Source organism: Thalassospira australica (genome assembly GCF_000763295.1).
GTDB lineage: Bacteria > Pseudomonadota > Alphaproteobacteria > Rhodospirillales > Thalassospiraceae > Thalassospira > Thalassospira australica.
The window spans coordinates 576,037-633,707 of sequence record NZ_JRJE01000032.1 but is presented as its reverse complement, the minus strand read 5'-3'; the positions used below and the strand labels follow the sequence as shown (position 1 = coordinate 633,707).

At 54.6% G+C, this 57,671-nt stretch carries 44 protein-coding genes and 2 tRNA genes (2 of these 46 only partly in view); 19 read left to right on the top strand and 27 right to left on the bottom strand.

The features are described 5' to 3' along the window. Both JF44_RS0119045 and JF44_RS0119040 read left to right on the top strand, forming a co-directional pair. Positions 1-282 carry the 3' portion of an ABC transporter ATP-binding protein gene (locus JF44_RS0119045; protein WP_033070723.1) on the top strand. It extends 408 nt beyond the left edge of the window, so the window shows 282 of its 690 coding nt (coding positions 409-690); the start codon falls outside the window, past its left edge; its stop codon occupies positions 280-282. Then, positions 279-2,837 (top strand): ABC transporter permease, encoded by a 2,559-nt coding sequence (locus tag JF44_RS0119040; RefSeq protein ID WP_033070467.1) that lies wholly within the window; start codon positions 279-281, stop codon positions 2,835-2,837. Before JF44_RS0119045 ends, JF44_RS0119040 begins: the two co-directional genes overlap by 4 nt. Positions 2,838-2,927: 90 nt before the next feature. On the opposite strand, the gene JF44_RS0119035 is transcribed toward JF44_RS0119040, so the two are convergent. Together JF44_RS0119035 and JF44_RS0119030 are read right to left on the bottom strand one after the other, a co-directional pair. After that, positions 2,928-4,544, bottom strand: coding sequence for an acyl-CoA synthetase (locus JF44_RS0119035; protein ID WP_033070466.1), 1,617 nt, complete (start codon positions 4,542-4,544; stop codon positions 2,928-2,930). Positions 4,545-4,695: 151 nt separating this feature from the next. Further along, on the bottom strand, positions 4,696-6,228 hold the full coding sequence (locus tag JF44_RS0119030; protein ID WP_238318508.1) for a hypothetical protein: 1,533 nt from the start codon (positions 6,226-6,228) through the stop codon (positions 4,696-4,698). Between the two features lie 283 nt (positions 6,229-6,511). Between JF44_RS0119030 and JF44_RS0119025 the strand changes: the two genes are divergently transcribed. Continuing rightward, positions 6,512-7,231 (top strand): Bax inhibitor-1/YccA family protein, encoded by a 720-nt coding sequence (locus JF44_RS0119025; protein ID WP_033070465.1) that lies wholly within the window; start codon positions 6,512-6,514, stop codon positions 7,229-7,231. Positions 7,232-7,334: 103 nt separating this feature from the next. On the opposite strand, the gene JF44_RS0119020 is transcribed toward JF44_RS0119025, so the two are convergent. The 6 genes from JF44_RS0119020 to JF44_RS0118995 all read right to left on the bottom strand — a co-directional run bounded on the left by JF44_RS0119020 (position 7,335) and on the right by JF44_RS0118995 (position 20,648). Continuing rightward, positions 7,335-8,969 carry a hypothetical protein gene (locus JF44_RS0119020; protein ID WP_033070464.1) on the bottom strand — a complete coding sequence of 545 codons (1,635 nt, stop codon included), beginning with the start codon at positions 8,967-8,969 and terminating at the stop codon, positions 7,335-7,337. A gap of 190 nt (positions 8,970-9,159) precedes the next feature. Beyond that, positions 9,160-10,143, bottom strand: coding sequence for a zinc metalloprotease HtpX (gene htpX, locus JF44_RS0119015; protein WP_033070463.1), 984 nt, complete (start codon positions 10,141-10,143; stop codon positions 9,160-9,162). Between the two features lie 211 nt (positions 10,144-10,354). Beyond that, positions 10,355-13,534, bottom strand: a complete 3,180-nt coding sequence (locus tag JF44_RS0119010; RefSeq protein ID WP_033070462.1) for an efflux RND transporter permease subunit — start codon at positions 13,532-13,534, stop codon at positions 10,355-10,357. Positions 13,535-13,574: 40 nt separating this feature from the next. Continuing rightward, entirely contained in the window at positions 13,575-14,738 is a 1,164-nt protein-coding gene (locus JF44_RS0119005) for an efflux RND transporter periplasmic adaptor subunit (RefSeq protein ID WP_052066052.1), read from the bottom strand. A 138-nt stretch (positions 14,739-14,876) separates the two neighbouring features. Further along, on the bottom strand, positions 14,877-15,515 hold the full coding sequence (locus JF44_RS0119000; RefSeq protein WP_033070461.1) for a TetR/AcrR family transcriptional regulator: 639 nt from the start codon (positions 15,513-15,515) through the stop codon (positions 14,877-14,879). A 297-nt stretch (positions 15,516-15,812) separates the two neighbouring features. After that, positions 15,813-20,648 carry an NAD-glutamate dehydrogenase gene (locus JF44_RS0118995; RefSeq protein ID WP_033070720.1) on the bottom strand — a complete coding sequence of 1,612 codons (4,836 nt, stop codon included), beginning with the start codon at positions 20,646-20,648 and terminating at the stop codon, positions 15,813-15,815. A 385-nt stretch (positions 20,649-21,033) separates the two neighbouring features. Here JF44_RS0118995 and fabI point away from each other — a divergent pair, with 385 nt between their 5' ends. After that, a complete protein-coding gene (gene fabI / locus JF44_RS0118990; RefSeq protein ID WP_033070460.1) occupies positions 21,034-21,792 on the top strand; it encodes an enoyl-ACP reductase FabI in 759 nt (252 codons plus the stop codon). 8 nt (positions 21,793-21,800) lie between these two features. On the opposite strand, the gene JF44_RS0118985 is transcribed toward fabI, so the two are convergent. The 3 genes from JF44_RS0118985 to JF44_RS0118975 form a co-directional block, all read right to left on the bottom strand. Continuing rightward, a complete protein-coding gene (locus tag JF44_RS0118985) occupies positions 21,801-22,442 on the bottom strand; it encodes a DUF488 domain-containing protein (protein WP_052066051.1) in 642 nt (213 codons plus the stop codon). Positions 22,443-22,556: 114 nt separating this feature from the next. Beyond that, a tRNA-Gly gene (locus JF44_RS0118980) sits at positions 22,557-22,631 on the bottom strand. Between the two features lie 36 nt (positions 22,632-22,667). After that, positions 22,668-22,742, bottom strand: a tRNA-Gly gene (locus JF44_RS0118975). A 219-nt stretch (positions 22,743-22,961) separates the two neighbouring features. Here JF44_RS0118975 and JF44_RS0118970 point away from each other — a divergent pair. From JF44_RS0118970 to JF44_RS0118950, 5 genes are all read left to right on the top strand, one after another. Continuing rightward, positions 22,962-23,480 carry a prolyl-tRNA synthetase associated domain-containing protein gene (locus tag JF44_RS0118970; RefSeq protein WP_033070718.1) on the top strand — a complete coding sequence of 173 codons (519 nt, stop codon included), beginning with the start codon at positions 22,962-22,964 and terminating at the stop codon, positions 23,478-23,480. A gap of 146 nt (positions 23,481-23,626) precedes the next feature. Further along, entirely contained in the window at positions 23,627-24,553 is a 927-nt protein-coding gene (trxA, locus tag JF44_RS0118965) for a thioredoxin (protein ID WP_033070459.1), read from the top strand. Next, positions 24,550-25,242, top strand: a complete 693-nt coding sequence (locus tag JF44_RS0118960; RefSeq protein ID WP_033070458.1) for an LON peptidase substrate-binding domain-containing protein — start codon at positions 24,550-24,552, stop codon at positions 25,240-25,242. Before trxA (JF44_RS0118965) ends, JF44_RS0118960 begins: the two co-directional genes overlap by 4 nt. Positions 25,243-25,288: 46 nt before the next feature. Beyond that, on the top strand, positions 25,289-25,477 hold the full coding sequence (locus JF44_RS0118955; RefSeq protein ID WP_033070457.1) for a Trm112 family protein: 189 nt from the start codon (positions 25,289-25,291) through the stop codon (positions 25,475-25,477). Positions 25,478-25,494: 17 nt separating this feature from the next. After that, on the top strand, positions 25,495-25,878 hold the full coding sequence (locus JF44_RS0118950) for a gamma-butyrobetaine hydroxylase family protein (protein ID WP_033070456.1): 384 nt from the start codon (positions 25,495-25,497) through the stop codon (positions 25,876-25,878). A 135-nt stretch (positions 25,879-26,013) separates the two neighbouring features. Here the strand turns inward: JF44_RS0118950 and JF44_RS0118945 are convergent, their stop codons facing one another. Both JF44_RS0118945 and JF44_RS0118940 read right to left on the bottom strand, forming a co-directional pair. After that, positions 26,014-26,670, bottom strand: coding sequence for an OmpW/AlkL family protein (locus JF44_RS0118945; RefSeq protein ID WP_033070717.1), 657 nt, complete (start codon positions 26,668-26,670; stop codon positions 26,014-26,016). Positions 26,671-26,868: 198 nt separating this feature from the next. Then, positions 26,869-28,092 (bottom strand): UbiH/UbiF/VisC/COQ6 family ubiquinone biosynthesis hydroxylase, encoded by a 1,224-nt coding sequence (locus JF44_RS0118940; protein WP_033070716.1) that lies wholly within the window; start codon positions 28,090-28,092, stop codon positions 26,869-26,871. A 517-nt stretch (positions 28,093-28,609) separates the two neighbouring features. On the opposite strand from JF44_RS0118940, the gene JF44_RS0118935 reads away from it, so the two are divergent. The 4 genes from JF44_RS0118935 to JF44_RS0118920 all read left to right on the top strand — a co-directional run bounded on the left by JF44_RS0118935 (position 28,610) and on the right by JF44_RS0118920 (position 34,335). Then, complete coding sequence (locus JF44_RS0118935) at positions 28,610-28,948, top strand: P-II family nitrogen regulator (RefSeq protein WP_007088725.1); 339 nt, start codon at positions 28,610-28,612, stop codon at positions 28,946-28,948. 23 nt (positions 28,949-28,971) lie between these two features. Continuing rightward, positions 28,972-30,309, top strand: coding sequence for an ammonium transporter family protein (locus tag JF44_RS0118930; protein ID WP_033070455.1), 1,338 nt, complete (start codon positions 28,972-28,974; stop codon positions 30,307-30,309). A 319-nt stretch (positions 30,310-30,628) separates the two neighbouring features. Next, positions 30,629-31,831 (top strand): aminotransferase class I/II-fold pyridoxal phosphate-dependent enzyme, encoded by a 1,203-nt coding sequence (locus JF44_RS0118925; RefSeq protein ID WP_033070454.1) that lies wholly within the window; start codon positions 30,629-30,631, stop codon positions 31,829-31,831. A gap of 56 nt (positions 31,832-31,887) precedes the next feature. Beyond that, on the top strand, positions 31,888-34,335 hold the full coding sequence (locus JF44_RS0118920) for a DNA translocase FtsK (protein ID WP_052066050.1): 2,448 nt from the start codon (positions 31,888-31,890) through the stop codon (positions 34,333-34,335). A gap of 83 nt (positions 34,336-34,418) precedes the next feature. Here JF44_RS0118920 and trxA (JF44_RS0118915) read toward each other — a convergent pair whose 3' ends face one another. The 6 genes from trxA (JF44_RS0118915) to tsaE form a co-directional block, all read right to left on the bottom strand. Then, positions 34,419-34,739 (bottom strand): thioredoxin TrxA, encoded by a 321-nt coding sequence (trxA, locus tag JF44_RS0118915; RefSeq protein ID WP_008888557.1) that lies wholly within the window; start codon positions 34,737-34,739, stop codon positions 34,419-34,421. Between the two features lie 163 nt (positions 34,740-34,902). Then, a complete protein-coding gene (addA, locus tag JF44_RS0118910) occupies positions 34,903-38,367 on the bottom strand; it encodes a double-strand break repair helicase AddA (RefSeq protein ID WP_033070452.1) in 3,465 nt (1,154 codons plus the stop codon). Further along, positions 38,364-41,510 carry a double-strand break repair protein AddB gene (addB, locus tag JF44_RS0118905; RefSeq protein WP_033070451.1) on the bottom strand — a complete coding sequence of 1,049 codons (3,147 nt, stop codon included), beginning with the start codon at positions 41,508-41,510 and terminating at the stop codon, positions 38,364-38,366. Before addB ends, addA begins: the two co-directional genes overlap by 4 nt. Beyond that, positions 41,510-42,271 (bottom strand): nucleotidyltransferase family protein, encoded by a 762-nt coding sequence (locus JF44_RS0118900; RefSeq protein WP_033070450.1) that lies wholly within the window; start codon positions 42,269-42,271, stop codon positions 41,510-41,512. Before JF44_RS0118900 ends, addB begins: the two co-directional genes overlap by 1 nt. Then, complete coding sequence (locus tag JF44_RS0118895; RefSeq protein WP_033070449.1) at positions 42,268-43,392, bottom strand: aminoglycoside phosphotransferase family protein; 1,125 nt, start codon at positions 43,390-43,392, stop codon at positions 42,268-42,270. Before JF44_RS0118895 ends, JF44_RS0118900 begins: the two co-directional genes overlap by 4 nt. After that, a complete protein-coding gene (tsaE, locus tag JF44_RS0118890; RefSeq protein WP_033070448.1) occupies positions 43,389-43,865 on the bottom strand; it encodes a tRNA (adenosine(37)-N6)-threonylcarbamoyltransferase complex ATPase subunit type 1 TsaE in 477 nt (158 codons plus the stop codon). Before tsaE ends, JF44_RS0118895 begins: the two co-directional genes overlap by 4 nt. 243 nt (positions 43,866-44,108) lie before the next feature. Between tsaE and JF44_RS0118885 the strand changes: the two genes are divergently transcribed. From JF44_RS0118885 to JF44_RS0118875, 3 genes are all read left to right on the top strand, one after another. Further along, on the top strand, positions 44,109-45,131 hold the full coding sequence (locus JF44_RS0118885; protein WP_202901536.1) for an NAD(P)/FAD-dependent oxidoreductase: 1,023 nt from the start codon (positions 44,109-44,111) through the stop codon (positions 45,129-45,131). Between the two features lie 32 nt (positions 45,132-45,163). Then, a complete protein-coding gene (locus JF44_RS0118880) occupies positions 45,164-45,571 on the top strand; it encodes a GFA family protein (RefSeq protein WP_033070446.1) in 408 nt (135 codons plus the stop codon). 126 nt (positions 45,572-45,697) lie between these two features. Then, entirely contained in the window at positions 45,698-45,970 is a 273-nt protein-coding gene (locus JF44_RS0118875; protein ID WP_033070445.1) for a hypothetical protein, read from the top strand. A gap of 24 nt (positions 45,971-45,994) precedes the next feature. Here the strand turns inward: JF44_RS0118875 and JF44_RS0118870 are convergent, their stop codons facing one another. Together JF44_RS0118870 and lepA are read right to left on the bottom strand one after the other, a co-directional pair. After that, positions 45,995-46,453: a heme-degrading domain-containing protein gene (locus JF44_RS0118870; RefSeq protein ID WP_052066049.1), complete on the bottom strand. Its 459-nt coding sequence runs from the start codon at positions 46,451-46,453 to the stop codon at positions 45,995-45,997. Between the two features lie 130 nt (positions 46,454-46,583). Next, the gene (gene lepA / locus JF44_RS0118865) at positions 46,584-48,389 is read right to left on the bottom strand and encodes a translation elongation factor 4 (protein ID WP_033070715.1); all 1,806 of its coding nucleotides are present in this window, start codon (positions 48,387-48,389) and stop codon (positions 46,584-46,586) included. Positions 48,390-48,980: 591 nt separating this feature from the next. Between lepA and JF44_RS20050 the strand changes: the two genes are divergently transcribed. Both JF44_RS20050 and JF44_RS0118855 read left to right on the top strand, forming a co-directional pair. After that, positions 48,981-50,990, top strand: coding sequence for a sensor histidine kinase (locus tag JF44_RS20050; protein ID WP_238318507.1), 2,010 nt, complete (start codon positions 48,981-48,983; stop codon positions 50,988-50,990). A 104-nt stretch (positions 50,991-51,094) separates the two neighbouring features. Next, positions 51,095-51,571: a hypothetical protein gene (locus JF44_RS0118855; RefSeq protein WP_033070443.1), complete on the top strand. Its 477-nt coding sequence runs from the start codon at positions 51,095-51,097 to the stop codon at positions 51,569-51,571. Positions 51,572-51,686: 115 nt separating this feature from the next. On the opposite strand, the gene pheT is transcribed toward JF44_RS0118855, so the two are convergent. The 4 genes from pheT to rpmI all read right to left on the bottom strand — a co-directional run bounded on the left by pheT (position 51,687) and on the right by rpmI (position 55,856). Beyond that, positions 51,687-54,095 carry a phenylalanine--tRNA ligase subunit beta gene (gene pheT, locus JF44_RS0118850; protein ID WP_033070442.1) on the bottom strand — a complete coding sequence of 803 codons (2,409 nt, stop codon included), beginning with the start codon at positions 54,093-54,095 and terminating at the stop codon, positions 51,687-51,689. Between the two features lie 4 nt (positions 54,096-54,099). Beyond that, complete coding sequence (pheS, locus tag JF44_RS0118845) at positions 54,100-55,170, bottom strand: phenylalanine--tRNA ligase subunit alpha (protein ID WP_033070441.1); 1,071 nt, start codon at positions 55,168-55,170, stop codon at positions 54,100-54,102. A gap of 114 nt (positions 55,171-55,284) precedes the next feature. Continuing rightward, positions 55,285-55,641 (bottom strand): 50S ribosomal protein L20, encoded by a 357-nt coding sequence (gene rplT / locus JF44_RS0118840; RefSeq protein WP_008888574.1) that lies wholly within the window; start codon positions 55,639-55,641, stop codon positions 55,285-55,287. Positions 55,642-55,658: 17 nt separating this feature from the next. Continuing rightward, positions 55,659-55,856, bottom strand: a complete 198-nt coding sequence (gene rpmI, locus JF44_RS0118835; RefSeq protein ID WP_008888575.1) for a 50S ribosomal protein L35 — start codon at positions 55,854-55,856, stop codon at positions 55,659-55,661. Between the two features lie 253 nt (positions 55,857-56,109). On the opposite strand from rpmI, the gene JF44_RS0118830 reads away from it, so the two are divergent. Then, the gene (locus JF44_RS0118830) at positions 56,110-57,060 is read left to right on the top strand and encodes an AEC family transporter (RefSeq protein ID WP_033070440.1); all 951 of its coding nucleotides are present in this window, start codon (positions 56,110-56,112) and stop codon (positions 57,058-57,060) included. A gap of 72 nt (positions 57,061-57,132) precedes the next feature. Here the strand turns inward: JF44_RS0118830 and JF44_RS0118825 are convergent, their stop codons facing one another. Further along, positions 57,133-57,537, bottom strand: a complete 405-nt coding sequence (locus JF44_RS0118825; protein ID WP_033070439.1) for a response regulator — start codon at positions 57,535-57,537, stop codon at positions 57,133-57,135. Positions 57,538-57,591: 54 nt separating this feature from the next. Further along, positions 57,592-57,671: the end of a translation initiation factor IF-3 gene (gene infC / locus JF44_RS0118820; RefSeq protein ID WP_033070438.1), read on the bottom strand. Its footprint extends 436 nt past the window's final position; 80 of the gene's 516 nt are visible here — the last part of the coding sequence; the start codon falls outside the window, past its right edge — the gene reads right to left on this strand; it ends in the stop codon at positions 57,592-57,594.

Genomic DNA, 57,671 nt, shown 5'->3' with positions numbered 1-57,671 from the left:
ACCGATCACCACCCCGGCCAACTGTCCGGTGGCGAGCAACAGCGCGTGGCACTGGCCCGTGCATTGGCAACCGATCCCGAGCTTCTGCTGGCTGATGAGCCAACCGGAAACCTTGATGGCACGACAGGTGAAACGATTATTGAATTGCTGTTTGATCTTACCAAACGGCGCGGGTCCACATTGCTTTTGATTACCCATGATCCTGCACTGGCCAAGCGGTGTGACCGCACGGTGATGCTGCGCGATGGTGAAATCGTTTCGCAACTGGAATCGCAATCATGAGCACATCTGTCCCTTCCTCAGAAGGTGCGGACCGCCTTTGGTCCATTGCCTGGCGGGTTTGTCGGCGCGAGTTGCGCGGCGGGCTGTCGGGCTTTCGTATTTTTCTGGCCTGTCTGGCACTTGGCGTTGGTGCGATTGCGGCAGTCGGAAACGTTTCGGAATCCGTTCTATCGGCACTTGAACGTGACGGGCGGAAGCTTTTGGGTGGCGATGTCGAGCTGCGCCTGACCCATCAGGAAGCCACCCCCGATCAGATCGACTGGTTGCGCGCCAACACCGAACGGGTTGCCGAACTGGCCACCATGCGCACCACGGCCTATGGCCCGGATCAACGGCGTTTGGTGGAGCTTAAGGCTGTTGATGAGGTCTATCCGCTGTTTGGCGAGATGGCGCTTGCCGATGGTATCGCCTTTGACGGCGCGCTTGATAAAAAGGACGGCGTTTGGGGGGCTGTGACCGAGGCCGGCTTGCTTGAGCGGCTTAACATCACTGTTGGGGATACGGTTGCCCTTGGCGACATTGATGTTCAGATCCGTGGTGTGATTGCGACCGAGCCCGACAAGGCGGTTGGATTTTTCAATTTCGGCCCACGCCTGATGATGTCGATGGACGGATTGATGGAGACCGGGCTGGTGCAGCCAGGCAGCCTGATCCGTTATTATTACGCTTTGGATATCAATGACAACGAAACCCCGACCGCGTTTCGTGAACGCCTTGAAAATCAGTTTGAAGACGCGGGATGGCGCATTCGTGATACCGCCAATGCCAATCCGGGCCTGAAGCGGTTTATTGAACGCCTGACGCTGTTTCTGACATTGGTCGGGCTTTCGGCACTTCTGGTTGGCGGCATTGGGGTTGCCAATGCCGTGCGCAGCCATATCGAAAGCAAAACATCCATTATTGCCACCCTTAAATCCATTGGCGCATCACATGGATTGGTCTTGCGGATTTACTTCCTGCAGATCCTTGTTCTTGCGCTGATCGGGATTGGGATCGGGCTTTTGATCGGGGCTGTAACACCGGCAATAATCGCACCGCTCCTGTCCGGGCGGCTGCCAATCGATGTGACGCTGGGCCCGGCATTGCCATCACTGATCATTGCAACCAGCTTTGGGATTTTGACCACACTGGTCTTTGCCTTGCCGTCCCTGTTGCGGGCACGGGAAATTCCCGCAGCACGCCTTTTCCGCGCCAGTGCGGGCCTGTTTAACGGAAGCCCGGTGCGCAAGCGCGACCTGCCCTATATCGGCGTTCCGCTTGTGATGTTGCTGGTTTTGACTGTGCTAACCGCGACCGACAAGGCGATTGCCCTTGGCTTTATTGGCGGGTCTGCTGCGGCTGTGGTGATTTTCACCTATGCCGGGAAAAGCATTGTATCCTTATCGAAACGAATGATCACAGGGCGCAGTGCCTTTTCGCGGCTTGCGCTGGCCAACCTGCACCGTCCGGGGGCAAGCACCGTACCGGTGGCATTGTCACTTGGTTTGGGTTTGACATTGCTGGTGACGATTTCCGGGATCGAGGGCAACCTTGATAACGAGATCAATGAAAATCTGCCGGACTCTGCCCCGGCCTTCTTCTTTCTGGATATCCGGCCAGACCAGATGGACCCGTTCCGTGAACAGCTCCTGGCAAAGGATAACGTTTCGGATATCGAACAAACACCCATGTTGCGCGGTCGCGTGACCGCCGTTGACGGGGTTGACTCCAATGATGTCGGACCGGGCGATGACCGATGGTTCCTGCGTGGGGATCGCGGCCTGACCTTTGCGGCCACCGCACCACCGGAAACCAAACTGGTGCGCGGCGAATGGTGGCCTGCTGATTACAATGATGCGTCCAAACCGCTGGTATCAATCAGTGCCGATATCGGCCGGGCCTTTGAACTTGAGCCGGGCGATACCCTGACCATCAATGTTCTGGGTCGCGACATCACCGCCGAGGTCGCCAACTGGCGCGAAATCGAATGGCAAAGCCTGAGGATGAATTTCGCGATGGTGTTTTCACCGGGCCTGATCGACAAGGCACCCTATAGCCTGATCGCCACCGCCCATATGCCACGCGAAATGGAAGAACCGGTGGATCGCATGATCGGGTTGGACTTCCCGAATGTCTCGGCCATTCGGGTGCGCGAAGCACTTGAAGCGGCCAATGCCATTCTGGCCGGGATCGGCACGGCGCTTAATGCGACCAGCATGATTGCCATTGTTGCCGGTGTTCTTGTTCTTGCCGGGGCCGTGGCAGCGGGGCGGCGCAAGCGCATCTATGATGCCGTGGTTCTGAAAACCCTTGGCGCGACGCGGGCCAATATTCTGTATGCCTATGCACTGGAATACGGGATTTTGGGGCTTTCGACCGGGGTCATTGCCGCCTTTGTCGGGTCACTGGCCGCCTGGTCAGTATTGGTCCTGATCATGGGGGCCAATTGGGTACTGTTGCCGATGACGATCATCGGGCCAATTGCCATTGGCCTGTTTGCAACACTTGCCGCTGGTTTCGTTGGCACGTGGCAGGCGCTCCGTAGTCCGGCGGCACCGATGCTGCGGAACGAGTGATCAGGGCTTCAGATATTAAGAAACAAAACAGGGCCGGCTCCAGATGGGGTCGGCCCTGTTTTTCATTGGTATCTGTTCCGTAATGGTACGTCAGGCAATATCACGCAGTGCCCGCCGAACGACCTTGCCAGTGGTTGTCATCGGCAATTGATCGAGGAAGGTAATCTCGCGGGGGTATTCGTGCGCTGCGAGACGGGTTTTGACGAAATTCTTGATGTCGTCTTCAAGATCGGCACTTTGGGCAAAATCATCGGCCAGAACGACAAAGGCCTTTACGATCTGTCCACGCTGATCATCGGGTTTGCCAATCACACCAGCCATACGCACAGCAGGATGAGCGATCAGGCAATCTTCGATTTCGCCGGGGCCAATGCGATAGCCCGCCGAACTGATCACATCATCATCGCGCCCGACAAAGCGGATATACCCATCCGCGTCAAAACAGCCCATATCACCGGTCAAAAGCCATTCACCGACAAACTTGTCACGGGTGGCATCCGGGTTGCGCCAATATTCAAGGAACATCACCGGATCGGGCGCACGCACGGCAATACGCCCCATTTCACCTGCGGGCAGGACATTGCCCCCCAAATCAATCACCGCAACCTCATGCCCGGGCACCGGACGGCCCATCACGCCGGGTTTTGGATTCATGATCGACTGACAGGAGCTGACCACCATGTTGCATTCGGTCTGGCCATAAAACTCGTTGATGGTGACGCCAAACACCTGACGCCCCCAATCAAGAAGTTCTGAGCCAAGCGTCTCACCACCGCTTGCAATCGAACGAAGTTTAAAATTGAATTTTTGCGCTGTCTTATCGCCCGAAGCCCGCATCATCTTTAGCGCGGTTGGCGGCAGGAAGGTATTGCGCACCCCGTATTCGGCCATCAGACGAAAGGCCTCCTCGGGGGTGAATTTTTCAAACCGATGGGCAACGACCGGCACACCATGATGCCACGCTGGCAGCAACACATCCAAAAGGCCGCCAATCCACGCCCAGTCGGCAGGCGTCCACATGACGTCGCCCTGTTCGGGGAAGAAATCATGGGACATCTCCACACCGGGCAAATGGCCCAACAACACACGGTGCGCATGAAGCGCGCCTTTGGGCTGTCCAGTGGTGCCGGAGGTGTAAATGATCAGCGCCGGTTCATCGGCACGCGTCTTGACCGGTTCAAATTCGTCACTGGCCTCTGACGACAACGCCTTGAAGTCAAAGCAGTTATCAGGCGCGCCATCAATGACATAGACATATTCAAGGGCCGGAAGCAGATCGCGAATTTCCGCAATCTTTGCCGCCCCGGCCTTATCGGTCACAAGCGCCTTGGCCGCGCAATTGCCCAGCCGATATTCCAGCGCATCCACCCCAAACAGCGTAAAGAGCGGCACCGCAATACAGCCCATTTTATAGGTCGCAACATGGGAAATGGCGGTTTCGGGGCTTTGCGGCAGTAAAATCCCGACCCGATCACCGCGCCGAATACCATGACGGCGCATGACATTGGCAAAACGGTTCGACAGGCGTTTGATCTGTAAAAATGTGTAGTCGCGACGCGACCCATTGCGTCTGCGGTGCATCAATGCAAGACGATCCGGGTCATCTGCCCATTTGTCACATACATCGACGCCAATATTAAAATAAGTTGGTATGTCCCAGACAAAGTCTGAGCGTACCGTCGCATAATCGCTACGGCTGGCCAGCATGATTCCTCCCTGAATTCGCCGCTGTTCTTTATTTCTTTTTAGATGCGGCAAATGTTGCGCAGCATGCTAGTGGCAAACGGTTCGAATTGGAAGGTCAGAGTACACATCGCGAAAAACGCACTCAGGATGTCACCTGCCCAAAACATTTGCCTTATAAAGCCGGGTCCAGCAGGAAAGTGAAATTTGACTGCTGCCCGGCATCTGAGGTCGCCGTGGCATGACACCCAAGACAGGTGGCATCGGATTGATCCTGCATGAAGCTTTCAAGCACACTGTTGGTCAGATAACGGGGCACCTCGCCAATGCCAAACGGTGCCCCGCCAGGATTGCCGATCCATTGAGTCCCAAGCAGCATATAATTCTGCCACACCGTCCCGTCGAGTTTGCCCTGCCAGACAAAGTTGCTTTCGGCTGTTCCCGAAAAAAGCCGCCAGCAGCGGACAATATCAGGGGACCGCGCAGGTTTGCCTGTGGGCAAGCGCGCATATGGCGCGTGATCAGCCCATTTCATATCCCCTGATACCGACTGATTGGCCGGTGCATTGGCTGCCAACTGCCCGCCATAAAAGGCAAAATTCCGATCAAGCTTGCCCGGTGCAAGACAGCCATTTTCGAACGGGTCATCGGTAATGATGCTGTTGGGGCGGCGCGCATTGGCCGCCAGCGGGACATTATCGACATGCTCAAAACTTGACCAAATCCAGCGATCGCCGTTGCCACTGGCAACCCGTTGCACAAGATGCAAGCCCACCAGCCCGACGGTAACATCAAGGCATTTGGCGCGACCATCCAATGTTTGATCCGCCCCCACCGAAATGCGTGCCGGTCGGGTGACGTAGTTTTTCACCGCCGATGCATCATTCCCCGGCATGATCCGCCAGGCAAATTTAAGAAGCTGCGCCCCCATCACGCCCGGCGCAGATCGGGGAATCGTGGCGGTTTCATCGCCTGTCGCTTTTGGATTGGAGGAATTTGGGTCAGCATTGTTATCGCCCGCCAACACATGGCCGGTCGGGAATTCGATGGCCTGACCGGAGTGTGCAAAAGCCGCGCGGCCAGCTGGCATGTGCAGATTGTTGGCCCGAATATAGTCTGCTGCCACCGGGTTGATCCGGGTTTCAAACAAAACAAAATTGCCCGCCTGATCAATCAGGATATCACCGGTTGATTGCAGGTAACTTGCCAACAACAGATGCCCGTCTGGCAAATCGGATGCACAGACCCGATTGGGGTAATTCAGATCAGCAAACAAATCACGCCGGGTCGGGAAACTTTCCCAAAGAGCTTGCCGGTCGGGCGCGTCAAGCGGGGCCATAAGGGCGGTAAAGGCCTGCCACGAAAACCGGTCAAAAGGACGCTGGGCGTGATAGGCAAGAAAGCGATAGACGAAACTGGCATCAAATTCCGGCACGTCCACAGGAACACGATCACAGGGCTGATCCGTGCTGCCGTCAGCGCAGAACTCTGCCCCCTGATAGGTATCGGTAAAAACCGGAATGTCCCCAACGCCTGATGCAGCACGCAAATCAGCATTTTGGGCTGCGACATCATTGCTGCCCCAGCCAAACACCATGCCCGCACTCAAAAAAGTTGCAGCATAAAACACCATCAAACGCCGATAGCGCCCCCGGTTGATGAACCGTGCGTATTTGCGACAATCGGATGGTTTGCTGGCTGTTACCATTCGGGCGGGCCTGTGGACGAAATTGGAAGACGCAGTGTCTGTTAATCTTGGTGGTCAATGATAAACCGGTTTGACAGACCTGTCGCGGACCTCCGATGTCACGATAACGTCATATCACACCCGACATCGCCCAAATATGACGTGAACAGGATCACACCTGATGGCAGCAGATTATAGGACAATCTGTCAGACCGTTGCTTTTCACGGAAATTCTGCCATATTTTGACCATCGCAGAATTGTATATCTATGTTCTGCTCACAATTGGATCAAAGAGGGATTTCAATGGCTTTTGAAACGCGTCAACGCGGCTATGACGTCTCGGTTGGCCGGTCGGCGGCCGAGATCGATGAAGGTCTCCGCGCCTATATGCTGCGTGTCTATAACTACATGGCATCCGCACTTGCCCTGACCGGTATCGTGGCGATGGCTGTGTCGACCAGCCCGACCCTGATGCAGGCTATTTTTGGCACCGGACTGCACTGGATTGTCATGCTGGCCCCGATCGGGCTTGTCTTCTTCCTGAGCGCACGCATCCACAAGATGTCCTTTGGTGCCGCACAGGCGACATTCTGGGTATACGCCGGACTGATGGGTCTGTCCCTTGCGTCGATCTTCCTGGTCTATACCGGTGAGTCGATTGCACGTACCTTCTTCATCACCGCAGGTACCTTTGGTGCGATGAGCCTGTTTGGCTACACCACCAAGAAAGACCTGTCGGGCTGGGGTAGCTTCCTGTTCATGGGCCTTATCGGCATCGTCATCGCAATGGTTGTAAATATCTTCCTTGCGAGCACCATGTTGCAGTTCATCATCTCGGCTGCGGGCGTGCTGATCTTCACGGGCCTCACCGCCTATGATACCCAGCGCATCAAAGAAGAATATCACGAGCACGATGATGCAACCACCGCAGGCAAAAAAGCCCTGTTCGGTGCGCTGCGTCTGTATCTTGACTTCGTGAACCTGTTCATCATGCTGCTGCACTTCTTCGGTAACCGCGAATAGAAGTCATCTGGCATAGACAGTCAAAACCCCCGCAAGCTTCTGCTTGCGGGGGTTTCTTTTTGGCGTTCACGTGATTGGTTGCGCCTTTGACCGGCGCACAACATCAAGAAGCACTGGCCTTGGCAGCGTCCTTGTCGGCGTCACCGTCCCCGCCGGTCGCATCCATCACACTTTTGCGATGGCCAAGCTGCGACAAGAAGTTTTCTGATCGGGTATGGCCGCCAGATGCCGCACGTGCAGCCCCCTTGGCACCGGCTTCGATAAAGGCATCATATGCCTGAGAATAGCCCATCCTTGCATTGGTGAGCATTTCGACATCCTTGTCCAGATTACCATTGGTCAGATAGACCGTCGCCAGGGCAAACATGATCCGCCCCCAGATATAAGGATGGTCACGCCGGGTACAAACCTTAAGCGCGGCCTGAAAAACCGGCACAACCTGTGTATCGGGAATGGTGACATCGCGGATGATGGCAGAAGACACAATCGCATCGGCAAGGCCATATGCCGTAATCGCATAAAGCGGCGGATGGGCACGTGCATTCACAATCCCCAGTGCACGTCGATACTGTGCCGCCCCCTTTTCAACAATTTTGGCGTTTTCCTTGTCCTTGCCCATCAGTATCAGGGCTTCACCCAATTTGCAGATCGATAACGCGCGATCCGCAGGCGAGCCCAACGACAGTTCAACCCGTCTTTCAAGCAACCGCCAAGTGGCAACCGCCAGGCTCGCCGATCGGGTTTTGAGATTGGCAACAAGTGACCAGTTCACCAGTGCACCATATAGCGCCAGGGCAGCGGTCATTTTCGCATCAAGTTTGGAGCAGTCACTGATCTGCCCAAACAGTTGTTCTGTTTTGATTTCCTCTGGGTCGCTGTTGCTTTGGCCGTTGCTGTTGTTGTTATCGTTTTTCAGCGATTCGCCTATCAGGCTTTTGGGCGCAGCAGTCTTGGCAGCGACAGCCGGCTTGTCGGCAATATCGACAAGGATTTTGCGGATATGTGGCTCCAGCACACGCAATGCACTGGCACAATATGCACGGTCACCAGTTTCCGACAGGATGAACGCCCCAAAAGCATAGGCAAAAGCAGCCCCCGGCCCGGCAGCCGCGAAAGTCTCGCCACCAAGAATACGGTCTTGCAAATCTTCAAGCACCGCAGACAAGCGCGCGATTTGCAAGCCTCGCTGTTCACCGCCAATAGAATTCAGAACCAACTGAGAAGTCAGCAGCACACGCATGGCTTCGGCAAAGTCTGGGTGGTTTGGCTGAATAAAACGATAGGTCTGGGCCAACATCAAATCGTACAACGATGATGTCAGGGCATCACTGACCATATGAAGGTCAAGCTGCCCACTGGCGGGATCCTGATGCCCCCAAAAGACAACTTCCACATCCTTGCGATGGCCTAAATTGAGCACGCCAAGCTGGGCTTCGCGGATCGCCTGAAAGGGATCAACTGCATCCGGGTTTGGCTTGAAGAACTGGTTAACACGAATGCCTGAACTTTCGGGAACAGATGCCACGGCACTTGCAACACGGTCGCCGATATCATCTGCGGCCTGAACACCGCCCGGGGCAGACGCATCATCAGGCAGAAAACGCGCAATGGCATACCGACAGATGGCGTCGTTGGTTACCAGCCCAACAGCACCATCTTCCTGCGTCTCGTCATTCGTATCTGTGCCCGTGATCAAGGATTTGAACACAAGGCCAAGCATCGACCAAAAGCCTGCCATTCTTGTCCTTATCCACCCCAGGGCCATTATGCCCATGCATCAGGGGTTGAAGAATTTTATGGCTTCATTTTCGTCCGGTGATCCCGGCGGGTCAATGCTGAGCATTGGCTTTTACCTCATACCGAAGGATAGGTGACTCAGCCTCAATTGGTAATATTTTTCATTCCGATCATCAGAAATGCTCTTTTGATCAGTTCCAGGGGCGTTTGCGATGTCGGGGAGATACCGGTTTGGCGGCAGAAGATCTGCCGGGCTTTCGCGCCCATGGCCCAGACGATGGTTTGTCTTTTGAAACCTGCGTTCTTTGCATGGTCGCGGCGGGCTGACGGGTCATTGCCTGCAGACGGGCAATGCGGTTGGCCATGTTGGGATGGGTTGAAAACAGGCTATCCACCCCTTTGCCCGACAACGGGTTGGCAATGTACATATGCGCCATTGCCGGATTGCGTTCCGCATCCATGTTCGGCACCGCATGAACACCCTTGTCGAGTTTGTTAAGCGCACTTGCCAGCCACATTGGATGTCCGCAGATTTCAGCGCCGATCTTGTCGGCTTCATATTCACGGGTGCGCGAAATCGCCATTTGCACAATCATCGCCCCCATTGGAGCCAGAATGGCAATCAGGATCATGCCGATCCCGCCCAATGGATTGTTGTTGTCACTGCGCCCACCGCCAAACATACCGGCAAACATGGCAAAGTTTGCCAATGCTGAAATCGCACCGGCAATGGTGGCGGTGATCGTCATGGTCAGAGTGTCACGGTTTTTCACATGCGCCAGTTCATGGGCCATGACGCCCGCGATTTCGTTGCGGTCCAAGAGCTTGAGCAGACCCGTGGTTGCCGCGACGGCCGCGTTTTCGGGATTTCGCCCGGTGGCAAATGCGTTTGGTTGCGGGTTTTCGATCACGTAAACCTTTGGCATCGGCAGATCGGCATTGCGCGCCAACCCCCGCACCATCGCAACCAGTTCAGGTGCAGTTTTATCGTCGACCTGACGCGCACTTCGCATCCGAAGCAACATCGCATCGGAATTCCAATAGGCGAACACATTCATTGCGGCAGCAAACAGCAACGCAATGATCATGCCCTGCTGGCCACCAATCATCATGCCGACCGCGCCAAACAGCGCAGTCAACCCAGCCAGCAACAATCCGGTACGTATGTAATTCATCTTCGCTTGCCCTTGTGACAATCAACTCGGCAAAAGATAGTTATCGGGAATGTCATGGCAAGTCTTGGCAAACCAAACTGAGATTTGGCTCACTTTTGGAAAAGCCAAACGGGGCTGTCTTTCTGACAGCCCCGTTCAACAACAAAAGAAACAACCGGACCGGCGGGGTCGGGGGAAAAAGACGGTCCGGCTGTTTATGCAACGAGATCGATTACTGCACAGACTGATCCAGGTCAGCCCCTTCAAGATCACGAACCTCGCTGCGCCGGCCCATCATGCGTACAAGAACATAAAAGACCGGGGTCAGGATCAGGCCAAATATCGTCACACCCAGCATGCCCGAGAACACGGCAATACCGATCGCGTGGCGCATCTCGGCACCGGCACCACTGGACAGAACCAGCGGGACGACGCCCATGATGAAGGCCAGGGAAGTCATCAGAATCGGACGCAAACGAAGTCGACTGGCTTCAATCGCGGCCTGAACGGTGCTGCGGCCCTGATGTTCAAGTTCGCGGGCGAATTCGACAATCAGGATCGCGTTCTTTGATGCCAGTCCGGCCAGCACGAACAGGCTGATCTGGGTGAAGATGTTGTTGTCACCCCCGAACAGATAGACCCCAAAGACAGCTGACAGGATGCTCATGGGAACGATCAGGATAACCGCCAATGGCATGGTCAGGCTTTCGTATTGGGCGGCCAGAACCAGGAACACCAGAAGAATACAAATCGGGAAGATATAGATTGCCGTATTTCCCGCCAGAATCTGCTGATAGGTCAGTTCCGTCCATTCATAGGACATCCCCGGCGGCAACGTTTCATCGAGTATCTTCATGATCGCGGCTTCTGCTTCACCACTGGAATAGCCCGGTGCCGCATTGCCATTCAGATCAGCCGAGCGATACGCGTTGTAGCGCATGGCCGTGTCCGGCCCGAATGTCTCGGACACCGACAAGACACTGCCAAGTGGCACCATATCGCCATCCGAATTGCGGGTTTGCAGACGCAAGATATCTTCCGGGCTTGATCGATATGGTTTGTCAGCCTGCGCGATCACCTGATAGGTACGGCCAAACGCATTGAAATCATTGACATACATCGACCCGAGATAAACCTGCATGGTTTGGAAAATCTCGTCGACCGGAATACCAAGCTGCTGCACTTTCGTGCGATCAAGCGATGCCTGAAGTTGCGGCACATTGATGTTGTAGCTTGAAAACACACCGGTCAGTTCTGGCGCAGCCCATGCCTTGGCAAGAACCTGCTTCATCGCATCATCAAGGGCACGGTAGCCCTGATCGGATCGATCCTGAACCTGGAGCTTGAACCCGCCAACCGTGCCAAGACCCTGCACCGGTGGTGCGGGGAAGATGGCAACGAAGGCCTCGTCAATTCCGGCAAACTTCTGTTGCAGTTTGCCGGCAATCGCCAGCCCCGACAGATCATCGCTTGTGCGCTCGTCAAAGTCGGTCAGTGTGACAAACACAATGCCCGCGCTTGAACTGTTTACAAAACCATTGATCGACAAGCCCGGGAAGGCAACTGCACTTTCAACGCCGGGTTCCTTAAGGGCGATATCAGACATTTCACGAATGACATCTTCTGTTCGATCCAGTGTTGCGCCTTGTGGAAGCTGTGCAAAACTGACGAGATATTGTTTGTCCTGAAGCGGGACAAACCCATTGGGAAGAATCTGAAAGCCCTGCCAGGTAAGCACCAGCAACCCGGCATAAAGAACCATCATGATCGCCTTCACCCCCAGCAGGCGCTTGACCCCGCCTGCATAAAGTTCGGTGCTGCGGTTAAAGAACCGGTTGAACCCCCGGAACAACCAGCCAAAGACAAAATCCATGCCCCGTGTCAGCCAGTCTTTTGGCGCATCGTGGCTGCGCAACAGCAAGGCTGACAACGCCGGGCTCAAGGTCAGGGAATTGATCGTCGAGATGATCGTCGCAATCGCGATGGTCAGGGCGAACTGCTGATAAAACTGACCGGTCAGGCCACTGATAAAGGCAATCGGCACAAACACACCGGTAATCACAAGCGAGGTCGCAATGATCGGTCCGGTGACTTCGCGCATGGCCGCAACCGTGGCGTCACGTGGTGACAGGCCGCGCTCGATGTTGCGTTCAACGTTTTCAACAACAACGATGGCGTCATCCACCACGATCCCGATTGCCAGGATCAGTCCGAACAACGACAGCACATTAATCGAGAACCCCATCACCAGCATCAACGCAAAGGTACCAATGATCGACACCGGAACCGCCAGCAGGGGAATGATTGATGCGCGCCACGTCTGAAGGAAGATCGTTACCACGACCACCACAAGGGCGATTGCCTCAAGCAGGGTCATGATCACCGACTTGATCGAACCGCGCACAAAGACGGTCGGGTCATAGACGATGCTGTAATCAAGGTCTTCGGGGAAGTTCTGTTTGAGTTCTTCCATTGCCGCACGGACATTGCTTGAAATATCAAGCGCGTTCGAACCGGGCGATGCAAAGATCGGAATGGCCACGGCAGGTTTATTATCAAGCAAGGAGCGCAGGGCATACTGCTGTGCTTCCAGTTCGATGCGCGCAACGTCGCCCAGACGCGTAATCGTGCCGTCTTCGCCGCGCTTGATAATGATACTTTCGAACTCTTCACGGGTTTCCAGACGGCCGCTTATATTGATTGGCAACTGGAACTGCACACCGCTGTCATAGGGCGCACCCCCAATGATGCCTGCCGCCACCTGCACGTTTTGACTTTGGATAGCCGAAACCACTTCACCCGCAGTCAGGTTACGTTCGGCAACCTTGTCCGGGTTCAACCAGACGCGCATCGCATAGTCACCCGACCCAAACAGCCCGACCTGGCCGACACCGGCAACACGGGCCAGGCGGTCACGCACATTGAGCGTCGCGTAGTTGCGCAAGTAAAGCATGTCATAGCGTTCATTGGGTGACCGCAGATGCACCACCATCGTCAGATCCGGTGATTGTTTTGACACGGTCACGCCAAGCTGACGCACGACATCAGGCAGGCGCGGTTCAGCCTGCGACACACGGTTTTGGACTTTTTGTTGGGCCAAATCCGGGTCGGTGCCGATTTCAAATGTCACGGTCAGGGACAAGGTGCCATCGGTGGTCGCAAGCGAGTTGATATAAAGCATCCCCTCGACCCCGTTGATTTGCTCTTCAAGCGGGGAGGCAACCGTTTCGGCAATTTCCGCCGGGTTTGCGCCAGGGAATTTGGCCTCGACAACAACCGTGGGCGGCACGACTTCCGGATATTCAGAAATCGGCAAGCGCCACATGGCGATCAATCCGGCCATGAGAATAAGAACGGACAGGACGCCAGCAAAAATCGGGCGATCCACAAAAAACCGGGACAGGTTCTGCATGATTTTAAGCCTTGCTTCTATGCACAGTCAGGCAGCCTTTTCAGGATGCCGAGGCTTGCAGAATTTCAGGGGCAACAGGCATACCGGGACGAACCTTCATGATGCCGTTGACAATGACAAGGTCACCGACCTCAAGACCGGATGTGACAATCCGCATGCCGTTGTTTTCGCCCCCCAGCGTCACCTGACGATAGGCAACGGTGTTGTCGGGCTGAACGACATAAACAAACTTGCGGTCCTGATCGGTGCTGATGGCTTCGGGCGAGATCATGATGACCTCTTCCTTGCCAAGGGTCCCGACCTGGAGACTGGCATAGGTGCCGGGCAAAAGCGTGCCTTCAAGATTATCAAACAGGGCACGCGTGCGGATGGTTCCGGTGCGGGCATCAATCCGGTTGTCAAAACTATGGACATGGCCTGAGACCTGCTGCCCATTCGACAGCGTCATATTGACCGGGATGGTTTTGGCCGCACTGTCGATCTTGCCGCTGTCACCAAGGCTGGCGAAGAAGGTTTGTTCATCAAGGTCAAAATCCGCATAGATTTTGCCCGTTGAGACAATCGTGGTCAGGACCGGCGCATTTGCCCCGGCATTGACCTGATTTCCCACCGTCAGTTCAACACGGCTGACGCGACCGTCAATCGGGGCTTTGACATAGGCGTGGTCAAGTTCGATTTCAGCAAGTTCAAGCTGGGCGTTGGCGCGGCTGACCTGACTTTGGGCAATCTGATACGTGCTAAGACGTTCATCATACACGCGTTTGGATACGGTGCCGTTTTGCACAAGCTTTTCAGCGCGTTCCTTTTCCTTGGATGCCAGCGACAGGTTCTGTCGGGCAACGGCAAGTTCGGCACGGGCTTCGTCCACTGCGGCCTGATAGCTGCGCGGATCAATCACCGCAAGGATATCCCCCTTTGATACCAACTGACCGTCTTCAAAGAGGATTTCGACAATTGCGCCACTGACTTGTGGACGCAATTGTACGTCTTCAACCGCGCTCAGTCGGCCTGAAAAGTTGCTCCAGAGGCGCACGGATTGGCTGCTTACGCCTGATACGGCAACCGGTGTTGCCATGGGTGCGGCCTGAACTGCGACCTCATCGGCGGCAGTATCCGTGATATGCAGACCATATCCCCCGGCGGCGACTGCCAGCGCCATCACGGCTGCAGGCAGCAATATTTTGCGTTTTGATCGAGACTGCATCGTTCCATCTTCCAAATATGTGAACCGCACTTGGCGGACTATTTGGCTATAAAGATGCATACCGATCGGTATGTATGCAAGCGCAAAAAGATAAAAAAGTGGCTATTTCGTGAATTTAAATTTGTGTGAAGATTATATTCAGGCTGCGTCCGAAGCGCTTAAATCCCTGAATTTGCATTGTAAATTCAGGATTCGACAGATGCCTTCGCGAAGGTCAGACCGAACAGTATCAAGATCATTGAAAACCTTGCCGTAGGTCAACAGACCATGGACATACTGGAAAATCATCCGTGCCAGCGTGGTAACGTCACCATCTTGGCTTAGCATGCCTTCGCCCTTCAGGCCGCGTACCATGCTTGCCAGATATTTGATTTGCTCTTCGGCCAGCTCACGCGAACAATCCTTAATCTCGACATCTTCCGGGCCCACTTGCCCGCCAGCCGTAAAGATCGGACATACACAGACTTCGCTTTCACCAGGAACAACATATTTTTCCTGTTTGTCGCAAACCATGTCGATATAGCGATTGAGCTGCTCAATCGGGGCAACTTCAGGGGAAAACACAGCGCGAAGTTCGTCCTTGCCCTTTTCCCAGTGATGGCGGGCGGATGCGGCAAAAAGCGCGGCTTTGCTGTCAAAATGATGATAGAACGCCCCCTTGGTAACACCCGCATGTTTGCAGACATCACTGACCCCAACATCGTGGTAGCTGCGGGTTGCCAACAATTCGATGGCAGTTTCAAGCAGCTTGATCCGGGTTTCGACGGCGTTCCTCATGGTTTTTAGCCTATTGTTTTATGTATCCGGGGCCAAGACCCCCCTAACAGATATACGAACCGGTCGGTATTTTTCAAGAAAACCCTACCACAATATTCGTATTCCATCATTAAACAATGGCAGGAGCATGACAGGAAACTTCACTGCTTCAAATGCTTAGGCCAATTCCCGCCTTAAATGCATAACGTGCTTCCACGTCGGTATTTTCATAGATCAGCCCTGATGGGTCCGCTTGAACAAGAAAGAGGGTGCATATTGCACCCTCTTTACGACGTTTAGAAATGTTACCTGTATTGATCAGGCACCGGTAAGCGCCCTGATCTGCCGGTTGGCAACCGTAATCATCGCCAGATCAATATGACCGGCAGAGCGCAGCTCGTTGATCAGATCATCACAGCGTGCACAGCCGCGCTGACGCCCCTGCACCCAGACATCAACAAGTTCGGCACCAGAGGAACCCTTTTCACCTGCTGCCAGAACAGAACGGGTCAGTTCGCGTTGATGCCCAAACAGATCATCAATCACGGCCGCACGTGCCTGTTTCTGCCAATAGGTTTCGGCTTCGATGGACTCGGCAGCCGCACGCATCAAACCAAGCTGGAAGCGTGACCCGACCGCAAAGTAGGTCGAAGATACTTCGATCACATCACGTCCGGTTGCCTCGGCAATGCGGACCACATCGGCAATTGCCACCATTTGCGGTGCCGCCGCGACCCGCCAGGCGAGATCTTCGGGCACACCCTGCGCCACCAGTGACTGGGTCTTTTGTTCCATCGCTGTGCGTGCGCTGGCGTCTTCGGGCACGACGTCATTAAAGACATCGATAACCTTGGTCACGGCCGGGCGGAACATTTCGATCTTGGCGCCGACATTCAGTTCTTCGCAGTTGCGCAAGAACCACTGGGTCACGTCATTAACCATGCGGTTGATTTCGCGGAACATGCCGGTTTGCAGCTTTGCCAGCACCACATTGTCGAGCGCCTCGATCCCGGCCCAGACATCACGAAGCCCAAAGACCGCACGGGTAATCAGATACCCGCGTGATACGTCAACCGCCGACAGGCCGGTTGCCTCCATCATGTCATGGACAAATGTGCCACCCACCCGGTTCACCAGACTGTTGGTCGCAACCGTGGCGATGATTTCACGTTTCAGACGGTGGCTTGAAATGGCATCGGCATATTTCTTGCGCACCGCTGTCGGGAAATAACGCACCAGCTCCTCGACCAGAACCGGATCATCGGGCAGATCCGATTCAAGGATTTCGTCATATAACCACAGCTTGGCATATGGCATCAGCACAGAGACTTCCGGACGGGTCAGGCCTTCGTTGGCGTTGGCACGTCGAGCCAATTCTTCGTCATCGGGAAGATATTCAATTTCGCGGTTGAGACGTCCTTCGCGCTCCAACATCCGGATCAATCGCACTTGCGCATCAAGCAGATCGGCACGTGCCGCATCCGCATTCGAGATGGCCTGACTTTGCAGATAGCTGTCGCGCAGGACCAGTTCCCCGACCTCGTCGGTCATATCGACAAGCAACTTGTTGCGCTGCTTTTCGGTCATGTCACCGGCCGCCACCACTTCGCCCACCAGGATCTTGATGTTGACCTCATGGTCCGAGCAATTCACCCCGGCGGCATTATCAATTGCATCGGTATTCAGACGCCCACCGGCCTGGGCGTATTCGATACGTCCGCGCTGCGTCGCACCAAGGTTTGCGCCCTCGCCCACCACCTTGGCACGGACGTCACGACCGTTGATGCGGATGGCATCATTGGCGCGATCACCGGCGTCGGCATTGGTTTCGGTGTTGGATTTGATATAGGTGCCGATACCGCCAAACCACAGAAGTTCGACCTCGGACTTCAGAATGGCCTGCATCATCGCAGCCGGGGTCACCTTGCCACTTTCAAGGCCCAGAAGTTTGCGAACCTCGGGGGAAGGATCAAGAGTTTTGGCCTTGCGGTCAAAAATCTCGCCCCCCTTGGACAGGATTTTCTTGTCGTAATCGGCCCAGCTTGAACGCGGCATATCAAACAGCCGTTTGCGTTCGGCAAAGCTTTTGGCCGGGTCCGGGTCCGGATCGACAAAAATATGCATGTGGTTAAAGGCGGCTACGAGCTTGATTTGTTCGGACAGCAACATGCCATTGCCAAACACGTCACCCGACATGTCGCCAACACCGGCAACTGTGAACGGCGTGGTCTGGATGTTCTTGCCCATTTCGCGGAAATGACGTTTGACCGACTCCCACGCACCACGGGCGGTAATACCCATTTTCTTGTGGTCATAGCCCTGCGACCCGCCAGATGCAAAAGCATCATCCAGCCAGAAGCCATAATCACGCGCGACACCATTGGCGATGTCAGAAAATGTCGCCGTGCCCTTATCCGCCGCCACAACCAGATAAGGATCGTCATCATCAAGACGGACCACACGTTCAGGAGCAACAATTTCACCGGCAACGATATTGTCAGTGATATCAAGCATGCCGCTCATCAGCGTTTTGTAACAGGCAATGCCTTCTTCAAGGAACGCTTCACGTGTGCCATCGACCGGCGGGCGTTTCACAACAAAACCACCCTTGGAGCCAACCGGCACGATGACGGCATTCTTGACCATCTGGGCTTTGACCAGACCGAGAATTTCGGTGCGGAAATCTTCCTGCCGGTCGGACCAGCGAATACCGCCACGCGCAACCGGACCTCCGCGCAGGTGAACGGCTTCGACCCGCGGAGAATAGACAAAGATTTCACGCCACGGACGGGGCAGCGGCAGGTCTTCGATCTCGGCCGAATTGAATTTGACCGACAGATAGGACTTGGGATTTCCATCCGCGTCATTCTGGAAGAAGTTGGTGCGCAAAGTCGCCTGCACCAGATTGAGGAAGGCACGCAAAATGCGGTCTTCATCCGGGTTCATTACATCTTCAAGACGGGCGAGGATATCGGCTTCAATTGCCGCGACATCGCTGTCTCTTTTCGCATCCCGATCCGGGTCAAACCGTGCGATGAACAGCGACACAATGGCTGATGCCAAACCCGGATTATTGGCAAGGGTCTTGGCCATATAGGCCTGCGAGAAGGCCGAACCGGTCTGACGGGTGTAGCGCGCATAGGCCCGAAGAATCACGACTTCGCGCCAATGCAGATTGCCCAGAAGTACAAGCCGGTTAAAGGCGTCGTTTTCAACTTCGCCATGCCACATCTGCACGAACAGGTCCTGGAACTTGTTGCGCACGTCATGGAGGTTGAACTCGCCGTCGACGACAACGCCGAAGTCGTGAATGCGGACCTGTGTGTCCACATCGCGCGGGCTTACCGTGAATGGATTTTCGGTAATGACCTTAAGCCCCATGTTTTCAAGCATGGGCAGGACATCAGACAGCGGCACCGGCGCACCGGGATTGTAAATTTTAAACCGCAGTTCGTTTTCTGCCGCCTCAATCGGGCGATAGAGGTTCACGCGCAAATCTTTGGCTTTGATAACATCTTCGATGCGCTCGATATCAAGTCCGGCACTTTCGACAGTGAAGCGTTCACGATAATCGGTCGAGAAGCTCTCGCCGTAACGGCGATGCAGCGCCAGTCCACGTTCTTCGCCCTGTTCGCGGACAAGAACCTGACGCAGCGTATCGGACCAGTCACGGGCGGCTTCGACCAACTGGCGTTCGATATCGGCAATGTTGTAATCAGGCAACTCGCCGGGACTTGTTTTAACCAACAGGTGCAACCGGGCCAGCGGGCTGTCGCCAATCAGGGTGTAGTGCGCAGTGACCTTGCCTTCAAAGGCGTCTTCGATGACCTTCTGAAATTTCAGGCGCAGCTTGGTCGAGAAGCGATCACGCGGGCAAAAGAGCTGACAGGAAACAAACCGTTCAAACGCATCGCGGCGCACAAATAGCGCAATGCGTTGGCGTTCCTGCAGGTGCAGAATGCCCATGCAGGTATGATACAGGTCATCCAGATCAACCTGGAACAATTCGTCACGCGGGTAGGTTTCCAGAATATTGACCAACGCCTTGCCATCGTGGCTGGCAGGCGGGAAACCGGCACGTTTGACGGTTTCGTCCAGCTTCATGCGCAGAAGCGGGATCAAACGCGGACTGAGGTTATAGGCGACCGATGTAAACAGACCGACAAACAGGTGCTGCCCGACAACCTTGCCTTTGGCATCGAATTGCTTGACGACAATCGTATCAAGGTGAACCGAACGATGGACCGTTGATTGTTTATTGGCCTTGGTCACCATCAACAGGTTCGGCTTGGTCACAAAGTCCTGAACCTCGGCCGACAGGTTACCAATCTGACGCAACTCGTCAAAAACATGGGTACCTTCGCGCGACAGGATGCCGAGCTGGTTTTTCACTTCGACATCGACCGGGGCCTTCTTGCCCGACGTCTTAAAGCTGTATTCGCGGTAACCCAGGAAGGTGAAGTGATCATTGTGCAGCCAGCCAAGGAAATCCTGCACTTCACGACGGTCACCTTCGCCTTCGTGTGCTTTGGCCTCGCCGATTTCATCAAGGACCTCTGTGACCTTTTTGAGCATCGGCTGCCAGTCACGCACCGCAAGCGCGACATCGGTCAGGCTGTTTTCAAGTCGGTCATGAACCTTTTTGAGAACCGCTTTATCGGTCTGCTCGTCGATCTCGACATGCATGACCGATTCACGGGGATCTTCGCTTTCTTCGACACCGGCAACAGATTGAAGTTCACCCTTGTCGTTTCGCTTGATCCGCATGATCGGGTGGATCACCAGATGTACGGTCAGATCAAGTTCGTGCAGGGCGGATGTGACCGAGTCGACCAGAAACGGCATGTCGGTATTGTTGATTTCGATCACGGTGTGATCGGACGTCCAACCGTGTTCTTCAAGATCAGGGTTGTAAACCCGGATTTTGGCCGTATCGGCTGAGGCGCGCTTTTGCGCGAATTTGTAAAGCGTTAACGCCGCGCCATAAAGCGAGTCGACTGAGCGACCTGCCATGTCGTCGGGCGGAACATCCTTATAAAAAAGGCGAACGAATGCTTCTGCATCCTTCGCCATGGCACCTGTCAAACGTTGCTGGATTTTCTCGACAACCTTGTCGATGACTTCCCGTTTCGGGTCGTCGTTTCGGGCTTTCATGACCAATTTCCCTTTTTCCCGGTTCTGTTTGCCAGAACCGAAACACCGACCTTTGCGACCGGCGTTACACACCACGGATTTTGTTTCGTTAGGGTCTGCACCCAATTTGGGAAGGAAATCGGGGTTTTCCATAGGGGTTAAGAGCTGAAATTCCGCAGATTTCCCTCAAAGCTACACATAGCGGATCATGTGCCTAAAAACTATGCTTCTGCACAAAAAAAATTCATTTAACCAATGTGCTAGTCCGAACCGATTTTTCATCGGCAACTGCATCTTGTCACAGAATTTTGCACTTTTTTGCACTGCAAATCAGGGTACACTTTGATAACGGGGCAATTTCACCGATTGCTTCGCAACTGCACATGGCCTGCAACGGAGGCACAGCATGCTTGACGGAAAGAAAGGTCTGATCGTTGGAATTGCCAACGAAATGTCCATTGCCTGGGGGTGTGCCCGTGTTTGCCGACGCGAAGGGGCCGATATCGCAGTCACCCATCTTAATGAAAAAGCCAAAAGATTTGTTCAGCCGCTGGCCGAGGAAATCGGCGCCCCGATCTTTGCCCCGCTTGATGTCCGCGACGAACAACAGGCAGACAATCTGTTTTCCGAGATTGCCGATAAATGGGGCAAGCTTGATTTTGTTCTGCATTCCATTGCCTTTGCCCCTGCCGATGACCTGCATGGACGGGTTGTGGATTGTTCGCGCGATGGATTTTTGGCTGCGATGGATATTTCGTGTCATTCCTTTGCCCGGCTTGCAAAACGTGCAGAACCCCTGATGACGGACGGCGGAACGCTTTTGACGGTGACCTATATGGGGTCAGAACGGGTGATTGATCACTACGGCGTTATGGGGCCGATCAAGGCCAGCCTTGAAAGCATGACGCGTTACATGGCGGCGGAACTGGGGCCAAAGGGCATCCGTTGCCATGCGATATCGCCAGGCCCGTTGCTGACGCGGGCTGCATCCGGGATTGCCGAATTTCAGCATTTGATGGATACCGCCACCCAACGCGCCCCATCCAAACGTCTGGTGACCATTGATGAGATTGGCGAACTGGCTGCTTTTCTGGTGAGTGACCGGGCAAAATCGCTGACAGGCGATGTCGTGCATATTGATGGCGGCTATAACATTATGGGCTGAGTTTCGGACTAGCGCTGCTTGATGGCATCATCCGCCTTGGGGGCGACGCGCTTGATCTGCCGCGCCATGGCCAGCTTCAATTCCGACTCCGGATCAGGTTCGGCAGCCGCAAACAAATCAGGCTCATCCCCACCATTGATCGCAATCATCCGGGCATCTGTTTCGGCCTGCGTTTCAACCCGACCGTCGACAAGATGGCAAAGATCAAAGCCCGCGTCCTTTAACGCAGGGGCAATCAATAAGGTGCGATGGCAATCAAGCGGGTCCTTTTCCGCACACATCAAACAGATACGGTATTTGTCAGCCCCCGCAACCAGCCGCTTGATGCCGGATTTGAAGTCATCTCGCCCAGCCATAAGGCCATAATCAAGCTGCCCATCGGGATAAAGACCGGGAATTTGCGGCTTGCCGCCCATGACATCGCCCATAAAGACATAGGCAATTCCATTTTCGCGCAGGTATGGCCCAAAGCTTTCAGAATCAAAGGCGGTCCAATAGCTTGATCGTTTGAAAGTGCGGATATCCGCCACCGCCGTAATCGCGTGCGCCTTAAACAAGGCCAGCAAGCTTTCCCGATCATGCCCGGCATAGCCCACTGTGAAGATTGTTTTCCCGAAAGCTGGTGTTTTGCTTGAACTTTGATCAGACATTTTCAAAACACACGATAAAAACCGCCGTGGCGCAAGCACAAAGACCAAACCGCACACCACGGGCGCAAAAGCAAAAAGGCTGCCCCGAAGGACAGCCTTTTGAAACTTTCATCATGGAGCGGGCGAAGAGATTCGAACTCTCGACCCTAACCTTGGCAAGGTTATGCTCTACCCCTGAGCTACGCCCGCATCATCATGAAAGCGATGCATTTGGAAACCATCTGATGGAGCGGGCGAAGAGATTCGAACTCTCGACCCTAACCTTGGCAAGGTTATGCTCTACCCCTGAGCTACGCCCGCAATCATCAGTATGTTTCCTGCCCCTGTGGAGCGGCGCGGATAATAGCCCAACAAAGAGCGATTGCAACCCTTTTTTCCGCGAAAACGTAACATATGGAATTTTGGCGGTTTTCCTTGACTTTAGCCGCCTCAATTGCCGAAATCCGACCCGGTTTACGCAAATTTGCGTCTGGTTTTGAACTTGGTTATCTTTTGGCGCACAGCCACAAGGGAAAGAGCATGAGCGATCCATCAACCCTGCTTTTCGATCACCTGAACAAATTGGGCATCGAAACGACAACACATGAACATGAACCACTGTTTACAGTTGAGGATTCGCAAAAGCTGCGCGGTGACCTGCCGGGGCTTCATTCCAAGAACCTGTTTGTCAAAGACAAGAAGGGGGAATTGTGGCTTGTCGTTGCAGAGGAAGAAACCGAAATTCGGATGAACCACCTGCACAAGCGCCTTGGATGTGCGCGCCTTTCCTTTGGCAAACCGGAACTTCTGATCGAAACCCTTGGCATCAAACCGGGGTCGGTGACGCCATTTGCCCTGATCAATGATCAGGCGCGCAAAGTCAAACTGGTTCTTGATGCAAAACTTGCCAATGGGGATGTTCTGAACTTCCACCCCTTGCGCAATGACCGAACCACGACAATTTCATCGTCAGACCTTTTGAAATTTGTCTCCGCCCTCGGCTATGAACCTTTGGTCATCGATTTCGACACCGAACCCCATGAAAACACAGATAAATGAACCAAGGACAGCTTAGGGAAAGGGCTGGATAAGCCCTTAGATCCGCTTATATTTAAGTCTAAGTGACGCGCAATATCAGATGGCCGCCTCTTGTCGTTCAGGCCCAGCGGTATCATCTAGAATTCAGAATTAGAGAGTAAACAAAAATGTCGATCATTCTTGACGCAAATGCGCCAGATAACGCCACCACTCCAAATCAGGATTCTGACCTGATCAAGGACAGCAGTGTCGAAACGTTCGTTCAGGACGTTATTGAACCGTCCATGGAGACGCCGATTGTTGTCGACTTCTGGGCACCGTGGTGCGGGCCGTGCAAAAACCTGACGCCGGTGATTGAAAAAGTCACCCGTGAGGCAGGCGGGCGCGTCAAACTGGTCAAGATCAATATCGATGAAAATCAGGAACTGGCAGCCCAATTGCGCATTCAGTCCGTGCCGACGGTCTATGCGTTTAAGGGCGGTCGTCCTGTGGATGGTTTTCAGGGTGGTCAGCCCGAAAGCGAAGTGCGTGCCTTTTACGAACGCCTTGCCGGTGGCCCGATTGAAAGCCCGATTGAAGCCCTGCTGGAGCAGGCCGACGCAGCACTTGGCGCAGATGATTATGAAACAGCGCACGGCCTGTATGTCAGCGTGCTTGAACGTGAACAGGAAAATGAAATTGCGATTGGCGGCATGATCCGCTGCATGGTTGGCATGGGTGAAGTTGAAGAAACACGCCACTTTGTCGACAACATGTCGGATACCGATCGTTTGAAGGCACCAATTTCGGCTGCCATCAGTGCCCTTGAACTGGCCGAAACCGGATATAGCAGTGCTGATCTTGATGAGGCACGTGCAAAGGTCGAGGCCGATCCCGGCAACATGCAGGCACAGTTTGATTATGGCATGGCGTGCTTTGCCACCAACAAACGCGATGAAGCGGTAAATGCCATGATCACGATCATTCGCACGGATCGCGAATGGAATGAAGATGCAGGACGCACGCAGCTCCTGAAGTTTTTTGAAGCCTGGGGCCCGATGGACCCTGCCAGCGTCGCCGGACGCCGCGCCCTATCAACGGTATTGTTTTCATGAGCATATGCGGCCCATTCGACCCTGAGTTTTCAGATCTTCCTGAAGTGATGCCGGTGTTTCCGCTGAGCGGTGCTCTTTTGCTGCCGCGCGGGCATTTGCCGCTCAATATTTTTGAACCGCGCTACATGAACATGGTAACCGATGCACTGGGACAGGACCGGATCATTGGCATGATTCAACCCCGCCCGGATCAGCACAACGATTACTTCATGGACCCGGACCACCCGGAGATTTTTTCCACAGGATGTGCGGGCCGCATTACCGCCTTTAGCGAAACCGATGATGGCCGTTTTTTGATCACGCTGACCGGCGTGTGCCGCTTTACCGTGATCGAGGAATTGCCAACAAACGAGGGCGGGTATCGCACGGTGCGGGGTGATTTCAGCCCCTGGAAAGATGACCTGTCGATCCCTGCGCATGACGACATGCCGATCAATCGTGACCGGCTGCGCATCGCGCTTGAGACCTATTTTGCCCATCATTCACTGCGGTCCTGCTGGGACACGCTGGCTGATAGCGATGATGAAATGCTGATTACAACCATTTCGATGGGCTGCCGGTTAAGTCCGCTTGAAAAACAGGCTTTGCTGGAATGCACAACCCTGTATGATCGCGGCGATATGCTGACAACCTTGCTTGAAATGGCCGCACATGCCAGTCCCAAGCAAACATACAGCAACACCAACTGAACATCCGTGCCGCTTTAACGGCACATCGAACCCGAAGGCTGAATTCATGACCACGACCCATAGCCCGGTAGACCCGAAACTTCTTGAGATCCTTGTCTGTCCGGTCACCAAGCAGGCGCTTGAATATGATCGTGACAACAACGAACTGATCAGCCCGAAAGCTGGTCTTGCCTATCCGATCCGCGATGGCATTCCGATTATGCTGCCCGACGAAGCACGCGCCATCGAAGATTAAGGCGCCATTGCTTTGTCATGAACCAGAATAAAGACAGCTTCACCCCGCAATTCTCGCCAGTTGAAATCAACTATCTGCGCGATGACCACATTCTGGAAATCATCTGGGATGATGGTATTTCAACACGTCTGAGCGCTGAATTGCTTCGGGTTGAAAGCCCCTCGGCAGAGGTACAAGGCCACCATCCGTCGGAAAAGAAAATCATCCCCGGCCGTCGTCACGTTGGCATCATCGACATTTCCCCGGTCGGAAATTACGCGGTGCGCATCACCTTTGATGACCTTCACGACAGTGGATTGTTTAGCTGGCAGTACCTGCGTGAACTTCATGATAGCCAAGACAAGCTTTGGGCAGATTATCTTGCTGCCCTTGAAGCACGCGGATTATCACGCGAACCTTAACGTTATTTCGCACGGTTGAATAATTACGACCCATAGCGAGTCGGTTTCCATCGAATACGTTATAAACAGCAAAAGCGGCCCTGTTTCACAGGACCGCTTTTAGACGCCCGGACAAATATCTGACCGGTTGTGATCTTAGAAGCGATATCCGACACCGACACCAAAGACCCATGGATCAAGATGGGCCTTGGCGGTATTTGCCCCGTTGTTGATGCTGATATCGGTATCAAGATAGACCTTTTTGACGTCCACATTGACCGACCATGGACCGGAAATGGCGTAATCAAACCCGGCCTGGAAGGCATAACCAAATCCGTCATCATATTTGACGGAATTGAACTGACCGGGTTTGGAATCATAAAAGAAGGTATAGTTGATGCCCGCACCAACATACGGGCTCCAGCGGCTTTCCGGCATGAAGTGATATTGCAGCGTCAAGGTCGGCGGCAGCAGGCGCACGGAACCGGCATCGAGATCGGGGTTCTGCCAGGTCAGATCATGCTTGGTGGTCGCCGCGATCAGTTCCAAGGCAAGATTATCGGTCAGGAAGTAGGAAAAATCGACTTCCGGCACGACGTCATTATTTAAATGGCCTTCGCCAGTGTTGAGCGTATCGTCGTAGGTATCTTCGTCGGGCACCATGGCAATACCACGCGCACGAATGACAAAGTCACCGGCCTGCTTGGTTTTAAATTCCGCCGTTTGCGCCAGGGCAGGTTCGGCTGCAAAAAGTGTGGCTGCCAACATGGCGCCCAAAACGGCTGTGCCGAGAAGTTTGTTGGTAAATGACATCATCTGTCCCCTATTTACTGCATCAGGTCGCGGGGGACATTGCGCCTTTGTAGTTGCTGACTTGTTGACACAAATCAACACTCACCGACAAAAAACGACAGTATTTAGAACGGTTTTTAACTGAACCACGTATATTTGCGACATGGCTCAGTCAGATCATGCCAAAGCTTCTGACCCAGAGGCCGGTCGCATCCCGATCTAAAGAGATTTGCCCTGCATCAGTTTCGGCAGGGTTCCGGCATAGCCCATCGCGTGGGACATGAAGGTCTTTTTCAGGGGCGGAATTTTCTGCACAATTGCCAAACCGATGTCACGTGCCCAACGAACCGGGGCGATATCATTTGAAAACAACCGGTTGGTCACATCGGTCACCGCCAGCATCACGGTGTTATCAAAACGCCGCCACTGTTCATATTCCGCCAACACATCGGCACTGCCGATATCCCGGCCCAGACGGCGCGCATTGACCAGAATTTCGGCAAGAACCGCAACATCGCGAATGCCCATGTTCAGCCCCTGCCCGGCAATCGGGTGCATGCCGTGCGCCGCATCACCAATCAGGGCAATCCGGTCTTCGGTGTAGTGATAGGCATGCTGCAAACCAAGCGGATAGCAGAACCGCGGCCCGACAACTTCCAGATCACCCAGATAGCCATCAAAGCGACGATGCAGCTCATCGACAAAGGTTTCCTCATCAAGGTTGACCAGATAATTGGCAAGCTCGGTTCCTTCGGTCCAGACGATGGAACAACGATTATCTGTCATCGGCAAAATGGCAAAGGGACCCGCAGGCAGGAAATGCTCCACTGCCAGACCATTGTGGGGCTGCTGGTGTTTTACCGTGCAGACCACAGCACTTTGCTTGTAGCTCCAGTCATAGGTTTTGATACCGGCCCATTTGCGCAGCATCGAATTGCGCCCCTCGGCCCCGATGGCAAGCGGCGCGCGGATTGATTGGCCATCTTCAAGCGTAAGGGTCATCGCCCCCTGATCACGGGCGATGTCCACGACCTTTGCCGGTGCAATCATTTTAATCAGATCGCTTTGTTCTGTCGCACGATACAGCGCACCACGGGTCACAAGGTTTTCGACAATATAGCCAAGCGGTTCGTCACCGACTTCATGATGATCATAATGCAGGAACAGCGGGCTTTGACCGTCGGCAATGCGGATATCAAGGATCGGCTCGGCCGCATCGGCCATATGTTCCCAGGCGCCAACAACCTCAAGCACGGATTTGGAGGCAGCTGCAATCGCGCACGTCCGGCCATCATAATTGGCACTCAGAATGGTTTTGGGGTCTGCATAATCAATCACCACAGAGCTGACACCCCCATGGGCCAACGCCAATGCCATGGCCGCACCGTTCAAACCACCACCCAGAATGATGACATCGGTGTGAAGTGCCTGATGATCATGCATGTCGCGCATTCCTGTTTCGTTTGGTCTTGGACAGTAATCCCGGTTTAGACCCGGATCCAGTACAGTGCGTTGACCTGACGCAATACGTCATCGTGGACGGGTCTGCCCCATGTTTACCCTGCCCGATACGCGCCCACAACCCGCCCCGATCATCATCTTGCACATATTCATAGGGTGGCGCACACCACCCAACCAGCCAAAGCCGACAATCTCCCCTCGGAATAAAAGCAATCTGGTTGCCAGTGCCTTGAGCAACAAGCGGTTTTCATTTCAGTGTCTGGTTGATTAAAAAATATGCACAATTTTTAAACAACCCCAGATTTTGTGCATATTTTAATCCTGCCGTTGTGGCGCGAAGTATGCTGCATGCCTGACGGATTCTTATATTTTTTCTTTTAAAACAATTACTTAAACGTTTTATTTTGAGTCTGGCACGATTCTTGGTTTGGAACCCTCGACTGCGAAATCGTGATTACCACGTTGGTACTCAACGGATATGCCGGGAGGTCGCAATATTATGAAACTTGTTACTGCTGTCATCAAACCGTTCAAACTGGACGAAGTCCGCGAAGCGCTTAGTGCGCTGGGCGTTCAGGGCTTGACGGTCACTGAAGTTAAAGGTTTTGGCCGTCAAAAAGGTCAGACCGAAATTTATCGTGGTGCTGAATACATGGTCAGCTTCTTGCCGAAGGTGAAGCTGGAAGTCGCCATCACGGATAATCTGGTTGATCAGGTTGTCGAAGCCATCACCAAAACTGCTCAAACCGGGAAAATCGGGGACGGTAAGATTTTCGTTCTTGATGTAAGCCAGGCGGTTCGTATCCGCACTGGTGAAACCGGCGACGACGCCCTGTAAGTCCAGAGACAAGGGGAGACATTATGACTATTTCCATGAAGAAAACCGGCCTTGCTGCAGCTGCAGCAACTGCCGTTCTGGCAATTGCTGCTCCAGCTATTGCACAAGACGTCGAGTTTACGGGTGTTACGCCGGAAACCGGCTATATTCTCAACTCCTTCCTGTTCTTGTTCGGTGGCGTCCTTGTGATGTGGATGGCCGCAGGCTTTGCGATGCTTGAAGCGGGCCTTGTGCGCACGAAAAACGTATCGACCATCCTGCTCAAGAACATCTCGCTCTTTTCCATTGCCGGTATCATGTACTACCTGATCGGCTACAACCTGATGTATGCCGATGTTACCGGCTGGATCGGTTCACTTAGCCTTTGGAGCGCTGATGACGCCGCCGCACTTGGTGGTGACTTCTCGGGTGCATATTCTGCAAGTTCTGACTGGTTCTTCCAGATGGTGTTTGTTGCAACCGCAGCATCCATCGTGTCGGGTACTGTTGCCGAGCGCATCAAACTCTGGCCGTTCCTGATCTTTGTCGTCGTTCTGACCGGTCTTCTGTATCCGATCACCGGTGCATGGACCTGGGGCGGTGGCTGGCTCTCTGAAATGGGCTTCTCGGATTATGCCGGTTCGACCATTGTTCACTCGGTCGGTGGCTGGGCTGCGCTTAGCGGTGCGATCATCCTTGGTGCACGTAAAGGCAAATACGGCGAAGACGGTTCGGTTCACCCGATGCCGGGTTCAAACCTGCCGCTTGCGACCATCGGTACGTTCATTCTCTGGATGGGCTGGTTCGGCTTCAACGGCGCATCTGTGCTGGCGATGGATTCCGGCTCTGCTGTCATTGAAATGTCGAACGTATTTGCAAACACCTCTATGGCTGCGGCCGGCGGTGTGGTTGCTGCGATCATCCTGACCCAGATCCTTTACAAAAAGGTCGACCTCACCATGGCACTGAACGGTGCACTGGCTGGTCTGGTTTCGATCACCGCTGAACCTGCAACCCCGACCATTGGTTCTGCCATCATCATCGGTGCGATTGGTGGCATCCTGGTCGTCGTCGCGGTTCCGCTGCTTGACAAGCTGAAAATCGACGACGTTGTCGGTGCGGTTTCGGTTCACCTTGTTGCTGGTATCTGGGGCACGATCGTTGTTCCGTTCACCAATGACGGTGCATCGTTCGGAACGCAGCTTACCGGTATTGTTGCAATGGGTGCCTTCACCGTCATTGCATCGTCCATCGTATGGCTGGTTCTGAAATTCACTGTTGGTATCCGCCTTGACGAAGAAGGCGAAGCCAACGGTTCGGATGCAACCGAACTTGGCCTGGAAGCTTATCCGGAATTCGGTAAGGGTTCCCAGCGCTTCTAAGCGATTTGATTTCCTGACGGGTATCGGGTTCGCCCGATACCCAGCCTGTCAGACCAACTGGCCCGCCCGGGGTTTCCCGCGGCGGGCTTTTTGTGTTTGCGCGTTAAAAGTGCCCAAACGGCGCAAGGACACCAACACCACGCGCCTTTGGAGCCTTTTGGCATATGTCTGACATGCGGATCATTCCGCGCTTTTTACGTCATCGCAGTTGGTCTCTTAAATCTTTCTTTGCACTTTTGGCATAGGGGTAAAGTAAGGGGAATTTACCCATATTCTGTATTTCGGCCCCGTTGCCAACGGGGCCACAGACCAAGCTGGAATGACGACGACCATGTTTAACGCGCGCCTGGATCAATTGCCTGCCTATCCGTTTCCGCGATTGGCAACCCTGCTTGACGGGATTGAACCCGGTCAGACGCCGTTGGTTATGTCGATCGGTGAACCGCAACACGAACCCCCTGCGATGATTACCGAGGCAATGGTCAAACATGCAGCACTTTGGCACAAATACCCGCCCGGTGCAGGCACACCGGAATTGCGTGAAGCCATCAAAAACTGGCTGGATCGGCGTTATAACCTGCCAACGACCATGATTGATCGTGATGATCACATACTGCCGGTCGCAGGCACGCGCGAAGCGCTTTATCTGATTGCCACCACGGTTATCCCGCAAGATCAACCCGGCCCCAAGCCCAAGGTATTGCTGCCCAACCCGTTCTATCAGGTCTATTGCGGGGCGGCCGCACTCAACGACGCGGAAATGGTGCCGCTGGCAGCCGGACCGGAAAACGGTTTCCTGCCGGATCTTGATCAGATTGACGCCAACGACCTTGATACCTGCGCGTTGTTTTTCCTGTGCTCGCCAGCGAACCCGCAAGGGGCGGTTGCATCGCGCGACTATCTGGAAAAGGTGATTGGTCTGGCGCGCAAGCATCACTTCGTTCTTGCGATGGATGAATGTTACGCAGACATCTATGACACGGTCGCACCGACCGGCGCGCTTGAAGTTTCTGCTGCACAGGGCGGGAACATGGACAACATCCTTGTCTTCCACAGCCTGTCAAAACGATCCAGCGCACCGGGTTTACGGTCGGGCTTTGTGGCCGGGGACCCGAAGATCATCAAACGCTTTACCGCGTTGCGCAGCTATTGTTCGGCAACCATTCCAATGCCGATTATGGCGGCATCGACCGCGCTTTGGAATGATGATGCCCACGCCACGGCCAACCGGGACCTTTATCGCGCCAAAATCGACGTTGCCGAAAACGTCTTTGGCAACCGGTTCGGGTTTTACCGTCCGCCGGGTGGATTTTTCCTGTGGCTGGATGTTGGCAATGACGAAGCTGCCACCCAAAAGATCTGGAAAGAAACCGGGGTCAAGGTTATCCCCGGCAGTTACCTTTCGCTGACCGATGCCACAGGCCACAATCCGGGCAAACAGTTTATCCGCATTGCCCTTGTCCATGATCTTGAAACCACGCGGGATGGACTGACCCGCATTGCACAAGCGCTGGATAGCTAGCGCACTGCCCTTCGCACCACTGAGTACAACAGGACTTAACCAGAACGGATACCCAGATGAGCAGTCAGTCAAACACACTTGGAACCGCTTTTATGCCCGGCAGTCTTGTGACATTGCTGAAGCGATCCGGCTTGCGGTTTTGTGGCCTTGGTCTGGTGCTGTTGGCCATTGCCCTGTTCATCATGCTGATTGGGTTTCATCCCGGTGATCCGTCCTTTAATCATGCGACCGACCGCAATGTGATTTTTAATCCACTGGGTGTTGTTGGTGCCTATGGCGCGGATTTGATGCTACGCACGCTTGGATTGGCCTCGGCGTTGCTGACCGTGCTTCTGGTTGGCTGGGGCCTGCGTCTGATTGCGGTCAAACCATTCCGCTGGATGTGGGTGCGGTTCCTTGTTCTGCCGCTTGCCCTGCTGTTGGTGGCAATTTCCGCAGCGGCCGTGCAGCCGGGCATGCATTGGCCGCTTACCGTTGGTCTGGGTGGATTTGCAGGTGATTTGTTGCTGGGCAAACTGCAGACCGGATTTGCCATGATCTGGGTGCCGGGTGCACGGGCAATGATTGCGCTGACATCCATGATTCTTGGTATGGCGCTGACCATCTTTTGCATGGCCTATACCCTTGCCGAATGGGAACGGTTGGGAACGGCACTGTCCTTTGCCGGGGGCAAGGTCATTTCGGGCATTCGTGCAATCATCCCGACGGGCAGCAATGACCAGCCGATTGCCAAGCGCGCACCCGGATCACGTCAGGAACCCTCAATGGATAAAGGCCAATCCAAATTGGGATCTGCCATTTCCACCCGACGGTCCGACCCCAAAGACGCCCCGGAAAGTGATGACGGGTTCGAAGATGATGACGATCACGAACCGCCTGTGCATATTGTTGCCGCCCCGGCGGCCAAACTGCAGCCCAGCCAAAAGGCCGCAGCCCAACGTCAGGCATCCTTTGATCTTGGGTCCGAGGAATACCGTTTCCCGCCGCTTGATCTTCTGGGCGAACCCGACCCGGCCGATGCCAACCAGATTGATCAGGAAGCACTGGCACAAAATGCCCGCTTGCTTGAGACCGTGCTGCAGGACTTTGGCGTTAAGGGCGAAATCGTTCAGGTCCGACCGGGCCCGGTGGTTACCCTTTATGAACTTGAACCGGCTGCAGGTGTTAAATCATCACGCGTGATTGGTCTTGCCGATGATATTGCACGATCCATGAGCGCCATTGCCGCGCGTGTCGCCGTGGTGCCGGGACGCAACGTCATTGGGATCGAGCTGCCAAACTCTCGTCGTGAAACCGTGCATCTGCATGAAATCCTCGCGTCGAGCGATTTTGAAAAGAACTCCGGCAAACTCAACATGAGCCTTGGCAAAGATATTGGCGGCACCCCGGTGATTGCCGATCTTTCCAAGATGCCGCACTTGCTGATTGCCGGTACGACGGGGTCGGGTAAGTCGGTTGGTGTGAATGCGATGATCCTGTCGCTGCTGTATCGCCTGCGGCCCGAAGAATGCCGCTTTATCATGATCGACCCCAAAATGCTGGAACTGTCGATCTATGATGGCATCCCGCATCTCTTGACCCCGGTTGTCACCGACCCGCACAAGGCGGTTGTCGCCCTTAAATGGGCCGTGCGCGAGATGGAAGACCGTTATCGCGCCATGAGTCAGGTTGGTGTGCGTAACATTGCGGGCTATAACAAACGCATCAAGGAAGCCGCGGCCAAGGGCGAACAACTTACCCGCCGCGTTCAGACCGGATTTGATCCCGAAACCGGCAAGCCGATCTTTGAAGATCAGGAACTGCCGATGGAGCCGCTGCCGTTTATCGTCGTTATTGTCGACGAAATGGCCGACCTTATGCTGGTCGCTGGCAAGGATGTTGAAGCATCGATCCAGCGACTGGCGCAGATGGCCCGTGCAGCTGGCCTGCACCTGATTATGGCGACCCAGCGCCCGTCGGTCGACGTCATTACCGGGACGATCAAGGCAAACTTCCCGACGCGTATTTCCTATTCCGTGACCTCGAAAATCGATTCTCGCACCATCCTTGGCGAAATGGGCGCCGAGCAACTTCTGGGTCAGGGGGATATGCTGTATATGGGCCAAGGTGGCCGTTTGCAGCGTGTTCACGGCCCGTTCGTTTCGGACGAGGAAGTCGAAAGCATCGTCAAGCACCTGCGCGATCAGGGCGACCCGGCCTATCTTGAAACCGTTACCGAAGAACCCGAAGAAGACCCGGTTGCGGCCTATATGGCCGGGGGCAATGCCGGTGCGGGTGGCAGCAATGGATCAGATGATGATTTGTATAATCAGGCGGTCGGAATTGTCCTGCGCGAGAAAAAGGCATCCACCAGCTTCATACAGCGCAAACTGTCCATCGGCTACAACCGTGCGGCACGTATCATCGAACAGATGGAAGAAAACGGTGTCGTTTCCGCAGCCAACCACGTCGGCAAACGCGAAGTCCTGATGGAGAATATGGACGGCACGCCCTACGAGTATTAGAGCGACTTGCTGATCCCGAAGCTAAATAAAAAGGCGGGCTGAATTTCAGCCCGCCTTTTTGGCGTTTTATGTGACCTGAACGATCAGATCGACTGGTTGATCCAGTCAACAAGTGCGCTTTTCGGAAGTGCGCCGACTTTCATCGCCGCAACTTCGCCGCCCTTGAAGATCATCAGGGTCGGAATGCCGCGAACACCGTATTTCGCCGGGGTGTTCGGGTTTTCGTCAATATTCACTTTGGCGATCTTGAGCTTGCCGCCCAGTTCACCTGCAATTTCGTCGAGATATGGCGCAATCTGCTTACACGGACCGCACCACTCAGCCCAGAAATCGACCAAAACCGGGTCGTTGGAACCCAGAACGTCGGTGTCAAACGAACCGTCGGAAACTTTAATCGTGGTCATGCTTTCAGATCCTAGTTGTTACGAGGCACGGCGGGCGAACCCGCAAACCTCGATCCGCTGTATGGGGCCAAGGTAGGCAGCACTGACGCAAACGTCAAGCGCATAGGGCCACCAGCAGCCATGTTCCATGCGCCAAGCCAAACATCCCGCAGAGTCGCACACATCAACCAAATGTCAGAATATGGTCGGGCAGCTCCGACATCCATGGCCCGTTGGTCCACAGAATAAAGCACCTGACCTTCTTGCCCGGATACATCTGCGCCAGTGCCGCACGATAGATCGACATCTGACGGCGATAGGCGCACGGTGTATCTTCGACATCGCGTGGCGGCGGACGATTGGTTTTGTAATCGACAATCATCACTTCGTCATCGCGCACGACAAGCCGGTCAATCTGGGCCGACACCACGTCACCGCCAACAATCCCGACCAGGGGCACCTCGGCCCGTGATCCCGGCGCAAAGACCGGGGCAAATTCCGGGTTATCAAAAATGCCAAGGGTTTCATTTGCGATCTCGACCTGCTGATCAGGTTCCAGCGCATGAACCGGCTGAGCAAGGTACCGCTCAGCCGCAGCACGGCGGGCCTTTTCAGGCAGATCGGGCAGCAATTCCAGAAGTTTGTGGATCAGCAATCCACGTTTGAAGCTTTGCCCCTGATCCCCGCCAAGCGGGGACTGCACGGCAGGTTCGTCCTCAAGCGGGCGGCTGGGCGCCAATGGTTTGGGCGGGAAGGATTCCTGTGGGGCAACAGCCCGGATCAGGCTGCGCTTTGGGCCTTCTGGCGCAATGTTATCAGCCTCCGACCTGTCGGGTTTCGGGGCCTGACTTTGATCGGTTTCCCATACCCAGCCTTCGCCATCCCACCCGGAACCGGAGAAAGCCCGCAAATCGATCTGTTCGGGCTTGGCGTAGCCTTCCATTGCCTGTTGGCACAGATTGTACCAGCAATGCTCGGGCGCCTTGCGCCGACCTTGCCAGCCACAGATATAAAGCCGGTCTTCGGCACGGGTCAGCGCGACATACAGCAAGCGGTTATATTCCTGATCACGCTTGATGGCATTTGCATCACGCAAACGGGCCACAACATCCGTTTCCAGCGCTACACGCGGCAACCAGAACATCAAATTACGATCTTCCTGCCAGAACAGGTTGGGGGCCTGTGTCGGCACCTGCATCGTATCGGGCAGGAACACAATTGGTGCCTGCAGGCCCTTGGCCCCATGCACGGTCATGATGCGCACTTCATCGCGCCCGCTTTGTTCAAGGTCACGCTTGATTTCCGCATCACCGGCCATCAACCAGTGCAGGAAACCCTGCAAGGTCGGTGCGTGATCGGCCTCATACCCCATGGCAAGGTTGAGGAATTCGTCAATCGGGTCGTTGGCCTCAATCCCCAGACGCCCGACCAGACGGGCACGCACGCCACGTGCGTTTTCGCCGCGCCCGCCAAGAAGCTCGGCATACAGTTCAAACGGACGTTCGTAATCAACCCGGCCCAACCATTTGAACAAAAAGACATAGGCGCGGGCAAATGGCGATCCGTCTTCGACGATTGCGGCCTTTTCACGCAGCGCATGCCAAAGGGTTCTGGGACGGTTATGGGCAATTTCAAATAACTGATCGTCATCAAGCCCAATCAACGGGCTTTTAAGCACCTCGGCAAGGGTCAGGTCATCTTCAGGCATCAAAAGAAAACGCCCAAATGCCACCAGATCCATCACGGCAAGCTGATCGGTGATCTGCATACGGTCAACACCGGCAACCGGCACGTTACGTTCCTTGAGCGCCTTGACGACCTCATCCACGAACGCAGTCCGACGGCGCACAAGGATCATGAAATCCCCGGCCCGCACCGGACGCCCCCGCGATGTCAGGATTTCCTTTTCATCAATCGCATGGCGGATGCGCCCGGCAATGACGCGCGCCAGCCTGATTTCCGGATCTTCAAGCCGCACAATACGGGTTGGGGGTGTCCAGGGATCTTCGGGGGTGCGTTCTTCGGGTTCGACGGCGGGCCACAATTCAATCCGCCCGGCCTGCCCGACGCGGAACGGACTGTGGGCAACGTCATCGCCTTCATCCCCGACACCCTGTTTTGCAACCGCCCCGGCAAAGACGCGATCCACCGTGCCCAGCACCGCATCGGTCGACCGGAACGATATGTTCATCGGGACTTCGCGCCAGTCTGCTTCAATTTCACGCGCCCGTTCGCGGAAATAGCGGCGCATTTCAGCGAATTTTTCCGGATCGGCCCGCTGGAAGCTGTAGATCGATTGTTTCGCATCCCCAACGGCAAAGATGGTACGCGGCTTATCGGCATGGCGCCCGGCATCGATAAAGAATTCCTCGGCCAGAATGCGAACCACTTCCCATTGTTCAGGGTTGGTATCCTGTGCCTCGTCAATCAGGACATGATCAAGGCCTTCGTCCAGCTTAAACAACACCCAACCGGCAATCCCCGCTTGACGTTGCAAAAGCTGCAAGCTGGTCAGGATCAGGTCATCATAATCAAGGCGGGCATGCAGGGCCTTTTTGGTGGCATAACGGTCCAGCATGGCATTGCCGATGGTAATCAGCGCCGATGTTGCACCGGCCATGGCGGCTGCCTTGCGCTGGCGTTCAACCTCGACCAATCGCGCGCATTCCTGCTCAAGCGCATCGGCCCCCATCGGGTGGTTTTCCGCCGCTGCCTTGGTGATCAGTTTGGCACGCGGTTCACCAGCGGTCGTAAAGAACACGCTGCGATAATCGTTAAACACCGCCAAACGGGCTTCGACCGTGGTTTTTTCAAGAAATTGCGCCAATGCCGGGACGCGGGCCTTGTCGGTTTTGGTTCCGGCTTCAAGTGCGGCCAGCCCGCGCATCAATCCATCGCGGTCAAAAGCATCATCCGAAAGCGCCTTGCTCAGGATGGTTTCATCATCCAGTCCAACCTGCACACCAAGCGCCTTATAGACCGCATCACGCATGCGATTGGCACCACCAAGATTGGCCAACATGCGTTTAAGCCGCCCGCGTTCACGGGCCAATTCGCTCATGACCTCGCCAAAGGCACCTTCGCGAACTTGGCCTGTCACAACAGATAACGCATGCGCCAGATCGTCATCGCGGCCGGTACGGGCAAAGGCCAGCACCTCTTCCTGCACATCGGCCATGGTTTCGGCCGCTGTGCGGTCATCCATAATTTCAAAATGCGGTGCGAGACCTGCTTCCAGTGGAAAGCGGCGCAGCAATGACTGGCAGAACGCATGAATGGTCTGGATTTTCATCCCACCCGGCGCATCAAGGACGCGGGCAAAAAGCTGGCGCGCGCGAATGGTTTCATCGGCACTGGGGGCTGTTCCGGCAAGATTGGCAAGATCGGCCTGAAGGTCGCGATCCTCCATCGTCGCCCAAAGCCCCAACCGTTCATTGACACGGTTGGCCATCTCAGCCGCTGCGGCCTTGGTAAAGGTCAGACAGAGGATGCGATGGGGTTCGGTGCCTGACAGCATCAGGCGCAGCACACGATCAGACAGAACCTTGGTCTTGCCCGCCCCGGCGGATGCCGACACCCAAACCGATGCCGTCGGATCAGACGCATTGCGTTGCAGGACGTTGGGATCGGCTCCGCGCATTTCGGTCATGGCGCTTCGCCCTCCCCGCTATCATCAATATCCTCGCTGACATCTTCGCTGCCCATCCATTCGCGCAGGCGTGCCAGATGGACATAGTCGGAATATTTCGGGGCGTGATCGGGGTGCGGCACACTGAGATAGGGCGTATTGGGATCGGCAAAGGCCGCAGCCAAACCATTGACGCCATCCACTGCCGCATGGGCGAGTTCAGCCGGGGTGGTTTTCATTCGGTTTGTGTTGATTTCAACAATCTCGCCGGCCGGATCACCGCCTGAAAGCTTCCAAAACGCCATGCTGGCGGGTGGACCGGCGGGGACATCACCAAAACCACCCTTTTCGGCAATGGCAGCTTCGAGGGGCAACTGCGGCGCAAAACCGTTGGCAACGTCGCCCTGACTGGGGGGCGCACCGGTTTTATAATCAATGATCGCGACCCCGCCATCACGAAGCTGATCAATGCGGTCGGCACGGGCATAGACCTGAAAGCCGCTGATGGTATCAAGGGTTCCGGCCTGTTCGGTATAGGATTTGCGAATGGCATCACGGCGCGCGGCCTCGGTTTGAATGAACCACTTGGCGATACGCTCAAACCGTGGCCACCAAAACGCCCAAAGGCCGGGGCGCGCAGCAAGCGGCTTGAAAACGTCGCGGCCAATCATGATCAATTCGTTTTCGCCATCGGGGGGTAAATGATCCGGGTAACGGGCAATGAACTGATCAAGCGCATCATGGATCAGATTGCCGTAATCCGCTGCACCAGGGTCTTCATCCACCCCGTCCAGTTTGCGCAAACCAAGGATATGACGGGCATAGATCGCATATGGGTCGCGCATCCATGTTTCGATCTGCGTAACGGACAAGCGATCGGGGCGGGCTGATACAGGGGGTTTTGGTGCCGGACGACCAATTTTGATCCGCATGTCATCGGCGGGTTCATCAAGCGTTTCCGCCAACGCACGCCAATCGTTTGCTTCGGGCTTTTCCATCGAAACACCCGATTTCCGCAAAATGTTTTCAATCCGTAACAACCAGCGTGACGGCACGGTCGGCGTGCCTTCGATACGCAGCGCACGGGTCATGACCACATCGGGCGAACAAAATAGTTGCTGGAAATCATGGGCCGATTGCCCGACCCGGTGTTCGGGCGCAGGCAAACCGAAATTGCGCCGCATCGGGCGGCTCATCCATGGATCGGCCCCGGCTTCGGGTGGCCAGACGCCTTCGTTAAGGCCGCCGAGAATGGTCAGGTCGGCTTGCTGCATCTGGGCTTCGACCGTGCCCCAGATAAACAAACGCGGATGTTTGCCATAGCGTGGGCGCACCGCACGATCCGCCATCAGGGCATCAAGAAACGCACCATATCGATTTCCGGGCATATGGGTGAACTCACCCAGTGCATTGAGCAATTCATGCACGAAATCGGCAAGCGACTCACCCGCGTCCCCGCGCCACAGCCGATCAGCACCCGATTGGGTATCACTTGCAGCCAAGGACTCGGCGGCCGAGATATGGCAGCGCAGCGCATGAACCGGTGACAAGGCCTTGTCAGCGTTCAGGTCAGAAAGCGCTTCAAGGCAGGCCGCGCAGCGTGCCACCAGATCGGTCAAGCGATCATGATCACCCCGCACGCGTTCAATCCGGCTTGCTGCACTTTCCGAACCACTGTTTTTAAGCCGCTCAATCTGCTCATCGCGCCACCCGTCAAGGGCGGTTTGCAAGCCATCCAAACCCGGCCCCGGACGGGCACCACGCAGGATTTCCTTTTCCAGAAGCCGGGTTAAAACGCGGAAGGTTTCCGGCGACAGGCCCGCCGCCGAAAGCGGATGTTTCAACAGTTCCAAAAGTGGGACCGGGGCGAATTCTTCCTGTACTGTACGCACGACAAGGCGCAGATAAATCGCCGGTGCTGTGTCATGCAGCGGAATACCCGCCGAATCGTCAATTTCAACTTCCCAGCGCCGCAATTCGGTCGCGACACGGCGCGCCAAGCCGCGATCCGGAGTGACCAGTGCACAGGTCTTTTCGGGATGTTCCAATGCCTCGCGCATCATAAGGGCAATGGTGGTGGCTTCTTCACGCGCACCGGAACAATCCACGCGCAAGACGCCATCTAGAACATCAGACGCAAACCCCGCAATGTGACGCCAATGATGGGTGGTTTTGGCCGGGCGCAAGGCTTCGCGCGCCAGACGTCGGCGCTCGATCGTTGCCGGGCTATCGTCCACAAGGGCAGGCCAAGGCAGAACACTATCGGCATGACGTCCGATATGGCCCAACGTTTTGCCCAGCAAATGTTGTGGATGGGCAGCATCATCGGCAATCGCCGCCCAGTCTTCGTGATTAAGCCCCTGCATCAGACCGGGCAGAACCACACGGCCCTTGGGCATGGCAAGAACCGCCCCCATCAAATCCCGCAAGGCCGGAAACGGCCCGGTGGAACCAACAATCAAAACCGGCGTTTCTGGCGGGTTTTCTGCCCAAAGGTCAATTTGCGCCTTGATCAGGGCGTTACGGCGCATCGCCCGGTCACTGACATCCTGGGATTTCAGAATGTCGGGCCAATGCAGGGTCAGGATTTGCAGAAATTCCAGTGTGAGCTGCCAATGTTCGGCAAATTCTTCGGGCACCAATCCTTCGAGATCGTCAAAGGCACAGTTTTCGGTTTGTACCTGATCAAGAAACCTTGCGAGTTCCCCGGCAAGACGGGCGGCCTGATCGGCAGTCGGGTTTTCACCGCGATGATCGGGCCGGTTCATGATCAGACGGGTCAGCAGCAATTTACGCTGTAGATCCGGGATGGCGGGCGGCAGATCCAAAGCCGCCTGTTCCCCGCCAGCACCATAAATCGCAAGCTCGTCCTCGTCTGCCTCGCCCAGTGGCCGAATGGTCGGCAGCAGGGTCACGGCCCCACCCGATTGGCGCAAAAACGCATCGCGCATGACCTTGGCAGAACGACGGTTAGGCACCATCAAAACGTAATCTGGCAGTTCATCGGGCCGATCTACAGTTTCAACGATCAGTTGTTTGGCGATCAGATCGGCAAAGGCTTCGCCCGGGGGGATGAAAAACAGGTTTGATGGCGGCTCTGTCGTGCCTGCAAACGAGGCATCGTCGTAATCAGGTGCGTCCAGAACATCAAACAGGTCAGCCATCAATTTCCCCCGAATGCGGCTTGCTTGGCCCGCTCCACCTCAAGCGCCTTGGCGATGACAGGCTCAGACTCTTTAAGGGCCTCTGGTGTGCCGATATGGAAATGCCCGCCATCATGCACCAGACCATAACACCGCCCTGCCGCCAGCGCCTTGTCATAAACAACATTCAGCGAGAAGGCTCCATCAGGCGTATCTTCAAACAGGCGTGGCGAAAGCACCTGAACGCCGGTAAAGAAATAGGGGGCTGATGGCGCATCACCCCGGCGTTTCAACCGACCATCCACCTGCCAGAAGAAATCCCCCGCGCCGTCATAGCCATAGCCGTCCGAAACCGGATAAACCGCAAGCAGGGCGTCCATATGATCCGGATCAAACGCATTGATCAGGCGATCAAAAAGCGGTTCGGTCCCTTCGGTCCAGAAGACATCGGCATTGGCAATCAGAAACGCTTCTGCATCCAGTTTCGAAAGCGCGTTTTTCACCCCGCCGCCGGTTTCAAGCAAGTCTTCCTCGGGCGAGGTAACAATGGCGGGTGCTGATCTGGTGGCAACATGATCCGTGATCTGCCGACCAAGGTAGTGGCTGTTGACCACCGCCTTATCCACCCCGGCCGCCGCAAGTTTATCAAGCACATGATCAAGCATCGGCTTGCCTGCAACCGGTATCAGTGGTTTTGGCATTGTATCAGTGATCGGGCGCATGCGTTTGCCCAGCCCCGCTGCCAGAACCATGGCCTGTGCCTTTTGTGCCGGTGCGGTCATCTTTGTGCCTCTTTGCTGGCCGGGGGATGCGGCGTGAAAATTTTTGGGGCCTTGCGGGCATCGGGCGGGATATGGGTTTCCACCCAATCCTGCAATGCTGGCAGGTTTTCCCCTGCCCCGCGCAAGATCAGTTCCCAGCAGCGCGGAATAAAATCGAAATAGCGGGTTTTCCCCGCCTTGATCGCAAGCCAACCAAACCGCCCAAGGATACGGAAATTGCGCACCATTGATGCCGCAACATAGGATGTTTCGAAACCAGAACGATCAATATTTGGAAAAGCTGCAAGATAGAATTCCGTCATCCGCGCTTCAAGATCCGGGCCAATATCGTGGCGCACATCGCGCAAAAGCGAGGCCAGATCATAGGGCCGCGGGGCAATGGCGGCATCCTGAAAATCAATGATCCCGCAATCATCCCCCCCGTCGCCATTTTCAACCAGCATCAGGTTATCAACATGATAATCGCGGTGAATGATCACATCGCCTGCCTGCCAGCAAAGCGGCAAGACATCATCAAGCAGCTTGTCAAAATCTTTGATGGCGATTGCACGCCTTGCTTGATCGGTGATGATCAACGGCAGATAGTCGGTTTTGAAACTATCAAGCATGCGACGCAGATTGTCGGGGCCATAGCGCACCAAGTCGCATCCGGTCATCCCGCCCGCGTCACAGAACCGATGCAGGGTTATCAATTGCGCGACCCCACGCAAATACAGGGCTTCCTGTCCAAGGCCGTCAAACATTGCTCCGCCCTGAAGCGCCTCGGTAAAGGTCACATCGCCGAAATCCTCGATCAGCAGCAAACCACGTTTTTCATCGGCGGCCTGAATGTCCGGCACACGCCAGCCTGCCCGCTTGAACAGCTCGGTCGTTTTCAACACCGGCACGACCGAGGCCGGACGTTCCGGGTCATCAAAGATGCCATGTGGATCGACATGAATGGCTGTTGGCGGGAAATCCATCAAAAGCGCGGTGTCGTGTCGGCGTTCAAGGCGAAAATACTTCCGTGCCGAAGCATCGTCGACCAGCGGAGACACTTGCGCATTTTGCCAGCCGCAAGACACCAGAAAATCCTGTCGTTCGGCATTGCGGCGCTCCTGATCGGGTGTGGCGCGCGTCATTGGGGGGCCTCGTTAAGATCAGTGATCCGCTGAACCCAGTCATCCCCATGTGGTTCAAGCTTAAATACCCGCCCATCGGGGCTTGATCCGGGATCGATATGAATATCAAGACGGTTTTTTGGGGTCAGATATTCCAACCGATCAGGCCATTCAATCAGACTGACAGCATCCGCAAAGGCATCTTCGATATCAAGTTCATGAACCTCTTCGGGGTCAGACAAGCGATACAAATCGAAATGCCAGACGGGCAGACGATCCAGCTCATAAATCTGGACCAGCGTGAAGGTCGGGCTGGGGACTTCTTCGTGCGGGTTATCAGCCACCGCCCGAATGAAGGCCCGGCAAAACGCACTTTTACCCATACCCAAGGTGCCATGCATCAGGATCACGTCACCCGGCTTGGCAATGGCGGCCAATTTTGCGGCAAGGGCTTCGGTCCCGTTTTGATCGCTGACAGTGACTGTTTTGATCATGATATCCGTCGATTGAATGGCGTTTGTTTGTTCTGTTGTAGGGTGACTGACAACCGCTTCGCAATGATTTTACGGAATCGCGATCAAGGTCACAGCAAAACATGGCACACACAGCAAATTTGCCCGGTTTCCGTTGCGATTGACGGCCCCAAATGCTATTTCGCAGCTAACAGTTTTCCCGCACACCACCGGGCTTGGGGTCAGCACCCTACCCAAATTTGATTTTATTTGGACGGAATGAGTATGTCAGACGCATCGCATAGCACAGATATTGCCATTATTGGCGCAGGCCCCGTGGGACTTTTTGCGGTTTTCGAAGCCGGTATGCTGGGGCTTAAATCACATGTGATTGACGCACTTGATATGGTCGGTGGCCAGTGCAGCGCGCTGTATCCTGAAAAGCCGATTTTTGACATTCCCGCCCATCCGCAGATCGCAGGTCAGGACCTGATTGATCAGTTGGCGAAACAGGCCGCCCCGTTTGAACCGACCTATCATCTGGGTCAGCAGGTAACCAAACTTGAAAAGCGCGATGACGGACGCTTTACGCTGGAAACCAGCACGGGCGCGGTTATTGATGCCGGTGCGGTCGTGATTGCCGCTGGCTGTGGCGCCTTTGGCCCCAACAAGCCACCGATGGAAGGCCTTGAAGATTACGAAGGGTCTGGCGGGGTTCAGTATTATGTCAAACGCCGCGTTGATTTTGCCGGCAAGAAAGTCGTGATTGCCGGTGGTGGTGATTCCGCGGTCGATTGGGCGTTATCACTGCATGATATTGCCGAAAAGGTCATGGTTGTGCACCGTCGCCCGAAATTCCGTGCTGCCCCGGACAGCAGCAAAAAGCTTCAAACCCTTGCCGATGAAGGCAAGATTGAAATGGTCATTCCCTATCAGCTCAAGGGCCTTAAGGGCGACAACGGCAAGCTGTCGCACGTAGTTGTCGCAACACTTAAGGGCGAAGAACGCGAGCTTGAAGCCGATCACCTTCTGCCGTTCTTTGGCCTTGCAATGGAACTGGGCCCGATTGCCGATTGGGGTCTTAACCTTGATAAAAACCATATCGGGGTCACTCAGGCGACGATGCAAACATCGGTTCCGGGCATCTTTGCAATCGGCGATATCGCCACCTATGAGCATAAACTCAAACTGATCCTGTCAGGCTTTGCCGAAGGAGCCAGCGCCATTCATGCTGCGCGTTCCTATCTGTTCCCGGATAAGGAATTCCATTTCGAATATTCGACCACCACAGGTGTTCCGAACGAATAATTAAAACCAACGCTATTTCAGGAAAGCGCACCATGACCACGAATCCTGCTATCCATTCCGGTGGCTGTCTTTGTGGCGCGGTGCGCTTTTCTGCTTCTGGTGATCCGATTGGCGGCAATCATTGCCATTGTGGCATGTGTCGCAAGGATAGTGGCTCGGGTGTCTCGACCTTTGTCAGCTTTCCGGCCAGTGCCGTTTCATGGAACGGCACACCGACCGATTATGAAAGCTCACCGGGCAAGTTTCGCGGCTTTTGCCCAAAATGCGGATCAAGCATCACCTGGCGCAACGGATCAGATGACAGCTTCGTCGATTTCCGTCTTGGCACGTTCGATGACCCGGCCCCGTTCAAGGCTAAAAAACATCTTTGGATGCGCACGGCCCTTAAAAGCTTTGCCGGGATTGACCCCGAAATCGATCACTTCGATACAGGCAGCTAACCCTTTTTAAGTCGACCATAAACAGGGATTTTTGCCTCTCCTCTGGTCCTCGGGGCTCAATCATGACAGGCTGTGCAAACTGTTACTTACAGTAGCGATTGTACACATCACCATTAGGGGCCTGCCATGAGCAACCAAGATCAGGAAGACCAAAAGAGCAGCCGTCGCACAGTGAATATGCGCAAACTGATGCTGTTTGGTTCAGGTACGCTTCTGCTTGGTACCTTACTTTTGATGGTAACGTTCCAAGCCACCCTTCAAATGATGATGCACGGGCGTTCGGGCGGCAGCTTCATGATTGTCATTGGAACAGCGGTTGCCATCGGCCTTTTGGTCGCCGGTTCAACCATCATATCAAAATGGGTGTCTCATAAGGTTCAGGCCATTCTGGAAGAGTAAATCCGGCCTGCCTTGCGGCTGGACCTAAACCGACACGCCAAGATGTTCGGCCAAAACGCTGACGATCATGCCGTGATCTTCATGTGATGCCAGTCCCGATACCGTGATCGCGCCGATCACCCCAACACCGGCAACCCGGATCGGAAAACTGCCGCCGTGGTCGGCATAGTCAGCAAAATCAATCCCGTGGTCGGCAAGCGTCTTGCCCTTGGCATTGAGCTCTGCGCCAAAGCGCATTGAACTGACATGTTCACGCAAGACCAGATTGCTTTTGCGACGTGCCCACGCGTCATTGGCGGGCTTTGCACCAGAAAGGGATGCGTGAAACAGGGTGCGATCCGGGGTGCGAATATTAATCGCCACCGGGGCATTTTGCGCCTGTGCGACACCGACCAGCTTCGAGCCAATGGACCAGGCGGTGTCTTCATCAAAGCGATCAAACACCAAAACGTCTTCCTGTTTGACCAGATTTTCGAGATCCATCTGTTGGCTCCTGCGATATGAGATTGAGTCCGCCATCCATACCCCAGCACGGACGGGGATGAAAACAGCAAAGAAAAAAGGCTGCACCCGCAAACGGACACAGCCTTTGTTTCGATAACGTAACTTCAGCTTATTTATCGTCGCCCATCTTGAGCGCATTGATAAAGGCGGTCTGCGGAATTTCAACCTTGCCGAACTGACGCATTTTCTTTTTACCGGCCTTCTGTTTTTCAAGCAGCTTACGTTTACGCGACACGTCACCACCGTAACATTTGGCCGTCACGTCTTTGCGCAGTGCCGAAACCGTTTCACGGGCAATCACCTTGCCGCCGATGGCGGCCTGAATGGCGATACGGAACATCTGACGCGGGATCAGGTCCTTAAGACGTTTACAAATCTCACGCCCGCGATATTCAGCAGCTGATCGGTGGACCATCAGGGCCAGCGCATCGACAGGTTCGTCGTTGACCAGGATGGAAACCTTGACCAGATCGCTTTCGTCATACCCGGCAATCTCGTAATCAAAGCTGGCATAGCCACGCGAAATCGATTTCAGGCGGTCATAGAAATCAAACACGACTTCATTGAGCGGCAATTTATAAACCGCCATCGCCCGATTGCCGACATAGGTCAGATCCTGCTGAATGCCACGACGTTCGGTGCAAAGTGTCAGAATGCCGCCCAGATATTCATCAGGCACCATGATCGATGCCTTGATCCATGGTTCTTCAATCGCCTTGATCTTGGTGACATCGGGGAAATCAGCCGGGTTATGGAGCATGATTTCTTCGCCCTTGCTCATGGTGATCTTGTAAGACACCGAGGGGGCGGTCGTGATCAGATCAAGCTCGAACTCGCGTTCCAGACGTTCCTGAATGATTTCAAGATGAAGCAACCCAAGGAAACCACAGCGGAAACCAAGACCAAGGGCGGTCGAATTTTCCGGCTCGAACTGGAAGGATGCGTCATTGAGATGCAGCTTTTCAAGCGCATCGCGCAACACTTCATATTCACTGGTATCAACCGGGAAGATGCCACAGAACACCACCGGAATGGACGGCTTGAAGCCAGCCAGCGGTTTGGCGCACTGACGTTTTTCTTCGGTGATCGTGTCGCCGACTTCACATTCGGCCACAGTTTTCATGCCGCAGTTGATAAAGCCAACTTCGCCCGGACCCAATTCATCCATCGACAGCGGTTTGGGTGTAAAGACACCCACGCGGTCAACTGTGTGGGTGACCTTGGCATTCATGAAGCGGATTTTCTGACCCTTTTTAAGGGTCCCTTCCTTCACGCGCACAAGAATCATCACACCGAGATAGGCGTCATACCAGCTATCGACCAGAAGAACCTCAAGCGGTGCTTCGGCATCCCCGGTCGGGGCGGGCAGACGGTGCACGAGTGCTTCGAGGACGTCGGGCACACCAAGGCCGGTTTTGGCTGAAATCATCACCGCGTCGCTGGCATCAATGCCAATCACTTCTTCGATCTGTTCCTTGACCCGGTCGGGTTCTGCCGCAGGCAGGTCGACCTTATTCAGGACAGGCACGATTTCGTGATTGTTATCAATTGCCTGATAAACGTTTGCTAGGGTCTGTGCCTCTACCCCCTGGGCGGCGTCGACCACCAGAAGCGAACCTTCGCACGCAGCAAGCGAGCGTGAAACTTCATAGGCGAAGTCAACGTGGCCCGGCGTATCCATCAGATTGAGCGTATATTCCTGCCCATCCTTGGCGGTGTATTTCAGACGCACGGCTTGGGATTTGATGGTAATGCCGCGTTCACGTTCGATATCCATCGAATCGAGAACCTGTTCGGCCATTTCACGATCCGTCAAACCACCGGTCAAATGGATCAGGCGATCCGCCAGGGTCGATTTTCCGTGGTCGATATGCGCGATGATCGAAAAGTTACGAATGTTCTTAAGGTCAGTCATTTTGGCTGCTTCTGGCACTATAATTGGCAGGCATTCCGCCGCGTGGCACATAAATTTCTAAACGGTGTGATCACCATGTAACCGGTTGATCAATAACCTGCAAATCGCAAGTCTTGCTGTTGCGGTCCGACCCCGTCTGCAGGCCGTTGGCGGCAGCGACGATGGGTTGGATCACATCCGTCGAACGGACAGACATAAACAGGAAGACCCGCCTTGCGTGATCATTGCATCAATCAGGAAATCGAATTGATGATTTCCCGGATCAATCACCAGCGGGTTTATAGGGGTTTTTGCGCTGAATTAGAAGCGTTGTGTTATGTTCACCCCACCAAGCGTTCAAAGCCGATGCCCTTGGAACGATCCGGTTACGCTCATCTACACCCTAACGCGTTATGTTTGGAGATTTGAAGCAGCACCTAACACATGGAAGTTTCGTTATAAATCACATGAGCTGGTTCGTTTGCAGCCTTTTCAACCAAACAAAAAGAACATAGATTTCAAGCTTATGGAATGCGACAGTCTTTTTGACAGGGACACCTCAAACACATGTTCATAACGTCAATCGAGCCCCCCCTGTCACGACGCAGCCTTGTGACATTGCGTAAGCGGCTTGCGGCTTTGACCCTGACGGGTGTGTTTGTTCTGCTATTTTCATTCTTTTTCATTCAGAAGACGCTCTATGACAGCGCAATTGAACATGCCAGCGCCGAGCTTGAAGCAACAACCTATCAACTCGGCACAATGTTGCTGTTGTATAATGATGCCGACCTGCAAGCGATTGTCGAAAACAATTCAAACATCACGGTTGGCCTGCTCAACAATCAGCTTGAGCAGATCGAAGGCTTTATCCCGCCGCATCTGATCGGTGATTTGGGTGAATACATCAGCACACAGCAGACAGAACGGGACTCACTGCTGTGCGTTCACAGCAGTGAAGTTATGGTTCTGGCCTATAGCAAATTGCCGGAAATCGACCGGATTGTCGTGACTTACACACCGCGTAGCACGCTTTTGGCAAACTGGCGTAATGCCTTTATCCTGCATGCGTTGATGTTTGTGATGGCCATGACCATACTTTGCGGGCTTTCTTTGTGGTTGTGGCAACGCCTGAAACGCCAGCACATGCGCGCAGCCCACTTGGCCGAACATTTCAGCGATACGGAAAACACCCTGTCAGAATGCGGCTGCGCGGTAATAAGCTGGCCCGTTGATACACCTGACGGCAAACTGACAACACAATTGAACTGGCCTGAGATATTGGGGCCAACTGGCGCAAAAATCAGCCCGACCATGGCAGATTTTCTCGATAAACTGTCGCCTGCATCGCTGAACCGATTGCGCGGTCCTTTGATCGATAATGTCTGGCCCGACGAGCGGGTTGGCACAATGGTCGATATCGCCACCACGGCCAACCGGACACAGCGTTTCTATCTGATGGCACATCGCTATGTTGAAAGTGACCGACAATTTGCATCGGTCCTGCTTTTGGAAACCGCATCCCAGCAGGAGTTGTGCCACCCGTTCGAGACATACCTGCGCCATACACCGGAACCAGCCATTGCTGTTGATACCGAAGGTGTCCTGCGCGGGTTTAGCCCGGCACTTGAAGATCTTGTCGGGTTGCACGTACATGACATCGTCAACCAGCCATTCTTCAAGCTTTTCGTGCCCGATGATCAGCAAACCGCCATGACGGCCATGCGCCAGAAAAGCGATAACAACACCATGCTTGGTGATGCCAAATCAATCCTGCGCGTTCTTGATCGCCAGGATAACGTGCGCTGGCTGGCATGGCATTGTATCGGGCCGTTTGACGGTTTGGTCTTTTGTAGCGCGCGTGATGTGACAGAGTTCGTTGAAAACGCCAACAAGCTGCGCGATACGCTTGATCAGCTCAAACGCAGCAACGAAGACCTTGAACAATTTGCCTATGTTGCGTCCCACGACCTGCAGGAACCGCTCCGCATGGTTGCAAGCTATACCCAGCTTCTTAAACGGCGTTACGCAGGCACCCTTGATCAGGAAGCCGATGAATATATCGACTATGCCGTTGATGGTGCCAAACGGATGCATAAACTGATCAGTCATTTGCTTGAATACGCCAAAACCGGCACCACCGGAGACGAATTTAATCAAATTGACTGCAACCTGGTCCTGAATGAAGCGCAAGCCGATCTTAAGGATGTAATCAGCCGGGAACAGGCCACCATCACCCATGATGACCTTCCGACCATCAAGGGTGACCGAATTGGCCTATCGCGGCTGTTCCAGAATTTGCTGTCCAATGCGATCAAATATCGCCGCCCCGGCGTGCCACCGCACATTTCAGTAACCGTCGAACCCGATCCGATCATGCATGATTTCTGGCGGTTTTCGGTACGTGACAACGGGATTGGTATTCACCCGGAACACGCGCAACGGATTTTCCGCCTGTTCCAGCGCCTGCACAAGGACGAGTTTTCCGGAACCGGGCTTGGACTTTCGCTGTGTCGGAAGATCGTTGAACAGCACGGCGGGCGCATCTGGCTTGATACCAGCCGCCCGATCAGTGACCCCGGCACAACGATCATCTTTACCTTGCGGGTACATCATTCCGCCTGATGGCCCGGGACACATTGCGTCGGTGTGGCAAGCATCTTGCTTATTGTTTCATCAGAAACCGGCAGCCGGGTAAAAGCTGCCCTCTGCCTGCGATGGAGCAATAGATGTTCAAAGCCACGATCCTGTCATGCCGCCCCCTGATCAATCCCGTGCTGGCGATGCTGGGCCTTATGGCCCTGACAGCCTGTGGCTCAGACATGCGCACCATGAACGACAGCCATATGCAAACACTTGCACATTACTTTGCCGAACATGAACCGGGCGAACCGTTGCCACGCGGCTGGCGCAGGCTTGATGGCGCAGAAATCAACTACCGTTTTGCAAACGAAACATATGCCATTTATTCGATTGACGAGGATGAGAAGCTTCTGGTCATGCGACTGTATGACAACGGCACGGGGCGACTGGACGCTGATGATGATCGTGAAAGCTGCGAATGGAACAGCATGGTCGATCAACTTGCCATCGAATGCGATGACACCGATATGGAATGGCACATCTTTACCAATGGTCCCGACCTGATCGCGCTTGATCTGGATGAAGACGAATATGCCATTCTGCGCAAGCGCCCCGGTCGGTAAATTTAACCGCTTTTGGGCCTGAAATTCACACCGTAAAATATAACCCAGTTACAAAAACGGGCCACCCCACGCAGGAGCGGCCCGTTTCTATTGCTTTTGGTTTCCCGATGCGGAGTTAAGCGCGCAAGGAGCCACCTGTTGCTTTTTCAACAGCCGCGACAACCTTTTTACTGACCGCTTCGATTTCTTCTTCGGTCAACGTTGCCTTGGTCGGCTGAAGGGTGATTGAGAAGGCCAATGATTTCTTGCCATCCTCGATACCCTTGCCAGCATAGAGATCAAAGATCGTCACATCCGTGATCAGGTTGCGATCAGCACTTTTGGCAGCCTTGATAATGGCGTCGGCCTTTACATCTTCATCAAGCAGGAAGGCAAAATCACGCTCAACCGACTGGAAGCTTGAAGCATTCAGCGGCGGACGGGACGTGCCTTTTTTCTTCGGCATCGGAAGGTTTTCGACGAACAGCTCAAACGCCACAACGCGACCTTTAACACCAAGTGCCTTCAACACTTTGGGGTGCAATTCACCGAAATAGCCCAGCACGTTTTTCGGGCCAAGCTGCAGGGCTGCTGAACGCCCCGGATGATACCAGCTTGGCGCACCGTCTGTATTGACCTGAACGTTTGCGGCATTTGCACCAAGCGCATCAATCAGGGCTTCGGCATCCGCCTTGACGTCAAAGACATCAACATCACGACGGGAACCGGTCCAACTGCGCGCGGTGGTCGATCCGGCACGAAGGCCAGCAGCCACCAGACGCTGATCGCCCGGTTGATCACCAAAGAATTCCGGCCCGACTTCAAACAACGCAAGATCTGCAAAGCTGCGCGCCTGATTGCGACCCGCAGCCGCGATCATATTGATCAAGGCATTCGGACGCATGATATCAAGATCCGAGCTGATCGGATTGGCCAGATACAGACCGTCTTTGAGTTCACCAAACAGTTTGGCCCAACGCGAATCGGTAAATGCCCAGGTCACGGTTTCATAAAGGCCACGCGATGCCAGCACACGACGGGTCAGACCAACACGCTTTTGCATTGGTGACAGGGCCGGGACCGGCAGGCTGCTTTCACGTTCGAGCGGCACGGTCGGGATCTTGTCATAACCGACAATGCGAAGGACTTCCTCGACCAGATCGGCTTCACCGATAATATCTGGACGCCAGGTTGGTGCGACAGCGGTAATGACCGGTGCAGATCCACTAACCTCAAAACCAAGCGATTTCAGAATCTCGATGGCACGATCCGCCTCGACGGCAACACCGCCCAATTCCTTGATCCGATCAATGCGCAGATCAAAGCTGTTGCGTGGGTTGGGAACTTCGCCCGCCTTAACCACATGCGAAACGTCACCGCCACAGATTTCCGTGATCAGGTGCGTGGCGACTTCCATGCCCCATGCGATCGACTGCGGATCAACGCCACGCTCAAACCGATAGCGTGCATCAGAGTTCAGTTGAAGCTTCCGGCCAGTCTTGGCAATGCTGATCGGATCGAACAATGCACATTCAACAAACACGTTGGTGGTTTCTTCAAGGCAGCCGGTTTCTTCGCCACCGATGATCCCGCCAATGCCAAGCGCCTTTGCCTGATCTGCAATGACAACCATGGAATCGGAAAGTTCGTATTCCTTGTTATCAAGGGCTGCGACCTTTTCACCATTGGTCGCGTAGCGCACATTGATGTCACCCGACAGCTTGTCGGCATCAAAAACATGCAGCGGGCGGCCCAGATCGTGGGTCACAAGGTTGGTGATATCAACCAGTGCCGAGATCGGACGCAGACCGATGGCTTCCAGACGGGCTTTGAGCCAATCCGGGCTTTCAGCATTTTTCACACCACGGATGTAACGGCCATAAAATGCCGGAACTGCGTTTTTTGCTGTGATGTCGCTGCTAATTGCGACGTTGATCGGGCTGTCAAATGAACCAGCGACCGCTTCCTGACGCGGATCGGCCTTAAGCGTGCCGATGCCAGCCGCAGCCAGATCGCGGGCAATCCCGCGCACAGCGGTACAATCCGGACGGTTCGGCGTCAGGCCGATTTCAATGATCGGATCATCCGCACCAAGAACGGCGGCAACCGGTGCACCGATTTCGGCGTCTTCGGGCAGCTCGATGATGCCGTCATGGTCGTCACCCAGGCACAGCTCACGGGTGGAGCACATCATGCCCTGACTTTCGACACCGCGGATTTTTCCCGGTTTCAACTTGGAGCCATCAATTGGAATGATCGCGCCGGGCTGTGCCAGTGCGACCTTGATCCCAGTACGCGCATTCGGCGCACCACAAACGACCTGAATGGTTTTCTCGCCAGTATTAACCCGGCAAAGTTTCAGGCGGTCGGCATCGGGATGTTGACCAGCCTCGATGATATGGGCGACACGGATGTCGGCCAGTGCTGCGGCGCGATCAGTGACGTCTTCGATTTCCAGACCAATATCAGTCAGTTTTTCGGCAACCACCTCGATCGACGCATCGGTATCAAGGTGCTGTTTTAGCCAATTCAGTGTGAATTTCATAATCTCAGCCCCTTACCATGTTCGGTACATCCAGCGGCACAAAACCATAATGTTTCAGCCAGCGCAGATCGGTATCGAAGAAGGTGCGAAGATCAGGAATGCCATATTTCAGCATCGCAATACGTTCGATCCCCATGCCAAAGGCAAAGCCCTGATATTCTTCCGGATCAAGACCACAGGCAGACAGAACCCGCGGGTGAACCATGCCGCAGCCAAGAATTTCCAGCCAGTCGTCACCTTCACCAATCTTGAGCTCTCCGCCTTTACGCGAGCAACCGATATCCATTTCTGCACTCGGTTCGGTGAACGGGAAGAAGCTTGGACGATAGCGTACCGGCACATCATCAAGTTCGAAATAGGTTTTGACGAACTCAAGCAGGCAGCCCTTCAGATGACCCATGTGGGTCTTCTTGTCGATCACCAGACCTTCGACCTGATGGAACATCGGCGTATGGGTCATATCGCTGTCAGAGCGATAGGTACGCCCCGGCGCAATGATGCGAATTGGCGGGGTTTTCGACTGCATGGTTCTGATCTGCACCGGGGATGTATGGGTACGCAGCACAAGGCGCGAACCATCTTCCTGTTCGGGCAGATAAAAGGTGTCCTGCATTTCACGCGCGGGATGTTCCGGCGGAATGTTAAGGGCGGTAAAGTTATGGAAGTCGTCCTCGACGTCCGGCCCTTCGGCAAGGGCAAAGCCCATCTCGCCGAAGATCGAGACGATTTCATCAATCGTCTGGCTGATCGGGTGAATGCGACCCGCGGTCTCATCCGGACGTGAAGACAGGGTGACGTCGATCCGCTCGCCCGACAGACGTGCTTCAAGGGCAGCATCTTCAAGGGCAGTTTTGCGGGTTTCGATTGCGCTGGCAACCTGGTCTTTGACGGCGTTCAGTGTCTGACCAAATTCACGGCGCTGATCGGGGTCCATCTTGCCAAGGTTCTTCATCAGGCCGGTAATACGGCCTTTCTTGCCAAGGGCGCTGATGCGGACGTCTTCAAGCACGGTCAGATCCGCTGCCTTTTCGACTTCCGCCAGAACCTCTTCGCGCAATGCTTCGATGTTTTCCATAACTTCCGACGCTTTGGCTTGGGTTTAAAAATCACAAAAAGAAAGGGGACGGCCAATATGGCCGCCCCCGATCAAATCAGGCAAGTGCCGATAAAACCTTTTTACAAAGGTTTATCAGTCCAGTGCAGCCTGCGCCTGGGTGACCAGAGCTTTGAAAGCTTCCGGCTCACGCACTGCGATGTCGGCAAGAACTTTACGGTCCAGCTCAACACCAGCCTTCTTCAGGCCGTTCATGAACTGGGAGTAGCTCAGACCGTTCTCACGTGCGCCAGCGTTGATACGCTGGATCCAGAGCGAGCGGAACTGGCGTTTCTTAACGCGACGATCGCGGTATGCATACTGCAGACCTTTTTCCACAGCCTGAACGGCGGTGCGGAAAGTATTGTTGCGGCGACCGCGGTAACCCTTGGCAGCCTTAATAACCTTGCGGTGACGAGCGTGTGAAGACACGCCCCCTTTTACACGAGCCATTTAACTCTCCTTCAACCTTAACCGTACGGCAGGAATTTTTTGACGATGCGGGCATCTGCGTCACAGAGAATCTCCGTGCCACGAGCCTGGCGCTTCATCTTGGTCGGTTTCGCAGTCAGAAGGTGGCGCTTGTTTGCCACGTTGTGACGGACTTTTCCGCTGGCGGTCAGGCGAAAGCGTTTTTTCGCGCTCGCTTTGGTCTTCATCTTGGGCATTTTTCTATCCTTGCAAAAGCAATGAAAACGAAATCCCCTACGGCGGCTGGGCATGCCCTGAAAGTTCATGACAAACCTTCCAGCCTCACCACCTGTTTTGGGGACGGGTGGTTATAGACTCCGACTTTACCTTTTTCAAGGGCCAATTCACGCCTTTCCCCTTGCTTTTTGCGGCATTGGGCGGTCATTGTGCCCCAACATCACATTTCGCCGCCCGTCCCACCATCGCACATTTCGATAACCGCTTGATCATATGTCAGAAATTACATCAATCATTTTGCCGTTTTTTGCCCTGATCGGCCTTGGCTGGCTTGGCGGAAAATTCCGAATTGTGACCCCCGACGGGATGCGCGGAATTAATGGTTTTGTCTTTTACTTTGCCCTGCCTGCCCTTTTGTTCAAAGCGCTTGCAACGCGAAGCCCCGCAGAAATATGGCAACCCGAGATCATAGCCGCCTATGGCGGCGCGACCATTTTGGTCTATGGCCTCTGTCGTTGGATCGCAGCCAGGGCGTTCCATCTTGATCCTGCCTGTCAAACCCTGTTTGCCTTTGGCGGCACCATGGGGAACGTCGGGTTCATGGGGTTACCGCTTATTGTCGGTTTATTGGGGCCAGCAGCAACCGTACCGCTTATTGTTGCCCTTGCGGTTGATTTGATTGTGATGCTGCCACTTTCCCTGTTGCTGCTTGAGGGCTCCAAACATGCCAAGGGCGAAAATCCGGTTAGCAAGATTTTAAGCGGCACTCTGACCAACCCGGTTGTACTGGCGATCGCATTTGGGGTGATGGCAAGCTTGCTTGATCTTAAATGGCCGGATGGTGTGGACTATCTGCTTGATTTGCTGGGGCAAAGCGCTGGTCCATCTGCTCTGTTTGCCATTGGTGTTGCACTTGTAGGTCGCCCGCTTGCCGAAAAACGCGCCGAGCTTGCCACTATGTCCGTCGCCAAACTGATCATCCATCCAATTGCTGTATTTTTAAGCTTCTGGGTGATCGGCACCGAAATCGGAATTGAAACCAAAGCCGTTTTGCTACTCGCCGCACTTCCGACTGCAGGCAATATTTTTGTCGTTGCGACGACCTATGACCGCTATATCGTGCGCAGTTCATCTATTGTACTGGTGACGACCGCACTGGGTGTCATCAGTTTTTCACTGTATTCAGCCTATATTGATCCGATCATGGCATGGCTTGGGTCATAGCCCCACAAAACACACGCCGTAATCACAATGCTTGGTATTCTCAATGAGAAACAATAAACCGGCAGAGAAGAGTCACACTGCGGTTTTGATGGTATGGGCCCGCCCGATCCATTTTTCGACTCGGCTCATCAGCTTTTCCCGGTTGATGGGTTTGAGAACGAAATCATTCCCACCTGCGGCAACACCACCGCGCAGATCCTCTTCGCCCTGGCGGGCCGTGACATAGATGATCGCGCAGGCAAGATCGGGAAAATAGGTCCGGACATTCAGGGCTGTCTCAAAGCCGTTCATGTCGGGCATCATGATATCCATCAGGATGATGCGCGGACGCCTTGTTTTCAATAACTTGAGAAGTTCCTTGCCAGAGGAAACGCCCTGAAACGAAAAACCGCTACTTTCAACGATTCGTTTCAGCAGAACCAGACTCTTGGGGTCATCATCGACTCCAACGATCAGAAGATCATTTCCAGCTGGCATGGCATTCCCTCTTTGGCTTGGACCTTTTGGGGCAGAACGGCAAAACGCCGCGTCTTAACGCGGCGCCAGCACCATAATCATAACACGGCCTTCCATCTTGGGCATCATTTCCGGCTTAGCGAGATCTTCAAGAT

What these genes read in the sequence shown, in the direction of transcription:
- JF44_RS0119040 (WP_033070467.1), top strand. Translation starts at nt 279, where the DNA reads ATGAGCACATCTGTCCCTTCCTCAGAAGGTGCGGACCGCCTTTGGTCC.
- JF44_RS0119035 (WP_033070466.1), bottom strand. Translation starts at nt 4,544, where the DNA reads ATGCTGGCCAGCCGTAGCGATTATGCGACGGTACGCTCAGACTTTGTC.
- JF44_RS0119030 (WP_238318508.1), bottom strand. Translation starts at nt 6,228, where the DNA reads ATGGTAACAGCCAGCAAACCATCCGATTGTCGCAAATACGCACGGTTC.
- JF44_RS0119025 (WP_033070465.1), top strand. Translation starts at nt 6,512, where the DNA reads ATGGCTTTTGAAACGCGTCAACGCGGCTATGACGTCTCGGTTGGCCGG.
- JF44_RS0119020 (WP_033070464.1), bottom strand. Translation starts at nt 8,969, where the DNA reads ATGGCAGGCTTTTGGTCGATGCTTGGCCTTGTGTTCAAATCCTTGATC.
- htpX (WP_033070463.1), bottom strand. Translation starts at nt 10,143, where the DNA reads ATGAATTACATACGTACCGGATTGTTGCTGGCTGGGTTGACTGCGCTG.
- JF44_RS0119010 (WP_033070462.1), bottom strand. Translation starts at nt 13,534, where the DNA reads ATGCAGAACCTGTCCCGGTTTTTTGTGGATCGCCCGATTTTTGCTGGC.
- JF44_RS0119005 (WP_052066052.1), bottom strand. Translation starts at nt 14,738, where the DNA reads ATGCAGTCTCGATCAAAACGCAAAATATTGCTGCCTGCAGCCGTGATG.
- JF44_RS0119000 (WP_033070461.1), bottom strand. Translation starts at nt 15,515, where the DNA reads ATGAGGAACGCCGTCGAAACCCGGATCAAGCTGCTTGAAACTGCCATC.
- JF44_RS0118995 (WP_033070720.1), bottom strand. Translation starts at nt 20,648, where the DNA reads ATGAAAGCCCGAAACGACGACCCGAAACGGGAAGTCATCGACAAGGTT.
- fabI (WP_033070460.1), top strand. Translation starts at nt 21,034, where the DNA reads ATGCTTGACGGAAAGAAAGGTCTGATCGTTGGAATTGCCAACGAAATG.
- JF44_RS0118985 (WP_052066051.1), bottom strand. Translation starts at nt 22,442, where the DNA reads ATGTCTGATCAAAGTTCAAGCAAAACACCAGCTTTCGGGAAAACAATC.
- JF44_RS0118970 (WP_033070718.1), top strand. Translation starts at nt 22,962, where the DNA reads ATGAGCGATCCATCAACCCTGCTTTTCGATCACCTGAACAAATTGGGC.
- trxA (WP_033070459.1), top strand. Translation starts at nt 23,627, where the DNA reads ATGTCGATCATTCTTGACGCAAATGCGCCAGATAACGCCACCACTCCA.
- JF44_RS0118960 (WP_033070458.1), top strand. Translation starts at nt 24,550, where the DNA reads ATGAGCATATGCGGCCCATTCGACCCTGAGTTTTCAGATCTTCCTGAA.
- JF44_RS0118955 (WP_033070457.1), top strand. Translation starts at nt 25,289, where the DNA reads ATGACCACGACCCATAGCCCGGTAGACCCGAAACTTCTTGAGATCCTT.
- JF44_RS0118950 (WP_033070456.1), top strand. Translation starts at nt 25,495, where the DNA reads ATGAACCAGAATAAAGACAGCTTCACCCCGCAATTCTCGCCAGTTGAA.
- JF44_RS0118945 (WP_033070717.1), bottom strand. Translation starts at nt 26,670, where the DNA reads ATGTCATTTACCAACAAACTTCTCGGCACAGCCGTTTTGGGCGCCATG.
- JF44_RS0118940 (WP_033070716.1), bottom strand. Translation starts at nt 28,092, where the DNA reads ATGCATGATCATCAGGCACTTCACACCGATGTCATCATTCTGGGTGGT.
- JF44_RS0118935 (WP_007088725.1), top strand. Translation starts at nt 28,610, where the DNA reads ATGAAACTTGTTACTGCTGTCATCAAACCGTTCAAACTGGACGAAGTC.
- JF44_RS0118930 (WP_033070455.1), top strand. Translation starts at nt 28,972, where the DNA reads ATGACTATTTCCATGAAGAAAACCGGCCTTGCTGCAGCTGCAGCAACT.
- JF44_RS0118925 (WP_033070454.1), top strand. Translation starts at nt 30,629, where the DNA reads ATGACGACGACCATGTTTAACGCGCGCCTGGATCAATTGCCTGCCTAT.
- JF44_RS0118920 (WP_052066050.1), top strand. Translation starts at nt 31,888, where the DNA reads ATGAGCAGTCAGTCAAACACACTTGGAACCGCTTTTATGCCCGGCAGT.
- trxA (WP_008888557.1), bottom strand. Translation starts at nt 34,739, where the DNA reads ATGACCACGATTAAAGTTTCCGACGGTTCGTTTGACACCGACGTTCTG.
- addA (WP_033070452.1), bottom strand. Translation starts at nt 38,367, where the DNA reads ATGACCGAAATGCGCGGAGCCGATCCCAACGTCCTGCAACGCAATGCG.
- addB (WP_033070451.1), bottom strand. Translation starts at nt 41,510, where the DNA reads ATGGCTGACCTGTTTGATGTTCTGGACGCACCTGATTACGACGATGCC.
- JF44_RS0118900 (WP_033070450.1), bottom strand. Translation starts at nt 42,271, where the DNA reads ATGACCGCACCGGCACAAAAGGCACAGGCCATGGTTCTGGCAGCGGGG.
- JF44_RS0118895 (WP_033070449.1), bottom strand. Translation starts at nt 43,392, where the DNA reads ATGACGCGCGCCACACCCGATCAGGAGCGCCGCAATGCCGAACGACAG.
- tsaE (WP_033070448.1), bottom strand. Translation starts at nt 43,865, where the DNA reads ATGATCAAAACAGTCACTGTCAGCGATCAAAACGGGACCGAAGCCCTT.
- JF44_RS0118885 (WP_202901536.1), top strand. Translation starts at nt 44,109, where the DNA reads ATGTCAGACGCATCGCATAGCACAGATATTGCCATTATTGGCGCAGGC.
- JF44_RS0118880 (WP_033070446.1), top strand. Translation starts at nt 45,164, where the DNA reads ATGACCACGAATCCTGCTATCCATTCCGGTGGCTGTCTTTGTGGCGCG.
- JF44_RS0118875 (WP_033070445.1), top strand. Translation starts at nt 45,698, where the DNA reads ATGAGCAACCAAGATCAGGAAGACCAAAAGAGCAGCCGTCGCACAGTG.
- JF44_RS0118870 (WP_052066049.1), bottom strand. Translation starts at nt 46,453, where the DNA reads ATGGATCTCGAAAATCTGGTCAAACAGGAAGACGTTTTGGTGTTTGAT.
- lepA (WP_033070715.1), bottom strand. Translation starts at nt 48,389, where the DNA reads ATGACTGACCTTAAGAACATTCGTAACTTTTCGATCATCGCGCATATC.
- JF44_RS0118855 (WP_033070443.1), top strand. Translation starts at nt 51,095, where the DNA reads ATGTTCAAAGCCACGATCCTGTCATGCCGCCCCCTGATCAATCCCGTG.
- pheT (WP_033070442.1), bottom strand. Translation starts at nt 54,095, where the DNA reads ATGAAATTCACACTGAATTGGCTAAAACAGCACCTTGATACCGATGCG.
- pheS (WP_033070441.1), bottom strand. Translation starts at nt 55,170, where the DNA reads ATGGAAAACATCGAAGCATTGCGCGAAGAGGTTCTGGCGGAAGTCGAA.
- rplT (WP_008888574.1), bottom strand. Translation starts at nt 55,641, where the DNA reads ATGGCTCGTGTAAAAGGGGGCGTGTCTTCACACGCTCGTCACCGCAAG.
- rpmI (WP_008888575.1), bottom strand. Translation starts at nt 55,856, where the DNA reads ATGCCCAAGATGAAGACCAAAGCGAGCGCGAAAAAACGCTTTCGCCTG.
- JF44_RS0118830 (WP_033070440.1), top strand. Translation starts at nt 56,110, where the DNA reads ATGTCAGAAATTACATCAATCATTTTGCCGTTTTTTGCCCTGATCGGC.
- JF44_RS0118825 (WP_033070439.1), bottom strand. Translation starts at nt 57,537, where the DNA reads ATGCCAGCTGGAAATGATCTTCTGATCGTTGGAGTCGATGATGACCCC.